Origin of the sequence: Pseudomonas sp. LLC-1 (assembly GCF_002992185.1) — a bacterium.
Classification (GTDB): domain Bacteria; phylum Pseudomonadota; class Gammaproteobacteria; order Pseudomonadales; family Pseudomonadaceae; genus Aquipseudomonas; species Aquipseudomonas monteilii.
The window spans coordinates 113,791-171,165 of the sequence record NZ_LUVY01000020.1 but is presented as its reverse complement, the minus strand read 5'-3'; the positions used below and the strand labels follow the sequence as shown (position 1 = coordinate 171,165).

At 62.6% G+C, this 57,375-nt stretch carries 49 protein-coding genes, 1 pseudogene and 1 riboswitch (2 of these 51 cut by a window edge); of the genes and pseudogenes, 16 read left to right on the top strand and 34 right to left on the bottom strand.

Going from position 1 to position 57,375, the window contains the following annotated elements; genetic code table 11:
* The 3 genes from A0O30_RS22985 to A0O30_RS22975 all read right to left on the bottom strand — a co-directional run.
* On the bottom strand, positions 1-1,105 hold the 5' portion of the coding sequence (locus A0O30_RS22985) for an NTP/NDP exchange transporter (RefSeq protein ID WP_105948160.1). It extends 176 nt beyond the left edge of the window; the window shows 1,105 of its 1,281 coding nt (coding positions 1-1,105); the start codon lies at positions 1,103-1,105; its stop codon lies beyond the left edge, outside the window.
* Positions 1,106-1,109: 4 nt separating this feature from the next.
* Positions 1,110-2,018, bottom strand: coding sequence for an aldo/keto reductase (locus A0O30_RS22980; RefSeq protein ID WP_105948159.1), 909 nt, complete (start codon positions 2,016-2,018; stop codon positions 1,110-1,112).
* 88 nt (positions 2,019-2,106) lie between these two features.
* A complete protein-coding gene (locus A0O30_RS22975) occupies positions 2,107-2,970 on the bottom strand; it encodes a Dyp-type peroxidase (RefSeq protein WP_105948158.1) in 864 nt (287 codons plus the stop codon).
* A 184-nt stretch (positions 2,971-3,154) separates the two neighbouring features.
* Between A0O30_RS22975 and A0O30_RS22970 the strand changes: the two genes are divergently transcribed.
* Complete coding sequence (locus tag A0O30_RS22970; RefSeq protein WP_060499397.1) at positions 3,155-4,048, top strand: bile acid:sodium symporter family protein; 894 nt, start codon at positions 3,155-3,157, stop codon at positions 4,046-4,048.
* Positions 4,049-4,063: 15 nt separating this feature from the next.
* On the opposite strand, the gene A0O30_RS22965 is transcribed toward A0O30_RS22970, so the two are convergent.
* On the bottom strand, positions 4,064-4,531 hold the full coding sequence (locus A0O30_RS22965) for a sterol desaturase family protein (protein WP_105948157.1): 468 nt from the start codon (positions 4,529-4,531) through the stop codon (positions 4,064-4,066).
* A 398-nt stretch (positions 4,532-4,929) separates the two neighbouring features.
* On the opposite strand from A0O30_RS22965, the gene A0O30_RS22955 reads away from it, so the two are divergent.
* Both A0O30_RS22955 and A0O30_RS22950 read left to right on the top strand, forming a co-directional pair.
* Positions 4,930-5,646, top strand: coding sequence for an MgtC/SapB family protein (locus A0O30_RS22955; protein WP_105948155.1), 717 nt, complete (start codon positions 4,930-4,932; stop codon positions 5,644-5,646).
* A gap of 14 nt (positions 5,647-5,660) precedes the next feature.
* Positions 5,661-6,170, top strand: coding sequence for a GNAT family N-acetyltransferase (locus A0O30_RS22950; RefSeq protein ID WP_105948154.1), 510 nt, complete (start codon positions 5,661-5,663; stop codon positions 6,168-6,170).
* Between the two features lie 8 nt (positions 6,171-6,178).
* Here A0O30_RS22950 and A0O30_RS22945 read toward each other — a convergent pair whose 3' ends face one another.
* The 4 genes from A0O30_RS22945 to A0O30_RS22930 all read right to left on the bottom strand — a co-directional run bounded on the left by A0O30_RS22945 (position 6,179) and on the right by A0O30_RS22930 (position 10,043).
* A complete protein-coding gene (locus A0O30_RS22945; RefSeq protein WP_105948153.1) occupies positions 6,179-7,165 on the bottom strand; it encodes a DNA-binding protein in 987 nt (328 codons plus the stop codon).
* A 241-nt stretch (positions 7,166-7,406) separates the two neighbouring features.
* Complete coding sequence (codA, locus tag A0O30_RS22940) at positions 7,407-8,648, bottom strand: cytosine deaminase (protein ID WP_105948152.1); 1,242 nt, start codon at positions 8,646-8,648, stop codon at positions 7,407-7,409.
* Positions 8,649-8,736: 88 nt separating this feature from the next.
* The gene (tenA, locus tag A0O30_RS22935) at positions 8,737-9,393 is read right to left on the bottom strand and encodes a thiaminase II (protein WP_105948151.1); all 657 of its coding nucleotides are present in this window, start codon (positions 9,391-9,393) and stop codon (positions 8,737-8,739) included.
* 2 nt (positions 9,394-9,395) lie between these two features.
* Complete coding sequence (locus tag A0O30_RS22930) at positions 9,396-10,043, bottom strand: TenA family protein (protein WP_105948150.1); 648 nt, start codon at positions 10,041-10,043, stop codon at positions 9,396-9,398.
* A 78-nt stretch (positions 10,044-10,121) separates the two neighbouring features.
* Positions 10,122-10,236, bottom strand: a riboswitch (TPP riboswitch).
* A gap of 250 nt (positions 10,237-10,486) precedes the next feature.
* On the opposite strand from A0O30_RS22930, the gene A0O30_RS22920 reads away from it, so the two are divergent.
* The 4 genes and pseudogenes from A0O30_RS22920 (at position 10,487) to A0O30_RS22905 (ending at position 17,698) form a co-directional block, all read left to right on the top strand.
* Positions 10,487-13,882: an Ig-like domain-containing protein gene (locus tag A0O30_RS22920; RefSeq protein WP_105948149.1), complete on the top strand. Its 3,396-nt coding sequence runs from the start codon at positions 10,487-10,489 to the stop codon at positions 13,880-13,882.
* A gap of 54 nt (positions 13,883-13,936) precedes the next feature.
* Positions 13,937-14,920, top strand: a complete 984-nt coding sequence (locus tag A0O30_RS22915) for an SCO family protein (RefSeq protein ID WP_105948209.1) — start codon at positions 13,937-13,939, stop codon at positions 14,918-14,920.
* Between the two features lie 225 nt (positions 14,921-15,145).
* Positions 15,146-16,690 (top strand): annotated as a pseudogene (locus A0O30_RS22910) (putative bifunctional diguanylate cyclase/phosphodiesterase); the annotation flags it as partial.
* A 9-nt stretch (positions 16,691-16,699) separates the two neighbouring features.
* A complete protein-coding gene (locus A0O30_RS22905; protein ID WP_105948147.1) occupies positions 16,700-17,698 on the top strand; it encodes a site-specific integrase in 999 nt (332 codons plus the stop codon).
* Here the strand turns inward: A0O30_RS22905 and A0O30_RS22900 are convergent.
* Positions 17,688-18,596, bottom strand: a complete 909-nt coding sequence (locus A0O30_RS22900; protein ID WP_232888505.1) for an SMP-30/gluconolactonase/LRE family protein — start codon at positions 18,594-18,596, stop codon at positions 17,688-17,690. The two genes, A0O30_RS22905 and A0O30_RS22900, sit on opposite strands and share 11 nt — an antisense overlap.
* A gap of 205 nt (positions 18,597-18,801) precedes the next feature.
* On the opposite strand from A0O30_RS22900, the gene A0O30_RS22895 reads away from it, so the two are divergent.
* Positions 18,802-19,707, top strand: coding sequence for a LysR substrate-binding domain-containing protein (locus A0O30_RS22895; RefSeq protein ID WP_105948145.1), 906 nt, complete (start codon positions 18,802-18,804; stop codon positions 19,705-19,707).
* Here the strand turns inward: A0O30_RS22895 and A0O30_RS22890 are convergent, their stop codons facing one another.
* Together A0O30_RS22890 and A0O30_RS22885 are read right to left on the bottom strand one after the other, a co-directional pair.
* A complete protein-coding gene (locus A0O30_RS22890) occupies positions 19,708-20,847 on the bottom strand; it encodes a glycerate kinase (RefSeq protein WP_016715247.1) in 1,140 nt (379 codons plus the stop codon).
* Between the two features lie 128 nt (positions 20,848-20,975).
* Positions 20,976-22,073: a sugar diacid recognition domain-containing protein gene (locus A0O30_RS22885; protein WP_105948144.1), complete on the bottom strand. Its 1,098-nt coding sequence runs from the start codon at positions 22,071-22,073 to the stop codon at positions 20,976-20,978.
* 163 nt (positions 22,074-22,236) lie between these two features.
* Here A0O30_RS22885 and A0O30_RS22880 point away from each other — a divergent pair, with 163 nt between their 5' ends.
* From A0O30_RS22880 to A0O30_RS22865, 4 genes are all read left to right on the top strand, one after another.
* Entirely contained in the window at positions 22,237-23,565 is a 1,329-nt protein-coding gene (locus tag A0O30_RS22880; RefSeq protein ID WP_105948143.1) for an MFS transporter, read from the top strand.
* A gap of 189 nt (positions 23,566-23,754) precedes the next feature.
* Entirely contained in the window at positions 23,755-25,275 is a 1,521-nt protein-coding gene (locus tag A0O30_RS22875) for an FAD-dependent oxidoreductase (protein WP_105948142.1), read from the top strand.
* A gap of 71 nt (positions 25,276-25,346) precedes the next feature.
* Positions 25,347-26,357 carry an aldo/keto reductase gene (locus A0O30_RS22870; protein ID WP_105948141.1) on the top strand — a complete coding sequence of 337 codons (1,011 nt, stop codon included), beginning with the start codon at positions 25,347-25,349 and terminating at the stop codon, positions 26,355-26,357.
* Between the two features lie 95 nt (positions 26,358-26,452).
* Positions 26,453-27,550, top strand: coding sequence for an alkene reductase (locus A0O30_RS22865; protein ID WP_105948140.1), 1,098 nt, complete (start codon positions 26,453-26,455; stop codon positions 27,548-27,550).
* A gap of 88 nt (positions 27,551-27,638) precedes the next feature.
* On the opposite strand, the gene A0O30_RS22860 is transcribed toward A0O30_RS22865, so the two are convergent.
* From A0O30_RS22860 to A0O30_RS22780, 16 genes are all read right to left on the bottom strand, one after another.
* Positions 27,639-28,619, bottom strand: a complete 981-nt coding sequence (locus A0O30_RS22860) for an LLM class flavin-dependent oxidoreductase (protein ID WP_105948139.1) — start codon at positions 28,617-28,619, stop codon at positions 27,639-27,641.
* 100 nt (positions 28,620-28,719) lie between these two features.
* Positions 28,720-29,631: a LysR family transcriptional regulator gene (locus A0O30_RS22855; RefSeq protein WP_105948138.1), complete on the bottom strand. Its 912-nt coding sequence runs from the start codon at positions 29,629-29,631 to the stop codon at positions 28,720-28,722.
* A 71-nt stretch (positions 29,632-29,702) separates the two neighbouring features.
* Positions 29,703-30,773, bottom strand: a complete 1,071-nt coding sequence (locus tag A0O30_RS22850) for a metal-dependent hydrolase (protein ID WP_105948137.1) — start codon at positions 30,771-30,773, stop codon at positions 29,703-29,705.
* 74 nt (positions 30,774-30,847) lie between these two features.
* Complete coding sequence (locus tag A0O30_RS22845; protein WP_105948136.1) at positions 30,848-32,098, bottom strand: OprD family porin; 1,251 nt, start codon at positions 32,096-32,098, stop codon at positions 30,848-30,850.
* A gap of 54 nt (positions 32,099-32,152) precedes the next feature.
* A complete protein-coding gene (locus tag A0O30_RS22840; protein ID WP_105948135.1) occupies positions 32,153-33,352 on the bottom strand; it encodes a benzoate/H(+) symporter BenE family transporter in 1,200 nt (399 codons plus the stop codon).
* A 54-nt stretch (positions 33,353-33,406) separates the two neighbouring features.
* Positions 33,407-34,735, bottom strand: a complete 1,329-nt coding sequence (locus A0O30_RS22835; protein WP_105948134.1) for an aromatic acid/H+ symport family MFS transporter — start codon at positions 34,733-34,735, stop codon at positions 33,407-33,409.
* A gap of 57 nt (positions 34,736-34,792) precedes the next feature.
* On the bottom strand, positions 34,793-35,554 hold the full coding sequence (locus A0O30_RS22830) for a 1,6-dihydroxycyclohexa-2,4-diene-1-carboxylate dehydrogenase (protein WP_019096256.1): 762 nt from the start codon (positions 35,552-35,554) through the stop codon (positions 34,793-34,795).
* Positions 35,555-35,718: 164 nt separating this feature from the next.
* Positions 35,719-36,729, bottom strand: a complete 1,011-nt coding sequence (benC, locus tag A0O30_RS22825; RefSeq protein ID WP_105948133.1) for a benzoate 1,2-dioxygenase electron transfer component BenC — start codon at positions 36,727-36,729, stop codon at positions 35,719-35,721.
* 72 nt (positions 36,730-36,801) lie between these two features.
* Entirely contained in the window at positions 36,802-37,287 is a 486-nt protein-coding gene (gene benB / locus A0O30_RS22820) for a benzoate 1,2-dioxygenase small subunit (RefSeq protein ID WP_105948132.1), read from the bottom strand.
* Positions 37,284-38,642, bottom strand: coding sequence for a benzoate 1,2-dioxygenase large subunit (gene benA, locus A0O30_RS22815; protein WP_016715262.1), 1,359 nt, complete (start codon positions 38,640-38,642; stop codon positions 37,284-37,286). Before benA ends, benB begins: the two co-directional genes overlap by 4 nt.
* A gap of 83 nt (positions 38,643-38,725) precedes the next feature.
* Complete coding sequence (locus tag A0O30_RS28275; protein ID WP_105948131.1) at positions 38,726-39,424, bottom strand: RHS repeat-associated core domain-containing protein; 699 nt, start codon at positions 39,422-39,424, stop codon at positions 38,726-38,728.
* 94 nt (positions 39,425-39,518) lie between these two features.
* Positions 39,519-40,475, bottom strand: a complete 957-nt coding sequence (gene benR, locus A0O30_RS22805; protein WP_105948130.1) for a benABC operon transcriptional activator BenR — start codon at positions 40,473-40,475, stop codon at positions 39,519-39,521.
* Positions 40,476-40,699: 224 nt separating this feature from the next.
* Complete coding sequence (locus A0O30_RS22800) at positions 40,700-41,755, bottom strand: GlxA family transcriptional regulator (protein ID WP_105948129.1); 1,056 nt, start codon at positions 41,753-41,755, stop codon at positions 40,700-40,702.
* 140 nt (positions 41,756-41,895) lie between these two features.
* Positions 41,896-42,924, bottom strand: coding sequence for a glycine betaine/L-proline ABC transporter substrate-binding protein ProX (gene proX, locus A0O30_RS22790; RefSeq protein WP_105948127.1), 1,029 nt, complete (start codon positions 42,922-42,924; stop codon positions 41,896-41,898).
* A 70-nt stretch (positions 42,925-42,994) separates the two neighbouring features.
* Positions 42,995-43,948 carry a glycine betaine/L-proline ABC transporter permease ProW gene (gene proW / locus A0O30_RS22785; protein ID WP_105948126.1) on the bottom strand — a complete coding sequence of 318 codons (954 nt, stop codon included), beginning with the start codon at positions 43,946-43,948 and terminating at the stop codon, positions 42,995-42,997.
* 43 nt (positions 43,949-43,991) lie between these two features.
* Positions 43,992-45,152, bottom strand: a complete 1,161-nt coding sequence (locus A0O30_RS22780) for a glycine betaine/L-proline ABC transporter ATP-binding protein (RefSeq protein ID WP_105948125.1) — start codon at positions 45,150-45,152, stop codon at positions 43,992-43,994.
* Positions 45,153-45,512: 360 nt separating this feature from the next.
* Between A0O30_RS22780 and A0O30_RS22775 the strand changes: the two genes are divergently transcribed.
* Positions 45,513-46,487 carry a LysR family transcriptional regulator gene (locus A0O30_RS22775; RefSeq protein WP_105948124.1) on the top strand — a complete coding sequence of 325 codons (975 nt, stop codon included), beginning with the start codon at positions 45,513-45,515 and terminating at the stop codon, positions 46,485-46,487.
* A gap of 2 nt (positions 46,488-46,489) precedes the next feature.
* Here the strand turns inward: A0O30_RS22775 and A0O30_RS22770 are convergent, their stop codons facing one another.
* On the bottom strand, positions 46,490-47,221 hold the full coding sequence (locus tag A0O30_RS22770) for a hypothetical protein (protein WP_060499426.1): 732 nt from the start codon (positions 47,219-47,221) through the stop codon (positions 46,490-46,492).
* A 102-nt stretch (positions 47,222-47,323) separates the two neighbouring features.
* Positions 47,324-48,115, bottom strand: a complete 792-nt coding sequence (gene hisN, locus A0O30_RS22765) for a histidinol-phosphatase (protein ID WP_105948123.1) — start codon at positions 48,113-48,115, stop codon at positions 47,324-47,326.
* Positions 48,116-48,256: 141 nt separating this feature from the next.
* On the opposite strand from hisN, the gene A0O30_RS22760 reads away from it, so the two are divergent.
* Positions 48,257-49,147 (top strand): universal stress protein, encoded by an 891-nt coding sequence (locus A0O30_RS22760; RefSeq protein WP_019096261.1) that lies wholly within the window; start codon positions 48,257-48,259, stop codon positions 49,145-49,147.
* A gap of 223 nt (positions 49,148-49,370) precedes the next feature.
* A complete protein-coding gene (locus A0O30_RS22755; RefSeq protein WP_105948122.1) occupies positions 49,371-51,509 on the top strand; it encodes a TonB-dependent siderophore receptor in 2,139 nt (712 codons plus the stop codon).
* A gap of 33 nt (positions 51,510-51,542) precedes the next feature.
* On the opposite strand, the gene A0O30_RS22750 is transcribed toward A0O30_RS22755, so the two are convergent.
* The 4 genes from A0O30_RS22750 to A0O30_RS22735 form a co-directional block, all read right to left on the bottom strand.
* Positions 51,543-52,064 (bottom strand): acyloxyacyl hydrolase, encoded by a 522-nt coding sequence (locus tag A0O30_RS22750; RefSeq protein ID WP_019096263.1) that lies wholly within the window; start codon positions 52,062-52,064, stop codon positions 51,543-51,545.
* Between the two features lie 195 nt (positions 52,065-52,259).
* A complete protein-coding gene (locus tag A0O30_RS22745; protein ID WP_105948121.1) occupies positions 52,260-53,006 on the bottom strand; it encodes a phytanoyl-CoA dioxygenase family protein in 747 nt (248 codons plus the stop codon).
* 53 nt (positions 53,007-53,059) lie between these two features.
* Positions 53,060-53,503, bottom strand: coding sequence for a hypothetical protein (locus A0O30_RS22740; RefSeq protein WP_105948120.1), 444 nt, complete (start codon positions 53,501-53,503; stop codon positions 53,060-53,062).
* Between the two features lie 133 nt (positions 53,504-53,636).
* Entirely contained in the window at positions 53,637-54,506 is an 870-nt protein-coding gene (locus A0O30_RS22735; RefSeq protein WP_060499365.1) for a LysR family transcriptional regulator, read from the bottom strand.
* 106 nt (positions 54,507-54,612) lie between these two features.
* Between A0O30_RS22735 and A0O30_RS22730 the strand changes: the two genes are divergently transcribed.
* Entirely contained in the window at positions 54,613-55,998 is a 1,386-nt protein-coding gene (locus A0O30_RS22730) for an aldehyde dehydrogenase family protein (RefSeq protein WP_105948119.1), read from the top strand.
* A 136-nt stretch (positions 55,999-56,134) separates the two neighbouring features.
* Here the strand turns inward: A0O30_RS22730 and A0O30_RS22725 are convergent, their stop codons facing one another.
* Positions 56,135-57,375, bottom strand: the 3' portion of a protein-coding gene (locus A0O30_RS22725; protein ID WP_105948118.1) for an AAA family ATPase. Its footprint extends 670 nt past the window's final position; the window shows 1,241 of its 1,911 coding nt (coding positions 671-1,911); its start codon lies beyond the right edge, outside the window — the gene reads right to left on this strand; its stop codon occupies positions 56,135-56,137.

Here is a 57,375-nt window from a genome sequence, read left to right as displayed (position 1 = left end):
CCGTATCGATGAAGTTCTTGGCCTTGTACTTGTCCTCGGCCGACAGCACAGTGAACAGCATCTCCCGCCCAGGCCGCACCAGTGCGTATTCGCCAGCTCGGCGCACCACCATGACCACCACGAACGCCGCGAACACCGGGGCCAGCGCCAGCCATACAAAGCCCACAGCCATCACCAGCGGCACCGCTACCAGCAACACCCCGACGCCCAACCGACGCGCCAGGCGGCCCGTGAGAAATACCTGGGTAAGGATGGCCAATGCTTGCACGACGGTGTCGATCAGGCCGAACACCTGGGTTTGCCGGGTGCGATCGGCAAAGGTTTCGCTGACGATGCGTGCCTGCTCGAAATACAAGAAGGTGCTGACGCTGGCCAGCAACACGACGAACAGCGCGATCCCCAGCAGATACGGCGAGCACAGTACGGCGGTTGCACCGGCAAACGGGTTGCCGCCCAAAGGTCGCGATCCCGAGCGTTGGGGGTGTCCCGGCAGAGGTTGGCGTGCTCGCCAGCGTTGCAGGAACAGGGCCGCGCCACTGCTGCCCAGCAACAATACTGCCGCCAGCACCAGCAGCCCGGCATGGCCCAGCGGCGCCACCAGCAAGGTGCCCAGCAGGGGGCCACTCAGCCCGCCCAGGCTGGCCCCAGCGGCCAACAGGCCGAACAAACGCTTGCCCTGGGCGGTGGAAAACAGATCAGCAAGCACGCTCCAGGCCAGGGAGATGGTCAGCAGGTTGAATACCGACAGCCAGATGTAGAAGCCCCGGGCCGCCCACAAGTCGTCAGGGGTAATTGCGAACAGGGCGGCGAACAGCAGCAGGTTGCTGGCAAAGAAGCCATAGGTCCACGGCAGGATGAGCCTGCGTTGCACCCTGGACGCCAGCCAGCCGAACAGTGGCAGGCACGCCAGGGTGGCGATGAAGGTACCGGTGAACAGCCACTGCAGGTTGTCCACCCCACCGGCAATACCCATGGTTTCGCGCACCGGGCGCAGCATGAAGTAGCCGGTGAACAGCAGGTAGAACAGCAGCAAGCCGGCGATGACCGCCGGCCCTTCGCCGGGCTTGATGTTCAGCCCTTGATCGAGCCGCCGCCACGCTTGCATGGTGTCAGGCAAACTGCTTGATCAGCGCCTGTTGCTGCGCCTGGCTAAGCAGGGGTTCATGCCCGGCCTTGAGTTGGTCGAGCTGGCGTTCGGGCCGGCCGGTGGCAGGGATGACCGTGGTCACCGCAGGATGGCTGATGGCAAACTTCAGAAACAGCTGCGCCCAGCTGCCGATGCCTGCTTCTGCGGCCCAGCCGGGCAACGCCTGGTCCTTGACCCGGGCAAACAGGCGGCCATCGTCGAAAGCGCGGTTGATCAGCACCGCAATACCTTTGTCCTGGCAAAGCGGCAGCAGTTCGCGGGCTGCGTCGGGGGCGTTGACCGAGTAGTTGATCTGGATGAAGTCCAGCGGCTCGCTGCGCACGATGCGGGCGACTTCGTCCTGGCCACTGTTCAGGTAATGGGTGATGCCGACGTAACGGGTCTTGCCCTGCTGCTTCAACTCACGGGCATAGGGCAGCTGGGTCTGCCACTCACGCAGATTGTGAATTTGCAGCAAGTCGACTTTGTCGGTACGCAGGCTCTTCAGGCTGCCGGCCCACTGTGCTTCGGCCTCGGCCCGGCTGTTGGCCGCGATTTTGGTGGCTATGAAGCACTGCCGGTGCCAGCCACCCTCCTCGAGCAACTGGCCGAGTATGCTGTCGGCGCCACCATAATTGGGCGACGTATCGATCACCCGGCCACCGCCTTCGAAAAAGGACTTGAGCACGATTTTGAGCTGCTCGTACTGAGCCGAGCCAGCGTCCACTTCGAAGCTGCCCGAGGTACCGGCACCGATCACCGGCAACGCTTCACCGGTGGACGGCACTTTACGGGTCAGCAGGCCGGCCGGGCTGGCGGCATGCAGCCAAGGGGCCGCCGCCAGCAAGCTCAAGGCGGCACTGGCGCGTAGGACATCACGACGTGCGTACATGGAAAGCTCCCGTCATGAATCGGAAACTTTCAAGGCTAGTCGCTCTGCTCCGCGCCAGCGGGTGTTTCTGTATCTGGATGTTTAGTGATCAGGCCTGCAGCAGCTGGCTCAGGTCGACACCCGCGTCACCCATCGGCGGGCACCAATAATAGCCACCGGTCAGTGGCCGGCTGAAGCGGTACAGGCCGTCGATGATGCCGTCCTCCAGGCCGCTCATGCGCCGCAGTTGTACCTCGAATGCATCGAAGCTGTGGCCCAGGGCGACAAAGGCCAGGCCGGCACCGCGCTGGTCGGCCCAGGCGACCGAGCGACGCACCATGAACGCCTCGGGCTCGAAGCTTTCCTGGGCGGTGCGCTTGACGTGTGCGGACTCGGGCGCGTCGTCGAGCTCTTCGTTGTCGCTCAGGCGACGGCCGATAATGTTGTCCTGGTCGGCCTGGGGCAGCGACTTGAAGTAGTCCAGGTCGTGCTTCCACAGCTGGAACGCGGCAAAGCTGGAACCATCGCTGGCAATGGCCGCTTGCACCGCATCTTCGTCCACCGGGTTTTCGGTGCCGTCTTCGTAGCCCGTCAGGTCATGGCCGCCACGGTGCAGGAAGCCATCAACGCTTTCCGCCAGGCGCAGGGCCGGTGCCAGCGCCTGCTCCAGGGCGTTGGCGCGCAGCAGCAGGTCGCCGCGCTCGTTCCCGCGCAACCACAGCCACAGGGCGTGCTGAGTGCTCGGGTTTTCAACGGCGGCATCCAGCAGCGGGAAGGCGCGCAGGCCCGGCACTTCGCGGCCCAGGGCCTTGGCCAGCGGGGCGCCGACACCAAGCAGCAGCTGTTCGCCATCGACCTGCGGCAGCAAGGCATCGAGCGCAGCAGGCAACGCTTCGGGCGACTGCAGGGTGAAGAACAGGTGACGGGCATGGGCCGGCACAGGGTTGGCAAGCAGACCTTGCTGGAACGGCATGACAGGCTAATCCTTGGTAAAAACAGGAATGCTACTGCGCCTGCAGGCCTACTGCAACGCGGCATGCAGCCTGGCCAGCCGCTGCGCTTGGTAACAAATGGTTACCAATAGCTGGCCCTTTGCGATTAGCTATCAATCCGCGCCTGCCTACACTCCTCGAGATCCTTCGCCCAAGAGACCGCCCATGACAGCCTCGCCCTTGCTCACCGCCGTTCTGCCGCTAGCCTTGGGCATCATCATGCTCGGCCTTGGGTTGTCGTTGACCCTGGCGGACTTCGCACGCGTCGTGAAGTACCCCAAACCGGTGATGGTGGGCCTGGCCTGCCAGATCCTGCTGCTGCCGCTGGTGTGCTTCCTGATCGCCAACGGTTTTGGCCTGGAGTCGGCCCTTGCAGTAGGGCTGATGCTGTTGGCAGCCTCGCCAGGCGGCACCACGGCCAACCTGTTCAGCCACCTTGCCCATGGCGATGTGGCGCTGAACATCACCCTCACGGCGGTCAATTCGCTGATCGCAATCCTGACCATGCCATTGCTCGTGAACCTGTCGTTGAGCTGGTTCATGGCTTCGGATCAAGCCATTCCGCTGCAGTTTGCCAAAGTGATGCAGGTGTTTGCCATTGTGCTGCTGCCGGTGGCACTGGGCATGCTGATTCGCCATTTCGCCCCGGTTTTCGCCGCGCGCATGGAAAAACCGATGAAGCTGGTGGCCGCGCTGTTCCTCGCCTTCACCATCGTCCTGGCCCTGGCCAAGGACTGGCAGACCGTGGTCGAGTATGCGCCGGTGGTGGGCCTGGCGGCGCTGCTGTTCAACCTGTTGAGCCTGGCAGTGGGCTACTGGGTGCCACGCCTGTTGAATATTCCCAAACGCCAGGCAATTGCCATTGGCATGGAAATCGGCATCCATAACGGGACCTTGGCCATTGCCTTGGCGTTGAGCCCTTCGCTGCTGAACAACGCGACCATGGCGGTACCGGCGGCGCTGTATAGCCTGATCATGTTCTTTACGGCAGCGGGGTTTGGCTGGTGGGTGAGCCGTGGGCATGTGGCGGCTCAACCCGAAGGCGAAACGGTGAATTGAGGCCCGTTCAGGTAGTTACTGCTGGCTGCGCTTGCTGCGCAGCTGCTGCTTCAACACCTTCAATGGGGGCGCATAGAAGAAGCCGAACGAGACACTTCCCGTGCGCCCCTTCACCGCATGGTGCAACCGATGCGCCCGGTGCAAGCGTTTGAGGTAGCGGTTGACCGGCCGAGGCTTGCGCGGCCAGTGCCGGTGAAAAAAACCGTCATGGGCCACCACGTACAGCACCCCGTACCCTGCAACCCCACCGCCCACCCACTGCAAGGGTGCATAACCGCTTTTGCCCAGCGCTACCAGTGCCGTGGCGATCAGGCCCAGGGCCACGAGGTACAGGTCATTGGTTTCGAGCATGCCCAACTGAGGCTCATGGTGCGAACGGTGCAGCCACCAGCCCCAGCCATGCATGATGTACTTGTGAGCCAGCGTGCCAACGCCCTCCATGGCCACCAGGGTGCCGAACAGTACGGCGAGATTGAACAGCATGGAACGGTCCGGGTGATGGCAAAGAGAGGCGCAAGGGTAACGGCTGCCCAGGTTTTTTTCCATGTGGGCGTGACCGGCTGCAGGCCATTCAAGGATGAAGCCCTTGTCATGTTTTTCGCCCTTGACCTGCTCTGCCCCGGGGCGTATGGTCCGCGACGCAATTTTGCCTTCCTCAACAGGAGACCTGCCTTGGACAGTAGCCCCAGTCGCTTGCGACAGGCCCGCGTGGCGTACTAGCCCGGCAGTGTCCTGCACTGTCTGGCCGCCCTGGCAAGACGGTGGTTTCCTGTAACCCCCGCTTTTCCTCCCTTCCTCGTGGTCCTGCGCATTGTTCTGGTTTTTCAACCGCGCCAACTGATGGCGTTCATGCGGGCGTATGCCTGCGGAAGAGGTTTGCTATGGATTGGAAAGTATTTCTGCTGCGCGTCAGCATTGCCTTGCTGTTGGGGGCGTTGATCGGTGCCGAACGGCAATTGCGCCAACGCCTGACCGGGCTGCGCACCAATGCGCTGGTCAGCACCGGTGCCTGCCTGTTCGTGCTGATGACCCAGGCGGTGCCAGGCATGGCACCTGCCGATGCATCGCGCATCGCCGCCTATGTGGTATCGGGCATCGGCTTTCTCGGGGGTGGTGTGATCATGCGTGACGGCTTCAACGTACGAGGCCTGAACACTGCAGCCACCTTGTGGTGCACGGCGGCAGTGGGTGTGCTGTGCAGCCTTGGGCTGCTGTTGGAGGCGGCATTGGGTAGCCTGGTGGTGCTATGTGCCAATATCCTGCTGCGTGATATCGCCCAGCGCCTGGACCGTCAGGACGTGGTGCCGGCCAGCGAGGTGGAGCAGCACTTCGAAGTGCGAATCATCTGCCGCGCCGAGGACGAAATCCAGGTGCGCAGCCTGATGCTGCATAGTCTGGGCGATCCGCAGCTGCGGCTGCAGTCACTGCAAAGCCAGGACCTGGACAGCCCGGCGCGCCTGGAAGTACGCGCCGAGCTGTTGGGCACCGCGCAGGCACCCGCGCAACTGGAGCGGCTGGTCAGCCGGGTGAGCCTGGAGAAAGGTGTAAGCTCGGTGCGCTGGCAATTACAGCCGCAGGCACTGGCGGCGGATTACTGAAACAGGAGTGATTCATGCGTATCCGCCCTACCCTTGAGCGCGATATTCAACACCTGCCGGACGTGGAGCGTTCGGCGGCCCAGGCGTTTGCCGGCTGGCCGACGCTGGCCTGGCTGGCGCAAGGTGATGTGATGGATTGCGTTGCGCACAGGGCTTTCGTAGACGCGGGCGGTAGCTGGGTGGCCGAGGACGATAATGGGTGCCTTGCCGGTTTTGCTTGTGCCCGCCGTGAAGGGCAGGCTCTGCACCTTTATGAAATATCGGTGCGCCAGGAGCTTCAAGGGCAAGGCGTGGGGCGGCGTTTGCTGCAGCAAGTGGCTGATGCCGCGCGTGACGCAGGCCTGCGCGAGCTCACGTTGACCACCTTTGCCAAGGTGCCCTGGAATGCGCCCTTCTATGCACGGTTCGGGTTCGAGGTGCTCGATGAGCGGCTGCTGAGCCCGCAGTTACGGGAAATCCTGGCCAATGAACGTGCACACGGCCTCACTGAGCGTTGTGCAATGCGCCGTTACGTCGGTCGTTAGACAGCCCGTCACTCTGCATGTGCAGGCAGCTGTGCCCTGCATTGCGCCAACGCCGCATCGCGTTCTTTTAGCTGCTCTTCATACCGCAGCAACTGCCGCGCCTGTTCCGCGCACACGTCGCGCCTGGTTTCCAGATGCTGCGCTTGCACATCCAGCTGACGGCGCATTTCTTCACTGGCACCTTGTGCCTGGGCCAGGATCGTCCGCAAGCCCTGGATCTGCGCATCGCGTTGCTCCAGCAACTCGTCCTGCGCCCGGCACTCGCTGGCGGCCTGGCGGTGCTCACCCAGCAAACGCTCATTATCGCGGTGCAAGCGGGTCAGCTCGTCCTGCTTGACGATCATGCCCTGCTGCAGTTGGCGTACTTCCACCTGCATCTGCTGCAGTTGTGCTTCATGACGGCGCTGTTCCTGCTCGCGCTGTTCGCGGCTGGCATTGCGGTAATGCTCCAGGGCGTCGCGGGCATGGCGGTGTTTGTCCTCCAGTGACTTCACCTGTTCGTCCTTATCGGCAAGGCGCACCTGCAATTCACCCAGTGACTGGTTGAGGCTGGCGCTGCGCAGCTGTTCGGCTTGCAGCGTGCTTTGTGTGGTCAAGCGCTTTTCCGTTTCGTCGGCCAAAGCCGCTGCATCGATCTGATGCTGCTGATGCGCTGTCGCCAGGGCCTGGCGGACGATTTCCAGCTGAGCCTCAAGCTGCTCTCGCTGTTGGGTGAAGGTGCTTTCGGCCTGTTCGATCTTCAGGTCGGCCTCATCTTGTAGCTGCGTGGCCAATTGCCCGACCAGGCGGCTTAGCACATCGCTCAGCGCTGCGCCGCCTTCGGAGGCCACGGGTTGCTGGCCGTTCAATTCCTTCAGGTAGCGGTGAATCGTGGTTTTCGAGCCGGTATTGCCCAGCTCGATACGTATGGCATCGATGCTGGGGTTCTCGCCGCGGGCAATCAACGCCTGACGTGCCTGCTGAACCACCACCTTGTTGATACCGCCCCGGGCCATGCGTGCTCCTACGATTTTGTACTGTGTTATGTAACATGTAATTACGTACTGATTATGGCGATAACAACGCTCACCTGCAAACGTTTCCTAAGGAAGAATAATCACGGCTTATCGCATGTGATCGACAAAAATCCGCTCGAAGCGTGGTTTGGCCGTACGGCAAACAGCAAAACGCCCCGTCCGGCTCAAGGCCGGCGGGGCGTTACGGGCTTCAAAGTGGCGGGTGTAAGTAGCGGGTGTATCAGTGCATGCGCTCAACCTGCGCGGGCGTGCGACGCATCAACACCTTGCCGTTTCGCACCGACACCAGCGCGTGCCCTTGGCTACGCACCATCTCGTAATCGTCAGGCGCCGACAGCAGTAACAGGTTGGCCGGCCGCCCCACCTCGATGCCGTAGCGCTCCCCCAGGTTCAGCGTGCGGGCGCTGTTGTCGGTGATCAGGTCCAGGCAGCGCTGCAGGTCTTCGTAGCCGAGCATGTGGCAGATATGCAGCCCGGCTTCGAGAATGCGCAGGATGTTGCCATTACCCAGCGGGTACCAAGGGTCGACGATGGAGTCCTGGCCAAAGCACACGTTCATGCCGGCGCGGTCGATCTCGGCCACGCGGGTGACGCCGCGGCGTTTCGGGTAGTTGTCGAAGCGCCCTTGCAGGTGAATGCTCTCGGTCGGGCACGACACGAAGTTGATGCCCGACAGTTTCAGCAGGCGGAACAGCTTGTAGCAGTAGGCATTGTCATACGAACCCATGGCCACGGTATGGCTGGCGGTTACCCGGGCGCCCATACCGCGCACCCTGGCTTCTTCGGCCAGCACTTCAAGGAAGCGCGACTGCGGGTCGTCGGTCTCGTCGCAATGTACGTCCACCAGGCAGCCGGTACGTTCGGCCAGGTCCATCAGGAACTTCACCGACGACACGCCCTGGTCGCGGGTGTTCTCGAAATGCGGAATGCCGCCCACCACATCGGCACCGATGGCCACGGCTTCGGTCATCAGCGCCCGCCCATTGGCATACGACTCGATACCCTCCTGAGGGAAGGCGACGATCTGCAAGTCGATCAGCTCGCGCACGTCGTCACGCACCTCGACCATGGCCTTGAGCGCGGTAAGGCTCGGGTCGGTGACATCGACATGGGTCCGTACATGCTGGATTCCGTGGTCCACCAGCATGCCGATGGTTTTTTTCGCGCGGACCTTGATGTCGTCGTGGGTGGTGATTTCCTTACGCTCGGCCCAGCGCTCGATGCCTTCGAACAATGTGCCGCTCATGTTCCACTTCGGCTCACCGGCGGTCAGGGCGGCATCCAGATGAATGTGCGGTTCCACAAAGGGTGCCACCACCAGGTTTTGCCCGGCATCAAGGTCATCGGTAGCTACGGGTGCCACTACCTCGACCTGGGGCACGATGGCGGCAATGCGCTCGCCGCTCAGTTCGATGCGAAACAAACCGGGCTTGCCGCGCAAGCGTGCATTGATAATGTTCATGCTGTTACTCCTTGGGCTCGCTTATCGCCGCTACCTGCATAGTGGTCGAGCCCAAGGGTATCCGCCAGTGCCTGGCGCAGGTATCGATTTACTGGCTGTCCAGCCCCATCTGCCAGAAATCAGCCTCCAGGCTGGACGCCTGCCCGAAAATCCCCACCAGGTCTGCGAAGCGCTGTTCGGTCATGCTCCGCGCTGCCAGTTCATCCAGGTGCTTGCGCGCCGCCGCCGCCACCCCTTGGTAGCCCTCGCCGGCGTACTCGCCAATCCACTCGCGGTACGGGTGGTTGCTCAAGTCGCCAATCCGCTCGGCCAGGGTACGGCCGATCTCGGCATAGCCGATCACGCAAGGTGCCAACGCCACATGCAGCTCCAGCAGGTCACCGGCGGCGCCACAGTCCAGCACGTAGCGGGTATAGGCCACGGTAGCCTGGTGCTCTGGCGCCGCCTCGATATCGGCCTGGGTCAGCCCCCAGCGTGCGCACAGGCGCAGATGCAGTTCGGTTTCATCCAGGATCGCTGCCAGCCCGGCCTGCGCGGCGCGTATGTCCGCCGGGCGGCGGCTTTTATAGGCGGCCAGCGCCCAGGCACGGGCGAACTGGATAAGGAACAGGTAATCCTGCACCAGGTAAGTCCGGAACGCGTCCTCACTCAACGTGCCCTCGCCCATCTGCCGCACAAAGTCATGGTCGACGTAGCGGTTCCACTGTTGGGTCGCGGCAGCCTTGAGGCGCTCGAAGATGTCCATGCTCACTTGCCCTCCGGGTAAACGGCATCGAAGAAGGCCAGCTCCAGCTCGACGGTGCGTTGGTAGAAGTCACTGGCCAGTGCGGCTTCTTGCGGGCCGACGCAGTCCAGCTCGGCTTGCAGGAAGGCAACGAAAGCCTGGAAGTCCGGGTTGTCGTGAAGGGTGATCCACTCGGCATGGACGAAGTTGTCCGGCATCGGTTTCGGCGCCTTCAGTGCCCAGTCCAGGTACAGGCCTTCGGCAACGTTGAGCACCGCCAGCGCCGCCGCATAGGAGCGGGTGGCTGCCGCTTCGCGCATGATCGCCTTGAAACCTGCGGTTGGCGCAGTGTCGGCCGGTTCAGTGCGCTGCGCCGGGCTTACATCCAGGGCCTCGAAGGCGCGCAGGAAGTAGGTGTTCTCGTCACTGGAGATCATCCCGGCGAAACGGCCGAAGCGCAGGCGGGCCTCGAACGTGTCGGCGGTGGCGATGGCCGCGCCCAGCAAGGTCAGGAAGCTGTCGAGGAAACGGTGGTCCTGCACCAGGTAGTCGACCATGATCGGGGCCGGCAGGCTGCCGTCGCACAATTGGGTCACGAAACGGTGGCCAACGGCCGCCGACCAGGTCGGCTCGCTTTGGCGGCGCAGGGACTGGCTGAAACGTTCGGTCATGTTGCTGTCCTTGATGGGGGTGACAGCGAGACCTTGGCGGTGAGCATGGACGGGCCTCGCAGTGAGGCCGGCAAAAAGGCAGGTTACGAATCCCATCCCTTCGCCGGCATGATCCGGATCAGGTTCGAAGGGTCACCGCGCTGCAACGTTCAGCGGTTTCTCAGCCCGTTGCCGGGCTCCCCTTGGTGGCGTTCAGGTATACCCCAGGGCGCGGGTGCTGTCACTACCCACTGCACCCAATGTGTGGGTAATGGGGGCCCGCTACTGGGGGAACATCCCCATTTTTGACGCCCCGTTATTTAGCGCACATCAGGTACTACAAGGAATTGTTTAACAAAGCATTACTGAATTTTCAGTTGGCACAGCGGTTGCTCAAGGCCATATACCGGGCAAAACGCCATTGAAGGCAGTACGCCATACAGCCGCGAGCGAGGCATAAGGCAATGAAAACACCTGCCGTGATCCACCCTGCTAGGCATGCATTCCAGCTGTCCACCGTCACCGCGCTGATGCTCAGCCTCGGGCTGATCACGGTTACAGCGGCCCCCCTCGACGATAACAGCCCGCCGCCGCCAACCGACCCTTCCGCCTACACCGACCAGCCGGCCGACCCGACCCCGGCCCTGCTAAACCTGGAGACCTTGCCAGAAGCCAACCGGGGCTCGCTGGAGCTGACCAATGGTGTGTATGGCGACCGCAACACGGTGCGCACCGACAACGTGCTACCGCCAGCCCTGCAAACCTCGGACAGGTACCCCACCAACGGCAAACCCAGCCCGTTGTTCGGTGCGCAGCCGTTTACCCAGCAATTGCTGCTGTTCGAAGAATTCGGCACAGAAAAACTCGACCCCACCCTGCCGCCGCCCAGCCTGACCTTCCCGGTCCCCACCTTGGGCGCTGCACCCGCGCAGGACCCTAACGTAGTGGCGCGCAGTGGTCCCAGTGGCACAGCCCTGGAGGCCTTCCTCAAGCAGCCGGGCCTGTACCCGTTCCCGACCCAGTTTTCCAATGTGCTGGACCGCAACCCGTGGAAGGCGCAGATCGAAATGTTCCTCAACCGCCAGCCCGTTGGCTCCCCAGCCGAAGGCCGTCCACCAGGAAAAGGCTGGTCACACCAGCGCTGGAACGAGTTTTACCCGCAGACTGCGTTCAAGACCGCGCAAGCCGGTGCGCGCATCAACCAGGGCCTGCGCGACCGCAAGCAACTGCACAACTATGCGGTCGGTGAATTTGCCCCGGGCGGGCTGTACTACCAGACCTCCGACATCCCGACCACGCTGGGCACCACCAAGGGCATCGACACCCGCTTCCACCCGAACATGCCGCTGCAGAACCACAAGTCGCTGTGGACGTTCGATGGCACCTTCCCTGTCAAGTTGCTGATGGTGCGCTATGGCCAGCCGGTGCTGATGCGTCATTACAACGCCCTGCCGATCGACCCTTCGGCCAACGGCGGTTTTGGCTTGCACACCATCTCGACCCACGAGCACAACGGCCACTCCCCGGCCGAAAGCGACGGCTTTGCCAACGCCTACTTCTTCCCCGGCCAGTACTATGACTACCGTTGGCCGGTGCAGCTGGCCGGCTACGACACCATCAACACCCGCGCACAAGACCCGCGTGCCGCGTTCCCTTGCTCACCGGGTGAAACCCTGTTCGTCAATGACGGCTCGCCAGGGCTGAAAACCTGTCAGAACGGCAGCATCAAGATCCGTGGCGACTGGCGCGAAACCATGAGTACCCACTGGTTCCACGACCACATGATGGATTTCACGGCGCAGAACGTCTACAAGGGCAACGCCGTGATGATGAACTACTACAGCGCCCTGGACCGCGGCAACGAGGCCCTGCAGGATGGCGTGAACCTGCGCTTCCCCAGCGGTTCGGGCATGCCTTGGGGCAACCGCGACTACGACGTCAACCTGGTGATGGCCGACAAGGCCTGGGATGCCAACGGCCAGCTGTGGTTCAACCCGTTCAACACCGATGGCTTCCTTGGCGACCAGATGCTGGTCAACTGGCAGTACCAGCCCAAGCTCAAGGTGCGCGCGCGCAGTTACCGCTTCCGTCTGCTCAATGGCTCGGTATCCCGCTACTTCAAATTCGCCGTCGTGCGTGAAATTGCCGGGACCAGCGGCGAATTCAAGGGGCCAGCCGGCTCCAACGTGTCGTATGCGCGGGTGCCGTTCCACATGATCGCCAACGACGGCAACATCATGGAGCATGCCGTGCCATTCGACGGCACCATGGACCTCAACGGTGACGGCAACCTGCAGGACAACAACGGTATCCTGCCGCTGCAAGGTATCGCCGAGCGCTACGACATCATCATCAACTTCGCTAAAAACGGCATCAAGGTGGGCGACAAGCTGTACTTCGTCAACATCGAGGAACACCGCACCGGCAAGGGCCCGGAAGGTGCCATTTCGCTGGCCGACGTGCTGTCGGAGAAATACAAGGCCGTCATCAAGCAGACCAGCAAAGGCCCGCAGTGGGATAACGGCGACCCGCTGGTCGGCAAGTTCCTGCAGTTGATCGTGCAGCCCTACAGCGGCCAGGACGTGAGCATGGACCCGGTTGCCTACGAACCGGCCAAACCAGGCAAGGCCGCAGGCCTCAAGATGCTGCCGCTGCCCATTGACCGCAACTCGGCCGCCGACCAGGCCAGGATCAAGGATGCCCGCCACCGCGAGTTCATCTTTGGTCGCTCCGACGGCACCGACACCACCCCCTGGACCATCAAGACCGATGGCGGCTTCGGCTACAGCATGGACCCACGGCGCATCAGTGCTGCGCCACAACTGGCCCAACAGTCCACCGATGGCGGCTTCAGCGGCGACGGCACCCTGGAAGTGTGGAAGATCGTCAACGGCGGCAATGGCTGGAGCCATCCGGTGCATGTGCACTTCGAGGAAGGTGTGATTCTTAGCCGCGACGGCAAGGCGCCGCCCGAATGGGAGAAATGGGCACGCAAGGACGTCTACCGCATCGGGCCGGATGCCGATTCGTCGGAAGAAGTGGAAATGGCTATTCGCTTCCGCGAGTTCGCCGGTACCTACATGGAGCACTGCCACAACACCCAGCACGAAGACTCTTCGATGCTGCTGCGCTGGGACATTGAACACCCAGGGCAGTTCCAGGTAATGCCGACCCCGCTGCCAGGTTGGGATGGCGTGCAATACATGGCGTCGGTGGGCCTGCCGACCTTCCGCACCAAAGGCAAGGACGACAACGATGATGCTGCCAACAAGCCACCGGTCGCGGCCAACGACAGTGCGGCAACCACTGCGGGCAAACCGATCACCCTGAACGTGCTGGCCAACGACACCGACCCGGAAGGTAACCTGCCATTGACTGTCGTCGGCCTCAGCCAGCCAGATTCTGGCCAGGGTAGCGTCAGCACCAATGGCACCACGGTGACCTACACCCCGCCGGCCACGGTCGCCACGCCGTTCACCGCCAGCTTCAACTACACGGCGCGGGATGCCAAAGGGGCCGAGTCGGTGAACCCGGCCACGGTCAGCATCGCGGTGAGCCAGGCGGCAGCGGTCGACCAGATCCAGGTCACCAGTGCCACGGTGCAGGTGCGCAGCGGCAACCGCTTCACCTGGGATGTGCAAGGGACTACCACAGTGGCCACGGGCAACAGCATCAGCGTGACTGCGGCGACCACGGGTGGCCCGGTAAGCCTGGGTAACGCCACGCTGACCGTCACGACCACCGGCGCGCGCTGGCGCGTGTCGGTGACCACTACCGGCTTCGGCCCGGCCACACCGGCGACGGTTACCGTGAAGTCGGCGCTGGGGCAGACCGTGACGGCGCCTGTCAAGTATCAGTGAGTGCAAGGCAGGGGCCGCCATGCGGCCCCACTGCCAACCGATGAGGACCGCATCATGTCCGGCTCATGGCGTTTCCTGCTGGTGCTCGCGCTGTTCGCCGCCAGCATCCCGTTCTGGCCGTTGCAGCCGCAACAACCGGTGGCCAAAGAAGCTGAAAGCCCTTGGGGGGCCGACTACTTCCCCAACATCCCCCTGCTCACCCAGGACGGCGAGCAAGTGCATTTCTTCGACGACCTGATCAAAGACAAGGTTGTCGCCATCAACTTCATCTTCACCGGCTGTTCCGATTCCTGCCCGGTAGAGACCGCACGCTTGCGCCAGGTGCAGAAGATTCTTGGCGACCGGGTCGGCAAGGACATTTTCCTGTACTCCATCAGCATCGACCCTTACAACGACACGCCCGCCACCCTCAAACGTTACGCTGAAAAGTTCGGTATCGGCCCCGGCTGGACGCTGCTCACCGGTGAACCTGACGACATCGAACGGTTGCGCCGTAGCCTGGGGCTGTGGATTGACGGCCTGGAAAACGGCCGTTCCAAGGACCACAACCTGAGCCTGATCATCGGCAACCAGGCCACCGGCCGTTGGATGAAGGCTTCACCCTTCGAAAGCCCGTATATCCTCGCCGATCGCCTGGGCAACAGCCTGCACAACTGGAAACAGGCCAGCGCCCTGAACAATGACTACGCCCAAGCCCCGGAAGTACGCCCGCCAAGCAGTGGCGAGCAGATCTTCCGCACCCGTTGCTCATCCTGCCACACGCTGGGCAATACCGAGCCGGGGCAACCCGGTATAGGTCCCGACCTGCTGGGCGTGACCCGCCAGCGTGATGCCAACTGGCTGACCCGCTGGTTGAAAGAACCCGACCGCATGCTGGCAGAGAAAGACCCCCTGGCCATGCTGCTGTACGAGCAGTACAACCGCCTGGCGATGCCCAACATGCGCCTGGGTGATGCCGAAGTCAGCGCCTTGATGAGCTACATCGAAGAGGAAACCGCACGCCTGCAGGCGCCCTTGGCGGATACGGGAAACCCTTAAAGGCAATTAGCTATCAGTCATCAGCCTGTCATCTTATTGTCGTATTTTTCGAGCATCACCCAGGGTCGGGAACTATCAGCAGTGATTCGCCGTTCGCTTTCATCCACCAGCCTCCTGCGGCTGCTGATCCTGATGCTGTGTGCAGCCACCCTGGCCTTTCTTTGGGGGCTGCACATCCTCTCCGTAACCGCCGCCCACCCGGCGTGCGGCCTTGGCCTGTCTACACCCTCGGCATTGCCCTATTCCCGGCAGTTCTGGCTGAACCTGAGCATGACCCTGCTGATCCTCGGCAGTTTGCTGTGCACCTTGCGCCTGCTGCGCAAGCACCAGGAGGCCTTCAACGCACTGGAGCAGGCTCAACAGGTCAACCAGCAACTGATCGGGCGCCTTGAGGACGAACACCGGCGCAGCAGCCACGCCGCCGCCACCGACCACCTCAGCGGGTTGCACAACCGTCGCCAGTTCGTCGAGGTGGCGGGCCAGGCGCTTACCCGGCAACGGGGCAAGCGCCGGCTGATGGCGATACTGTTCATCGACATGGACCGCTTCAAGTCGATCAACGACTCGCTCGGGCACAAGATCGGCGACCTGCTGCTGCAGGCTGTGGCCGGACGCATCCAGCGCCTTCTGGACCCCGGCGACGAGGCTTCGCGCTTTGGCGGCGACGAATTCGTGGTGCTGCTGGCAGGCGAACGCAGCGAGGAACAGATCAATACCTGGGTTCGCGAACTGGTCCAGCGGTTGTCGGCCACCTATGCCCTGGATAGCCAGGAGGTCAACACCAGCCCCAGCGTGGGCGTAAGCATCTGCCCCCGCGACGGCCAGGACATCGACAGCCTGATCCGCAGTGCCGACGCGGCGATGTATTCGGCCAAACAGGCCGGGCGCGCGCAATATCGCTTCTTCGACCCCTCACTGAACCTGGCCGACATTCAGGCCTTCACCCTCGAACAGGCGTTCGGCAGTGCCCTGGCCGAGCGCCAGTTCGTGCTGCACTACCAGCCACAGATTCGCCTCGACACCCAGCAAGTGCTGGGCTACGAAGCACTGGTACGCTGGGATCACCCTGAATTCGGCCTGCTGTACCCGGACCGCTTCATCGACCTGGCCGAACGCAGTGGCTTCATTGTCGAGCTGGGTTGGGAGGTGTTGCGCCTGGCCTGCGAGGCATTATCGGGGTGGGACGCCCAGGGCCGAGAGACGCGGCTGGCGGTCAATGTCTCCGCCCTGCAACTGCGCCAGGACGACTTCGCTACGCGGTTGCTGAACGAACTGCAACAGTATGCAATTGCGCCGCAGCGGCTGGAGCTGGAAATCACTGAAACCACCATCCTCGACCCGGAAAGTACCGCTGTGGCGCACCTGCACACCCTGCGCAGCGCGGGCCTGGGCATCAGCCTGGACGATTTCGGCCGCGGCTACGCCGGCTTCGCCCACCTGCATTCGTTGCCGCTAAGCAAGCTGAAAATCGACCGCTCGCTGATCGCCCCCTTGTCCAACAGCCATGACGACAGCCCGATCGTGTCCTCCACCATCATCCTGGCCAAACGGCTGGGCCTGGAAGTGGTGGCCGAAGGTGTGGAAACCCGTGAGCAGGTGGTGTGCCTGAAACTGGCGGGTTGCGATATTGCCCAGGGCTATCACTTCAGCCGGCCGCTGTCGCCGGCGCAGTTGCGCGACTACCCGCACTTCAACGGCATCGAGGCCTCGCACGATACCATGGGGCTGGTGCCGGCCCTGCAGGATGGCGTTGCCCCGACGCCGCATTAGGTGCTTGTCATGGGATTTCGGTTTATCGTGTGCCCATCACCCACCGACAGCCGCACCATGACCGATATCGAGCGCTACCTTCGCGCCGCCACCCGTGACAACACCCGGCGCAGCTACCAGGCCGCCATCGAGCACTTCGAAAGCCACTGGGGCGGCTTTCTCCCGGCCACCGCCGAGAGCATCGCCCGCTACCTGGTCGAACATGCCGAACACCACGCCGTCAGTACCCTGCGTCAGCGCCTGGCCGCGCTCAGTCAATGGCATGTCGCCCAAGGTTTCCCCGACCCGACCAAGGCACCGCTGGTACGTCAGGTTCTACGCGGCATCCGCACCCTGCACCCGACGCCGCCCAGGCAGGCGGCCCCACTGTTGCTGCAACACCTGCAAACCGCCGTGGCGTGTTTTGAAGAGGAGGCTCGCCAGGCCCGCGAACACCACGACCTGGCCGCCCTGCGCCGGGCACGCCGCGACACTGCGTTGCTGTTGCTGGGCTTCTGGCGAGGTTTTCGCGGTGATGAACTGGCACGCTTGCGCATCGAACATATCCAGGCCGAAGCCGGTGTCGGCATCACGCTGTTCCTGCCGCGCAGCAAGGGTGACCGCGAAGCCTTGGGCGTGCAGCACCGCACCCCTGCCCTCAAGGCCCTGTGTCCGGTAACGGCCTACCTGCAATGGCTGGAAGTTGCCGGCATTGCCCATGGGCCGGTGTTTCGCAAGCTTGACCGCTGGGGCAACCTCGGTGAAAGCGCGCTCAACAGTAACAGCCTGGTCGGCCTGTTGCGGCGCATGCTGGAACGTGCCGGGGTACCGGCGGCGCTGTATACCGGCCACTCGCTACGGCGTGGCTTTGCCACCTGGGCCACAGCCAATGGCTGGGAACTGAAATCACTGATGAGCTACGTGGGATGGAAAGACGCCAAGTCGGCGCTGCGCTACATCGACTCGGCGCAGCGTTTTGGCGAACTGGCCGTGTTGCCGGCCAGCCAGGCCCAAGCGCTTATTCCTTGAAGCTGTGCCGGGCGACACCGCCAATTGTCGGGTGAATGGCATACAGGTCGCCGGCATCCGGGTAATGGAGCAGGTCTTCAGGGCTCATGTCGAAACGTGCGGTGCTGATGAACAAGGTATTCATGCCGGGCCCGCCAAAGCAGCAGCTGGTGGGGCACGGTACCGGCATCAGTACCTGATCGGTCAGGTGGCCGTGGCGGTCGTAGCGCAGCAGGCAGCTGCCATGGTACTGGCACACCCACAGCCCGCCTTCGCGGTCCAGCGCCAGGCCATCTGGCCGCCCCAGTTCGGCAGGGGTTTCGGCAAACAGCGTAACAGTGCCCAGCCGGCCCTCCATGAGGTACTCGGCACGGTAGATGGCGCGCGCCGCCGAATCGACGAAGTACACCGTCTGGCCGTCTTGCGACCAGGCAACCCCGGTGGGCAAGGCCATGTCATCGTGGATGACCTCGTCGCTCAACTGCCCGTCAAAACGGAACAGCGCCCCGGTATTGCCGCTAAGGGCATCGTCCATCAATCCGGTAACGAAGCGCCCTTGCGGGTCACAGGCGCCGTCGTTGAAGCGGTAGGTGGAGCGCGGATGGACCGATGCCGAATGCTGGCATACCTTGCGCGCCGGCACATCGAAGATGGCCACGCTGGCATCTTCGGTGAAAATCAGGTTGCCCCGGTCGGTCAGCGCAAGGGCGCCAATGCGCGCGGCTGATGCGTAAAGGTTCTCGACTTCGCCGTCTGGCGTCAGGCAGTTGATGCGCCCGCCAGAAATATCGATGAAGTACAACGCGCCGTTACGCTCATCCCAGACCAGGCTTTCGCCCAGGTCGGCGCGGGTATTGGCGACCTTGACTGGCACGCAGCTGCATTCCTTGATGCGGGGCGATCTTCCGGCCTGCCCCATGCCATAGGCCAAGCCCAGGCCCTGTGCGGCATCGGTGACGGCCGCAACTTCGTTGTGGAAAGGCTCTGTAACGGGCATTTCTGGCTACCTTCGATTCTCCTTTTTACGATAACAACAAAAAATTCAATGACTTAATATTAAAAGCATGCAACTTTGATATCTCATGGATATCACCCCCGAGTCGCCGCGCTGAAGGAATGCTTGATTGATCGAGACACGTTTGCTCAGGCAGTTCATCGCCGTGGCCGAAGAGCTTCATTTTCACAAGGCTGCCGAGCGCCTGCACATGGCACAGCCGCCGCTGAGCCAGGCGATCAGCCGCCTGGAAGAAAAGCTCGGTTTCAGCTTGTTCTTGCGCAATACGCGCGGGGTGCGTCTGACCCCGGCTGGCACAGCCTTTCGCGATACGGCTTACCGCGTGCTTGCCGAGCTGGAACAGGGTATCGAGTACGCCCGTAATGTCTCTGCGGGTGTCAGCGGGAAACTGACCATCACGGCCATTTCCATCGCCTATTACGACTCGCTGCTCAACAGCTTGCGGCGCTATCGCGAGACTTACCCGAACGTGCAACTGACCCTGCGCGAGATGCCATCGGCGACGCAGGCCAAGGCGCTGCTGGCCGGCGAGGCGGATATCGGCTTCATGCGCAGGCTACCGCTGCCGGTGGGTACGCTGGAGTCACGGCTGCTGCTTGACGAGCAGATTGTCATGGCGCTGCCCGCCGGCCATGTGAAAGCGCAGCAAGGCGACGTCGACCTGCGCGAGTTTGCCAATGAGGACTTTGTGTTTACCCCGCAAGCGTTGGGCGGCGGCTACCATGCCCAGCTGGTTGCCCTGTGCGAGTCGGCCGGCTTCTACCCTCGGGTGGTACAGGAAGCCGCACAGATTCATACCCTGCTGGGGCTGGTCGCCTGTGGTTTCGGTGTGGCCCTGGTGCCGGCCTCATTCGCCCGATCGACCCCGCGCGAGCGTGTTCAATTCTGTGCGATCCGCCCGATAGACGAGCAATCCACCCCAGGCATCGGCCTGTACATGAAATGGAACGCCCAGAATGCCTCGCCTGCGCTGGCCAATTTCATCGCCCTGTTCGAAGACGCAAAAACGCTTTGATCAGGCGCGCGCTGCGCAGCGCCATAACCGGCCCACGTCACAAGCCCGAGCCTGCAGCAGTTCTGCCGCATTGGCACACGCTTGCTCCAGGCTCATCGGCCCGCTGGCCAGCGCAAATGCAGCATCGACCCCATGGGCATACAACTGCTGGTAGCCCTCACCCAGTGTCCCGGCCAGCACCACCACCGGCACACCGTGGCGCTTGGCGACCCGGGCAACCCCCATCGGCGTCTTGCCGCGCAGTGTCTGGGCATCGAAACGCCCCTCACCCGTCACCACCAGGTCCGCGCCCTGCACCAAGGCGTCAAGCCCGGCCAGTTCGGCCACCACCTCTACCCCCGGGCGGAACTGTGCCCCCATGAACGCACGGGCGGCGAAGCCCATACCACCGGCAGCGCCGCATCCAGGGTAGTCGCGCACATCGTCGCCCAGCAGCTGTGCACAGTGGTCGGCAAAATGCCCCAGCGCCTGGTCCAACGCCTGCACCTGCTGCGGGTTAGCGCCTTTCTGCGGGCCGAAAATCGCCGATGCGCCGTTGGCGCCGCACAGCGGGTTGTCGACGTCCGCCGCGACTTCGAATTGCACCTCGGCCAGGCGCGGGTCGAGGTGACTGGCGTCGATCCGCGCCAGCTTCGCCAGTGCCAGGCCGCCCTCTTCCAGCGCTTGCCCGTCGGCATCCAGCAGGCGCAGGCCCAGCGCGCGCAGCATGCCGCTGCCCGCATCGTTGGTGGCGCTGCCACCGATGGCCAGCACCACCCGCTGTGCGCCGGCGGCCAAGGCGGCGGCGATCAGCTCGCCGGTGCCCCAGGTGCTGCTGCGGCACGCATCACGCTGGCCGGTTGGCACCAGCTGCAAGCCACTGGCCTGGGCCATTTCGATGATGGCCGTGCGGCTTTGTGGCAGCCACCCCCAGCCGGCTTCGACGCTGTGCCCCAATGGCCCACGCACCGCTTGGCGGCGCAGTTCGCCGTGGCTGGCGGCCAGGATCGCCTCCATGGTGCCCTCGCCGCCGTCGGCCATCGGGCACTCGACCAAGGCTGCGTCCGGCCACGCCTGGCTCAGGCCAGCTGCGATGGCGCGGGCGACACCGGCAGCATCAAGGCTGTCCTTGAACGAGTCGGGGGCAATGACGATCTTCATGGGGATTCTCCTGTCCTGATGAGCGGCATGCTGACAGGTGCCCGCCAGGCTGGCCTCGGTCAAATGCACAAAACGCCGGGCGGGTTGTTTGGGCAGATGCCTTCGTGGCGGCGCCTGCAGGCGCCGCGTCAGTCAGCAGGCAACAGCTGCAACCCCAGGTACAAGCTAAGCATCCCCTCCATGCGCAGCGGGTCGACCTCACCCAGTTCGGCGATCCGTTCCAGGCGATAGCGCAGGCTGTTGCGGTGGATGCCCAGGGCATCGGCACAGGCCTGGCTCTGGCCGTCATGGGCACACCACGCGCGTAGGGTGGTGAGCAACTGCCCACTGTTGTCCTTGGCGCGTATGCGCTGTAACGGTTCCAGCAGTTCATCCAGCGCGTCATCGTTGCGATGCCGCCACAGCAGTGCCGGTAGCCGGTAGCGATGCAGGCTCAGCAAGCGCTCGCCGGGGAGTACCTCGCGCCCGTAGGCCAGCAAGTCTCGCACCCGGCGATAACCTCGGCGCAGTTGCTCCAGGCTCTGCGCGGTACTGCCCAAGGCCAGGCGCTCCACGCCCCAGCCATGGCGTTGCAGGCGCTCGAGCAGGCGTGGCTCATCCAGCGTCACACCTGCGGGCCGACACCACAGCAACGACTGCCGCGCCGGGCTGACACACCAGCTGTCCGGGTAACGGCTCAGCAACCACGCGGCAAGCGCCTCGGCGGGCGGCCCCGAGGCCAGCTCGAACAGGCAAGGCACCCGTGGCAACTGCGGCTTCAGGCCCAGTTGCCGGGCTTCGTCGAGCAAGCGTGGCGAGTCGCCGCTGCCGCCTAGCAACAGCGCCAGCAGGTCATCACAACGCTGGCGTCGCCATTGCTGGTCGGCTTGCAAATGGCGCTGGGCCAGCAGCATCTCGGCGGTCATGCGTACCAGCTCGCCATAGGTGCGCACCTGTTGCGGGTCACCCGTCAGGCCCAGTACGCCCATCAGCCGGCCATCGAGCATCAGCGGCAGGTTTACCCCGGGCTGCACGCCCTTCAGGCATTTGGCCGCATCAGTATCCAGCTCGACGATACGGCCATTGGCCAGGACCAGTTGCGCGCCTTCATGGCGGGTGTTGATACGCTCCGGTTCACCGCTGCCCAGGATCAACCCCTGGCTGTCCATGACATTGACGTTGCACGGCAGAATGGCCATCGCCCGGTCAACGATATCCTGTGCCAGGTCATGGTCGAGTTCGAACATTGCGGGGTCCTTTAGGTGTCAGGCTTTTGGGCTCGGGCACAGCAGCCTGGGCCAGGCACTGTGCAAAAGCACAAAGACAGGCTGGCCGCAGTCCCCGAGACTCGTCAGGGCGAGCGCCGGCACAGGCGACGCGGCGACAACCATAACAACAGAGAACCCGATCATGGCACACAGCCCCGCCCCTGACCAAGGCACGGACACCACCCGCAACGCGCTGTACCGGCGCATCACCCTGCGGCTGATTCCGTTCATTTTCATCTGCTACCTGTTCAACTACCTGGACCGCGTCAACGTCGGCTTTGCCAAGCTGCAGATGCTCGACGCCCTGAAGTTCAGCGAAACGGTGTACGGCCTCGGCGCCGGCATCTTCTTCATCGGTTACGTACTGTGCGGTTTACCAAGCAACCTGGCGCTCAACCGGTTTGGCCCTCGGCGCTGGATTGCACTGATGATGATCGCCTGGGGCAGCCTCTCCACCTGCCTGCTGTTCGTCACCACCCCCACCGAGTTCTACACCTTGCGCCTGCTCACCGGCGCCGCCGAAGCCGGCTTCTTCCCGGGTGTGGTGCTGTACCTCTCGCGCTGGTTCCCGGCGGCCCGTCGCGGGCGCATCATGGCCCTGTTCATGTCGGCGATCCCGGTGTCGGGCTTGCTCGGTGGGCCGTTCTCCGGCTGGATCCTGCAGCACTTCGCCGCTGGCCAACACGGCCTGGCCGGCTGGCAGTGGATGTTCCTGATCCAGGGCCTGCCGACCGTTGCCCTGGGCATACTGGCGGTGTTTTTGCTCAGTGACGGCTACCAGAAAGCGCCTTGGCTGAGTACGGCGGAACGCCAGCTGATTGCAACCGACCTGGAAGCCGATGCTGCCGGCAAACCGAACACTACCGGCGACAGCGTACTGGCCGTTTTGACCAACCCGCTGATCTGGACCTTCGGTTTCGTCTACTTCTGCATCCAGAGCGGTGTGTACGCGATCAACTTCTGGCTGCCATCGATCATCAAGAACATGGGCTTCGACAACCCGCTGCTGATCGGCTGGCTCAGCGCCATTCCGTACCTGCTGGCGGGTGTGTTCATGATCCTGTGCGGGCGCTCGGCCGACCTGCGCAACGAGCGCCGCTGGCACCTTGTAGTGCCGATGCTGATGGGTGCTATCGGCCTGCTGATTGCGGTGAACTTCGCGGGTAACCCGACCATTGCCATTCTTGGCCTGTCGATTGCCACCATGGGCGCGCTCACCGGCCTGCCGATGTTCTGGCCAATGCCCACCGCGCTGCTCAGTGCCGGTGCCGCTGTGGCCGGTTTGGCCATCATCAACTCGGTGGGCCAGATGGCGGGGTTCCTCAGCCCGTACCTGGTGGGGTTCATCAAGGACCAGACCGGTTCAACCGATGCCGCACTGTATTCGCTGGCGGCGCTGATCGTGGTGGGTAGCCTGGTAGCCTTGCGGGTAACGCGGGCAGGTGCGCTGAGTACTGCAAAGGCCAGTTGAGCCCATTCGCGGGCTCGCCCGCTCCCACAGGGCCGCCACAGTGTTCGAGCTCGTGGTGATCCTGTGGGAGCGGGCAAGCCCGCGAAGAGGCCATCCCAGGCCACACACCCTCCACCGATCGTCAGCTCAACGCATCCCCTCCCCACCTCAGGCGTCAAATGGTTCCAAAGGCCCCTTTGGAGAACCCCCATGACCCAGCACGCCGTGGCCCGCCTTAGCCAGCTCGACGAACACCGTCCTCTGCGTGTTCAGGCCGGTAGCGAAGAACTTGTCCTCATCCGCCAGGGCGACCAGGTTCGTGCCTACCAAGGCAACTGCCCCCACGAAGGTGCGCCACTCAATGAAGGCGTGGTTTGCAGCGGCTTGCTGGTCTGCCCTTGGCACAAAGCCGCCTTCGCCGTGGACGATGGCGTGGTCTGCGAGCCCCCGGCGCTGGCCGACCTGCGTCGCTACAAAACCTGGGTCAAGGGCGATGAAGTCTGGGTCGATGACCAGCCCCTTCCAGCCATCGAACCGCCACGGCACAGCGATGCCCGCTGCTTCGTCGTGGTCGGTGCTGGCGCCGCCGGCAGCGCTGCAGTCGCTACGTTGCTGGCCCACGGTTTCGCCGGCCGGCTGGTGTGGGTCGATCAGGAACGCCAGCCCGCCTACGACCGCACGGCCCTGAGCAAATTCGTGATTGCCGGGCAGATGCCGCCCGATGAAGTCCCCGCCCTGCTTGATGCCGAAGCCTTGCGCAAGGGCCAGTTGGAGCGCAAGCACGGCAAGGTGCGCACACTCAACAGCCAGAAACGCCAGCTTACGCTCGCCGACGGCCAACAGATCGATTACGACGCCTGCCTGCTGGCCACTGGCGGGAAAGCACTGCGCCCGGACATCCCCGGCGCCGACCTGCCCGGGGTGTTCACCCTGCGCTCACGGGAGGATGCCGCCCAGTTGCTCGATGCAGCCGAACCCGGCCAACCGGTGGTCATCATCGGAGACGGCTTCATCGGCCTCGAAGCCGCCTCGGCATTGCGCAAGTACGGCCTACAGGTTCACGTGGTCACCCGCCACGAAGTCCCCCTGGCCCGGCAGCTGGGTGAACGCATCGGCCGCAGCATCCGTGAGCTGCAAGAGCGCAAGGGGGTCACCTTCCACGGCCCTACTGAAGTTCAGCGCATCGAGGGCCGGGACAAAGTCGAAGCCGTGCAACTGGCCAACGGAGAACGGCTTCAAACACCCTTGGTGCTGCTCGGCACGGGGGTAAAACCGGCCACTGCCTTCCTCCAGGGCGTGCCGCTGACCGAGGACAAGTCTGTGAGGGTCGACGCAGAACTGCGCGCTGCCGATGGCCTGTGGGCGGCAGGAGATATCGCCACCTTCCCGCTCACCGGTCGACCTGTGCGCATCGAGCACTGGCGTCTGGCCCAGCAACACGGGGTGATCGCTGCAGCCAACATGCTTGGCGAGCAGCGCCGCTATGCCGATGTGCCGTTCTTCTGGACTTACCAGCACGGCCGCACTTATGAAGTGCTTGGCCACGCCCGGGACTGGAACCGGATCGAGTTCGTCGGTGAGCCGGAAAAAGGCGATTTCATTGCGCTGCAGTGTGTGGATGAACGGGTTGAGGCTGTGGTCGCCAAGGGTTATTCCGATGCCATGGCAACGCTGTCGCAACACATGAAACGCCCGTTGAGCCTGCAAGAGGCTTTGGCGCTAATTGGCTGAGGTCCGCCTTTCAATGCGCCCCGGTTGTGTGTAAAACAGCTGGATCAGCCGACTGAAAAGGACCCAAGCGCATGATCTACCGCCCCCTCGGCCACAGTGGCCTGCAGGTTTCCGCCCTTACCCTGGGCAGCATGATGTTCGGCGAGCAGACCAGTACCGAGGACGCCCTGCGCATCATCGACAAGGCCTGGGACCAGGGCATCAACTTCATCGACACTGCCGACGTGTACAACGCCGGGCGTTCGGAAGAAATCGTCGGTGAAGCGGTGGCACGCCATCGTCAGGACTGGGTCGTCGCCAGCAAGGTCGGCTTCGGCCCGGCCGATGGCCTGCCCAACCGCAGCGGGCTGTCGCGCAAACACATCTTCAATGCCCTGGAGGCCACCCTCACCCGCATGGGCATGGACTATCTGGACATCTACTACCTGCACCGCGAAGACCACAAGGTGCCGCTGGAAGAGACCGTGCAGGCCATCGGCGACCTGCTGCGCCAGGGCAAGATCCGCTACTGGGGCGTGTCCAACTTCCGTGGCTGGCGCATTGCCGAGGTCTGCCACATTGCCGAGCGCCTCGGGGTGCCCAGGCCGGTGGTGAGCCAGCCGCTGTACAACATCGTCAACCGTCAGGCCGAGCCGGAGCAGCTCACTGCCGCCGCCGCCCATGGCCTGGGCGTCGTGCCGTTCAGCCCGTTGGCGCGGGGCGTACTCAGTGGCAAGTACGCGCCAGGTGCGGTGCCGGATGCCGGCAGCCGCGCAGGGCGCCAGGACAAGCGCATCATGGAAGTGGAGTGGCGCCAGGAGTCGCTGGCCATCGCCCGGCAGATCCAGGCTTACGTTGAGGCCAAGGGCGTGGGAATGGTTGAGTTCGCCATTGCCTGGGTGCTGAATAACCAGCGGGTGAGCTCGGCGATTGTCGGGCCGCGTACCGAAGAGCAGTGGGACACCTATGGCGGTGCATTGGCGGTGAAGATCACGGCGGAAGATGAGGCGTTCATCGACTCGCTGGTGACGCCGGGGCATGCATCCACGCCGGGGTTCAATGATGTGGCGCATTACGTGAGCGGGCGCTTGGCGCGCAGCTGACGCATTGGGGAGCCCTGCGCCGGGCTCCCGGTCCCCCCTTTCCCCAATCACCCCGGTATCGTGCGCACCATTGGTTTTCCACCTCTGGAGCTGCAATGAAACTCTTGCAACCGCTGCAAATTGGCCCCCTCACCCTGCCCAACCGTGTCTTCATGGCGCCCCTCACACGCCTGCGAAGCCTGGAGCCGGGCGATGTACCCACCACGCTGATGGGCGAGTACTACCGCCAGCGCGCCAGTGCTGGCCTGATCATCACGGAAGCCACGCAGATCTCCTTCCAGGCCAAGGGCTATTCCGGATCGCCCGGCATTCACAGCGCCGAACAGATCGCTGCCTGGAAGCACATCAACGAAGGCATTCATGCCGATGGCGGCCACAGCGCCGTGCAGGTCTGGCACACCGGGCGGGTGTCACACACGTCTCTGCAACCTGGCGGCGAAGCGCCAGTGGCCCCTTCGGCACTTCCGGCAGGTGCGCGCACTACCCTGCGTGACGAGCAAGGCGACCTGATACGCGTGGAAACCTCCGCGCCGCGGGCGCTCAGCGAAGCGGAAATTGTCGGTATCGTTGCCGACTTCGGCCAGGCCGCGATCAACGCCCGTGAAGCCGGGTTCGACTTCATCGAGCTGCATGCGGCCCACGGTTACCTGCTGCACCAGTTCCTTACCCCGAGTGCCAACCAGCGCGAAGACCGTTACGGCGGCAGCGTCGAAAACCGCGCACGTATTGTGCTGGAAGCGGTGGACGCGGCCGTTGCCAACTGGAGCGCCGAGCGCGTCGGCATCCGCGTGTTCCCGTTGGGTGGTTTCAATGGCGTGGACAATGGCGAAGACCAGGAAGCCGCCGGCCTGTATCTGATCCGCGAGCTGGCCAAGCGCAACCTCGCCTACCTGCACCTCTCCGAGCCTGACTGGGCCGGTGGCAAGCCGTTGCGTGACGAATTCCGCCAGGCAATCCGCGCAGCTTATCCGGGCGTAATCATCGCGGCCGGTGCTTACACCGCCGAGAAAGGCGAAGACCTGATCGGGCGTGGCCTGATCGATGCCGTGGCGTTCGGGCGCAGTTACATCGCCAACCCGGACCTGGTCGAGCGGCTGCGGCTGCAGGCGCCGTTGAACGAGCACCGGGCGCAGTTCGACTATGCCAATGGGCCTGAAGGGTATACGGATTATCCGTTCCTGAAGCAGGCTTGATGCAGAAACGGGAGCCCATATGGGCTCCCGTTTTTTTGTTGCCAATGCCGGCCTCTTCTCGGGCAAGCGCATGAAGAGGCCGGTAGCTTTAACCGAGCTCTGCCAGTGCCTGCGCTGCATAGGCATGCGACCGCTGCCGCGCCAGCGGATCATGGATGCGGCAATCGATCATCAGCTCATCCGCTCCGGTCTGCTCGATCAGCGAGCGCAGCCCTTCCCTCACTCGCTCGGGCCCACCCGCCACGGTGCAGGCCATCACCTGCTCCAGCACTGCGCGCTCATGCTCAGGCAGGCGTTGCACATAACCCTCCTGCGGCTTGGGCAACAAACCAAAGCGCCCCACGTGCAGGTCCAGCATCCACTTGCGATGGGAACTGGCCAGGTAATCTGCCTCGGCATCACTGGCGGCGGCGAACAGGTTCATGCCTACCATCACATAAGGCTTGGCCAACTGCGCCGAAGGCTGGAAGTTGGCGCGATAGTGGGCAATCGCCTGCAACAGGTAACGCGGCGCAAAGTGCGAAGCGAAGGCGTACGGCAGGCCCAGCTTCGCCGCCAGGTCGGCGCCGAACAGGCTGGAGCCAAGGATCCACACCGGCACCTCGTGGCTGTCTGGTACGCCACGCACCCGGCGCTTGCCGTTGTCGGCCAGGTAGTCACGCAGTTCGGCGATGTCCTGGCTGAAGTCACGCTCTGGCGCGGCACCGCGCAAGGCACGTACGGTCGGCCCGGAAGTGCCTGGCGCACGGCCCAGGCCCAGGTCGATACGGCCCGGGTGCAAGGTATCGAGGGTGCCGAACTGCTCGGCTATCACCAACGGCGCATGGTTGGGCAGCATGATGCCACCCGCGCCAACACGGATGTGCCGGGTGGCGTTGGCGATTTCGTTGATCACCAGCGAAGTGGCCGCCGAGCCGATGCCCGGCATGTCATGGTGTTCGGCAATCCAGTAGCGGCTGTAGTGCTGTTGCTCGACATGGCGCGCCAGCTGGCGGGATTCTTCGATCGCGTCGGCGAAGGTCTTGCCTTCTCCGATCATGACCAGATCCAGTACGGACAGTGCAGTCATGGGGTCTCCAGGGGGATTATCAGTGGCTGCCAGTTTCCCCGCTGCGCCGCTAGCGATAAACCCAGGTTCAGGCCCGGTATAGGGGCCTGGCATTCCCCAATCAGTACTCCCAAGGCACGCCCGGTTCCCAGCTAGCCACCAACAAATCGATAAAGCCGCGTACGCGCGGGGACAAATGGCGTTTGCTTGGGTAGACGATGCGGATCGGGTCTGCCGGTGGGCGGTAGGCCTGCAGCACTTCCACCAAGGTGCCGGCGCGCAGGTCGTCACCGGTGATGTAGGTGGGCAGGTGAATCAGCCCGAAGCCTGCGCGGGCGCCGTCGAGCATGGCTTCGGAACTGTCGATGTTCAAACGGCCGGGGTCTTCGCACAGGTGCAGCCCCGCTTCGGTGTGAAAACGCCAGGGCATGGCCTTCTCTCCTGCGAGGAAGGCGATCTTGTCGTGGCCATAGAGGTCGCCGGGCACTTGCGGTACGCCACGCTTCTCAAGGTAGGCAGGCGATGCACAGGTCACGAACTGCTGCCAGGCCACCGTGCGGGTCAACAACTGTGAGTCTTCCTTGGGTGCGCCAATACGCACCGCAACGTCTACGCCCTCCTCGACCAGGTCGACGAAGCGGTCGGTGAAACGGATGTCTGCGCGCAGTTCCGGCCACTGCTTGAGATAGCGATCCAGGATCGGAAGCACATGACGTTGGCCGAACGAGAGCGGCGCGGTCAGGCGCAGGGTGCCTGTGGGCCTTCCGCGGCGCTGGGCCATGGTGCTTTCCACCTCGTCCAGGTCATCCAGAATCTGCCGCCAGCGCTCAAAGGCCACCAGGCCTTCGTCGGTCAAGCTCAGCTTGCGCGTGGTGCGGTTAAGCAGGCGCACAGCCATGCGCGCTTCCAGGCGGGCGATGCTTTTGCCCACCGCCGAACGCGTCAGGCCAAGGCTGGCGGCGGCAGCGGTGAAGCTGCCAGCCTTGGCGGCACTGACGAAGGCGGCAATGTCGCCGAAGCGGTTGGGTTCCATGAGCGGGTTCCTGGAGTCATCGAACCGGCATAAATGGGGCCGAAGCCAGCTAATGCAAGGCCACAGGCTGGCTAGGGCGTGTTCGGGGCTGGCCTCATGTACGCGTCTGTCCAGGCGGCCAACGGCAGTGGTGGCTGCTGGTCGACAATACGCCGCCAGATCAACAGCAAGTCATTACCGTTGAACATCGAGCCAGGCCCGCTGCCTTGCCACCGCGAAGGTACGTCGGCAACCCAGTGCCCCTGGCGGTCACGGTGGGCCATGTTGAAACGGAAGGTGTAGTTGCCAGGGATGCCCATGCGCAAGTCGGTCACCACCAGCGCGTCGCCCACCTGGTCGTAGCGCAGCCAGTCATCGGTAAACCAGCGCAAACGCTGGTGCAAAGGGCTTCCTGCCAGTGCTTTCGCCAGCGGCAAATTACGCGGCAAACGCTGCATTTCAGGCGCTTGCCGGTCGAACCCGCTGCTGATGCCCTCGTAGTAATCACCCTCTGGGGTCTTGGCCAGTACGCGCCAGACCAGACTATTGAAAGCGATCGGCACGGCGCGCACTTCACTGGCGACAATGCCTTGCTGATCCAGCGCCGCCTGGAAGCGCTGCTCCGCCGCCATACGCCCGGCAAGGCCGAAACCCAGGTAAGCGGTACTGAACACCAGCGCCAGGGTCAGCAGACGTGTCGCCTTTGCGGTCACCCCCTTGAAGATGGCGTAGATAACCGCCGCCAGCAGCGGCAAGGTGTAGACCGGGTCGATGATAAACACCGCCGCCCAGCTTTGCGGGGTGGTCTGCAAAGGCCAGAACAACTGCGTACCGTAGACCGTGAAGGCATCCAACAACGGGTGAGTAACCAGTACCAGCCAGAACGCCACGAACAACCTGGACAAGGTGTAACCCTTGCCAGGCCAGCATTTGTGGATCAGCCAGGCCAGTAGCAAGGCCAGCCCGGTAAGCACGAACAGCGAGTGGGAGAACCCGCGGTGGTAGGTCATCTGCGACACCGGGTCGGCGTAGCGGATGATCACGTCCAGGTCGGGCAGCGTGCCCAGCGCAGCGCCATACAGCAACGCGCGCCGCCCCTGGATGCGGCCAAGCACGGTACCCTGCAGGGCCGCGCCGAGTACGGCTTGGGTGATGGAGTCCAAGGGTCGCGCTCCTGAAAGGGATATTTGCGCAAGCTACCTTCATACGACCTCGGTGCGCAATTCCCTTGGCTGGCTCAGAACAGCTGCCAGGTGTACACCAACGTCAGGCGGTTTTCGTCGATGTCACTGCGGTAATTGGAGCGTGCCATGGCGTTCCTCACCCGAATCCCCAGCCCCTTCAGCACGCCGCTCTGCACTGCATAGCCAATGTCCAGGTCACGTTCGCGATCCCGCCCTTCGTAACCCAGCCCGGTATCGACATTGTTACCGGTTATGTACCGCACAGTCGCCGTCAGGCCCGGTACGCCCAGGGCGGCGAAGTTGTAGTCGTAGCGCACCTGGTACGAGCGCTCATCGGTGTAGGCAAACTCATACGTCGGCACCTCGTTACCCAACGGCGAAATGTTGGCGAATACCCGAGGGAACGGGCTATCGCCATAAATGCCCTGGTAGCCGGCATGGAAGCTGTGCCCGCCATGCCGGGCGGTGAACATCGAGAAGAACGCCTGGTTGTCGATATTGCCCAGCAGCGCATCACCATCCTCACGCGCGGTGAAATAGCCCAGGTTTGCGCTAAGCACCCAGTCCCCTACTGGCTTGCTGTGCTTCAGGCCGATAAACCCTTGTTCATAGATGTCTTCCAACTGCCCGTACCACAGACTGACGCTGCTCTGGTTGGCGTTGAACGCATAGTCCCCGCCCACGTAGTTGAAGGCATCGCTTTCGGCCTGGCGCATCGGCACATGGCCGAGCATGGCGTTCATCTTGCCGTCGCCGCCTTCATTACGCAGGTGAGTGCTTTTCAGGTGGCCGGCCTGCAAGGTCAGCCCGTCGATTTCCGACGAACTCAAACTGGCGCCCTGGTAAGTCGGCGGCAGCAGGCGGATATCACTGAACGTCAGTACCGGCAGGTTGGGTTGCAGTTCACCGATGCGCAGTTCGGTCTTCGACAGGCGGGCCTTGAAGGTGGGCGCCAGGCGGCTGTACTCGTCGGCGGCACGGCCATCGCCATGCACCGGCAGCAGGCCGGTATTGGCCCGGTCGGGGCTGCTGTCGAGCTTGATACCCAGCAGGCCCAGCGCGTCCACGCCAAAACCGACGGTACCGGGGGTGTAGCCCGACTTGAAGTCGAGGATGAAGCCCTGGGCCCACTCCTCGGCCTTGGACTGCTTGTTGGCCCCGACGATGTCAGAGAAATCGCGGCTGAAATAGTAGTTGCGGGCACTCAGGGTGGCCTTCGAATCCTCGAAGAAGCCGCCTTCGGCAGCCAGCAGTGGTTGGCTGAGCAAAGTCAGGCCCAGGGCGACGCAAGGGGTGTGATTCATTCCGAAGCTCTCTTGATCTTGTTTTTATGGGTAAAGCGTTGGGAACACGGCAGTTCATGGGGTACGGCGCAGCACCTCCCGGGCACGAGGCCGATGCAACCTGAGCAGCGCATGGGCCAGCAGGCCGAACAGCAGCCCCCAGAACGCCGCTGACAGCCCCAGGAACGCCACCCCCGAAGCGGTGACCAGGAAGGTGAACAGCCCGGCATCGCGCTCGGCTGGCTCTGCGAGGCTGCGGGCCAGGGCCTCGCTGATGGCGCCATACAGGGCCAAACCGGCCAGGGCAGCGATCAGTGCGGCGGGAAAGGCGGCGAACAGCGACATCAACGTGGCGCCGGCAATGCCCAGCAGCAGGTACAGCGCACTGCCAGCCACCGCCGCCACATAACGCCGCCGCGGGTTTTCATGGGCTTCATGGCCGGTGCACAGGCTGGCGGTAACCGCCGCCAGGTTCAGCCCGTGGCAGCCGAACGGCGCCAGCAGCGCTCCAGCCAGGGCACTGGCGCTGATCAACGGGCTGGCGGGTGTGGCGTAGCCGGCGTTGCGCAGTACCGCCATGCCTGGCATGAACTGCCCGGTGAGCGCCACCAGCACCATTGGCAAGGCCAGGCTGAATACCGCCGAAAGGCTGAACTGCGGCGTGACCCACTGTGGCGAAGCCAGTTCCAGCACCAGTGCATCGCTGCGAAACGCCCCGCTGGCAACGGTCACCAGGGTGCCCACGCACAGCACCGCCGCCACCGCATAGCGTGGCTGTAGCCGGCGCATCAGCACGTAGGTAACGAACATCGCCAGCACCAGCAGCGGCTGCACTGGCAGGGCGCGGAACACTTCGATGCCGAAGCTGAACAGAATGCCCGCCTGCATGCCGGCAGCGATGGAGCCCGGCAGGCGGGCGATAATGCGGTCGAAGGCCCCGCTGATGCCGATCATCAGCAGAACCAGATTGGCCACCAGGTAAGCCCCCACGGCCTGCTCCAGGCCGAGTTGCGGCAAAGCGGTGACCAGCAGCGCGGAACCTGGAATCGACCAGGCGATCACCACAGGTACCCGGTAGCGCAGGCTGAGCAGCGCGCCGAGCACGGCGCTGCCCATGGACACGGCCCAGACCCAGGATGACAACTGTTGGTGGGACAGGCCGGCGGCTTCGGCGGCGTGGAAGATGATCACCAACGGGCCTGCGTAGGAGATCATCGTGGCGATGCAGCCAGCGACGATGGCGGACAGCGAGCTGTCCTTGATCAGGGTTTTCATGGCACCTCTGGCAAGGCATTGGCCGGGCGCGGTGCCCGGCGCTTGTTCTTCGGATTACGCCTGCGCCGCAAGGGCCTGGGCGTGCCGACGGCCACTGGCCAGGTGCACGGCCATGGCCAGCGCAGCAATTGCGCCAGGGATGGCGAACGCGATGAAGTTGAGTTGCAGCGGCAGGTTGATGCCCATCAGTGCGCCGCCCAGCAGCGGGCCGACGATGGCGCCGTTACGCCCAATGCCCGAGGCCCAGCCCAGGCCGGTGGAGCGCACCGACAGCCCATACATTTGCGCAGCGCCGGCATACAGCAGGATCTGCGTGCCGATGGTGGTGGCGCCAGCAATGAAGATCAGCAGGTAAAGCACCGGCATCGGGCTGTTCACCCCCAGCAGGCTGATCGACAGCGCAGCGGCAATGAAGAACGCCACCTTCACCTTGACCAGGTTGTAGCGGTCGCCCAGCCAGCCGCCCAGAATTGCCCCGGCCATGCCGCCAAAGTTCAGCGCCAGCAGGAACGACAGGCTCGAACCCAGGCTGTAGCCCGCGTTGGCCATCAGTTTCGGCAGCCAGGAACTGAGTGCATAGACCATCAGCAGGCAGCAGAAAAACGCCAGCCACAACGCCAGTGTGCGTATGGCCAGGCCATTGCGGAACAGCTCCAGCACCGATGCCCCACTGCCCTTGCGGTCAGCGGCCTGCAACACGTCATCCGCCTGTACATCGCATTCCGGGTCCAGCCGTTTCAACAGTTTGCGAGCTTCTTCGGTGCGGCCCTGGCGCACCAGGAAGCCGATCGATTCAGGCAGGTAGTAGAGAATCACCGGCAACAGCAGCAGTGGCACGGCAGCGGCGAAGAACATCGACTCCCAACCAAAGCGCGGCAGCATGAAAATGCCTACGCCTGCCGACAGCATGCCGCCCAGCGAGTAGCCACTGAACATGATTGCCACCAGCGTGCTGCGCAGGCGCTTGGGCGCATATTCGTTCATCAGTGCCACGGCGTTGGGCATCAGGCCGCCACAGCCCAGGCCGGCAATGAAACGGTAGATGCCGAACTCGCTCGGGCTGCAGGCAAAGCCGTTGAGAATGGTTGCCCCCGAGAACAAGGCGAAACAGATGGCAATGCCCTTCTTGCGCCCGATACGGTCGGCCAGGCTGCCGAATGCCAGGGCGCCGAACATCATGCCGAACAGCGCGTAGCTGCCCAGCGCACCGGCCTGCAACGGGGTAAGCCCCCACTCTTTCATGATGACCGGCAGTACCACGCCGTAGATGAACAGGTCATAGCCGTCGAAGATCAGCAGCAGGCCGCACCAGGCCATGACCATCCAGTGGAACGGGGTAAAGCGCGCGTTATCGATGATCGGGTGTACGTCAAGGGTTCGCATGGCATCTGTCGCTCTTGTTTTTGTTGTGAGGGAAAGCTGTTGCCTTGAGGTTGCTGCTCAGCCGAGGTCGCCGCCCCCTACCGGCAAGGTCACGCCGGTGATGTATGAGGCTTCGTCAGAGGCAAGGAACAGAATCGCGCCCACTTGCTCGTCGATGCTGCCGTAGCGGTGCATCAGGCTGCTGTCGAGGGTCTGGTCGACGATCTGCTGGTACCAGTGTTTTTCCTGTTCGCTTTGCTCGGCGCTGTTGCGTGGCACGCGACGGGGTGGCGCTTCGGTGCCGCCGGGTGCGGTGGCGTTGACGCGGATGCCACGGCCAGCGGTTTCAAAGGCCAGGCACGCGGTGAGCGCGTTGACGCCGCCTTTGGCCGCGCCATAAGGCACGCGGTTGACGCCACGGGTGGCGATGGACGAGACGTTGACGATGGCGCCGCTACCGCGTTCAAGCATGTAGGGCAGCGCGGCATGGCAGCACCACAAGGTAGGGAACAGTGAGCGCCGCACTTCGGCCTCGATCTGTTCGACTTCGTAGTGCTCGAAGGGCTTGGCCCAGATGGTGCCGCCGACGTTGTTGACCAGGATGTCGAGGCGGCCGAAGGTTTCCACTGCACTCGCCATGACACGGGCGCAGTCGGCGTGTTGTTCGAGGTCGGCGGTGAGTGTAAGCATGCCCTCGCCTGCCAGCTCGTGGACCAGTTCGGAACGGTCTACCGCGACCACTTGCGCGCCTTCGGCCTTCAGCCGCCAGCACACGCCCCGTCCGATGCCTTGTGCGGCACCGGTGACCAGGGCGACCTTGCCTTGGAATCTGTTGTTCATGTGTTTCTCCTGCATGACCCGGTTAATGGCAATTGGGAGGGCTGCGCCCTCCATCGCGACGCAAGGCCGCTCCCACGGGTACCGTGTTTGGCACAGGCTTGCGGCTTACTTGTGGGAGCGGCCTTGTGTCGCGAAAGGGCCGCAAAGCGGCCCCCGACGATCCATCAGGCCGCTGCCGCGAACTTCTCGTAGTAGAAGTTGGCCGGGGTAATGCCCTGATCACGTACGTACTGGCTGACCGCTTCCACCATCGGAGGCGGGCCGCACAGGTACAGGTCCACATCGCCATCGTTCAGGTGGCGCGGCTCGATGTGCTGGGTCACATAGCCCTTCTGCGGGTACTGGCTGTCCGGGTTGGCTACGCAGGCGCTGTAGGTGAAGTTGGGAATTCGTGCAGCCAACGCTTGCAGACGATCCAGTTCAACCAGGTCGAAGTCATTGGTCACGCCATAGATCAGATGCAGCGGGTGTTCACTGCCCTGCTCGGCGATCCTTTCCAACATCGCGGTGAACGGGGCCAGACCAGTGCCGCCAGCCAGCAGCAACAGCGGGCGCTGGATAGGCCGCAGGTAGAAGCTGCCCAACGGCCCCGCCAGGCTCATGCTGTCGCCGGCCTTGGCCAGGTTGGTGAGGAAACTGCTCATCAAACCACCCGGCACGTTGCGGATCAGGAAGCTGACTTCGCCGTCCTTCTGCAACGAACTGAACGAATAGGCGCGGCTCTGCTCGCTGCCCGGCACCTTGAGGTTGACGTACTGCCCCGGCAGGAAGGCCAGGCGGCTGAGGGCCTCGCCCTTGATCGACAGGGCAATGGTGCTGGCCGACAGCTGGCGTACATCGCTGATGGCCGCCTCGAAGCTGGCCTGTTCGGTCTTGCACAGCTGCGACGAAGCCGGAATGCGGATGACGCAGTCGCTTTCGGCGCGCATTTGGCAGGTCAGTACGTAGCCTTCGGCAATTTCGTCTTCGTTGAGGGCATCTTCGATGAAGTTGTCGCCCAGGTCGTAGCGGCCGGATTCGGCCTTGCATTTGCAGGTGCCGCAGGCGCCATCGCGACAGTCCAGCGGGATGTTGATGCCTTGGCGGTAAGCAGCGTCTGCCACGGTTTCATAGCCGGTGGCTTCAATGAAACGGGTAACCCCGTCTTCGAAATTCAGTGCGATCTGGTAGCTCATGTTGCACCTCGCGGGCGAGCCGGCCCACGGCGCGTCGCAGGACGCACCGGGCAATGCTCGCAAAACCCTGTATCAGATGTGGTAGATGTCGATGACCTGGCGCACGTAGTCGTTCTTCAGCACCACCTTCTTGGCCTTGATCAGCGGCTGCTCGCCGCGCAGGTCGAGGGTGTAGAAGCTGGTGCCGAAGTAACTGTCGGTGGCCTTGTAGCGGAAGCTCAGGGTGTGCCAGTTGAAACGCACCTGGCAGCTGCCCTCGCCTTGCTCGACGATCTCGATGTTGCTGATGTTGTGCGAGGTGCGGGTATCCGGCACGGTCGCACTGGAGCGCTCGGTCTTGATACGGAACACGCGGTCTTCCAGGCCGCCACGGTTGCCGTACCAGATCAGCGAGATTTCGCTTTGTGGGTCTTCGGTGAGGGTGTCATCGTCATCCCAGCTCGGCATCCAGAAGCTGGCGTCGCTGGCGTACAGCTCCAGCCACTGGTCCCACTGGGCGTCGTCCAGGTAGCGCGCTTCGCGGTAGAGGAAGTCGCGCACGGTTTCATACAGGCTCATTGCACGGCCTCCACAGGGATCAGCTGCTGTTCGTCCTTCAGGGCCTGGATCATGGTGTCCTGCCAGTATTTGTGTTGCAGCACGAACAGGCCTTCGTCCTCGGTGCGCACGCCAGACAGCAGCGGATGGAGCTCGATCTCTTTAGCCGCTTCATCGGCGCCTTCGACCCAGTGCTTCGCGCCACGGGACATGTCGTTCCAGCCAGTGCCGCCGCCGTAGCCGGTCTGGCAGGAGCGGAACTCTTCCAGGTCGTCCGGGGTGGCCATGCCGCTGACGTTGAAGAAGTCTTCGTACTGGCGAATGCGCTTGGCGCGGGCATCGGCGCTCTCGCCTTTGGGCGCGATGCAGTAGATGGTGATTTCGGTCTTGTTCACCGAAATCGGCCGGGCAACGCGGATCTGCGAGCTGAACTGGTCCATCAGGTACACGTTCGGGTACAGGCACAGGTTGCGCGAGTTCTCGATCATCCAGTCGGCACGGGCCTGGCCGAAGTCGGCAGCCAGCTGGTCACGGCGCTCGTAGGCCGGGCGGTCTTCCGGGTTGGCCCAGCGGGTCCAGAGCAGCAGGTGGCCATGGTCGAAGGAATAGAAGCCCCCGCCCTGCTTGGCCCAGGAGCCGGCGCTCATGGTCTTGATCTCGTCACCGGCCTCACGCTGCTTGCGCTGGTTCTGGGTGGCGGCGTAGTTCCAGTGCACAGAGCTGACGTGGTAGCCGTCGGCGCCGTTTTCGGCGGTGAGCTTCCAGTTGCCTTCGTAGATGTACGAGCTGGCACCGCGCAGCACTTCCAGGCCTTCTGGCGACTGGTCGACGATCATGTCGATGATCTTGGCCGACTCGCCCAGGTGTTCTACCAGCGGTTTTACATCGGCATTCAGGCTGCCGAACAGGAAGCCACGGTAGGACTCGAAACGGGCGACCTTGGTCAGGTCGTGGGAGCCGTCGCAGTTGAAGCTGTCGGGGTAGCCGGCGTTGCTCGGGTCTTTCACCTTCAGCAGTTTGCCGCTGTTGTTGAACGTCCAGCCGTGGAACGGGCAGGTGTAGCTGGAACGGTTGCCGCGCTTGTGCCGGCACAGCATGGCGCCGCGGTGGCTGCAGGCGTTGAGGAAGGCATTGAGCTCACCGTCCTTGTTGCGCGCGATGAAAATCGGCTGGCGCCCCATGGTCAGGGTGAGGAAGTCGTTCTTTTCGGGGATCTGGCTTTCGTGGGCCAGGTAGATCCAGTTGCCCTCGAAGATGTGTTTCATCTCCAGGTCGAACAGGCGTGGGTCGGTGAACATCTCGCGCTTGCAGCGGTAGATGCCCTTTTCACGGTCGTCCTCGAGCATGGCATTGAGGTAGTCGAATCCCAGGGACATGGCCAGGGTCTCCCTTGTTATTGTTTAGACCTGGTCAGGTTAGGGAGACGACTGGCTGGGGACTATCCGGATTGTGCAGAGTGCTATCCAGTTGTTATGCGCACATGCTTTCCGTCTTCTCCAAGCTTCCAGTGCACTTTCGTCGCCTTCTGTGCTTCTGCGGGCAAGTTGGCGGCAATTTTATTCATCAGTGCAGTAGTGGTGTTGAACACGTTTACATCAGTGGAATCTAAAGCACTGTAGTTTCTTCGCAGATTCAAACTATACACTTCCACCAGATTGAGTTCCTGCTGGGACCAGTTGTCAGCCTGAGATATTCGTTCGATTTCGTGCCCCATTCCGTTCGCCGTAAAGCGACCTGAATACTCAAAGTCGTTCACGCGCTTTTGCTGAGCGAGCTTTCCGATTTCTTTCACCCTGGAATTCATGAGTTCATTGAACTGACGTTGCTTAGCAGAGGGCGGAAAAATGAAAGGTTTGGGTGCCTGTTCGCGTCGTTTTGGCCGTTTAAATATTGATTTAAGCATGTGCCCACTGGGGTCAATATTGTTCATGGGATCCCCAGCACAGTAGGCGTAACAATTTAATCCTCCAGCACCCATTGGGCTCAAGCTGTCAGGGCTGTGGAATCTCATCAGAACGGGATTGAACGCACGGTATCCATTCCCCAGCAGGTATTGCCCTGTGGCAGATTCTTTTCTCTGCCCGCTGAAGCGCAGCACTGGTGCGAATTGATCACATCCATCGTGCCCATAAACGGTGTACTGCAATGAAGCCGGCATGATTGCCACCCTTTACCTGAGATAAAGCCAAGGGTGGCTTGCGCATGAAATGCAAACAACTGGCAGAAATATCAGGTGCCCAAGCTGGCGCGCGTCATCCCCGCCGCTTGAACGTCTGCGAAGGCAGCTCACCAAACTGCTGCCGGTACACCTCAGAGAACCGGCCTAGATGCAGGAAGCCATAATCCAGAGCAAGCTCTGTCACGCTGCGCACACCACAAGTCGGGTCATTCAGGCATGCATACACCCGCTCCAGCTTGCGCTGGCGCACGTAATGCTTGGGCGTGGTGCCCAGGTGCTGATCAAACAGCGCATACAACGAACGCAAACTCATACAGGCCTGCTCCGCCAGCACCTCCGCCGGCAGCTCCAGTTTCAGGTTGCGCTCGATGTAGTCGAGAATGCGCTCAAGGCTGGCCTGCGGAGCGCTCAGGCTTTCGCGGCGGATATTGGTGCTCATCAGGGTCAACAACTTGCTCGCAACAATCTGGCTGTAGTGCCCCTGCACGCGCGGCAGAGAATCACTCACTTCCGCCTCGTGGCAAACCATGGCCAGCAGGTTCACGAACCCGTCCAGTTCATCCAGCCGGTAATGGTTGCGCAAGAACCGCACGCCGCCTTCTGGCCGGTGCCAGCGCTGTTCGTCGCAGATCGAATCCAGCAACCGGGTGGGCACCTTGAGGATGAATTTCTCGCAGTCTTCCGAATAGGTCAGGTCAACCGGGTCGTCCGGGTTGATCAACAGCAGCTCGCCCGGCACCAGGTGCTGCTCGCGCTTGTGCCCGCGCCACAGGCAGTTGCCGTTGAGCAGCACTTGCAGGTGGTAGATGGTTTCCAGCGCTGGTGAGGTAACGCGCACACTGCCGCCGTAGCTGATGCGGCACAGGTCGAGTTCGGCGAACTTGCGGTGGCTGAGGCTGGCCTGTGGGTGGGTGGTGCGCGACAGTCCGATGCAATGCTGGCCTACATGCTGGTTCACATAATCGGACACAGCATAAGGGTCGGCGTGATGAAACACGCTACTGCGCTCGCTCAGCAGGCGGCTTTCCATAGGCAAGGCACTCGGTATCGTTATTGTTCTGGTCGCCGCTTCCTACGGCCTTGTGGGCTGTGGTTGCGGTCGTCACGGTCATTCTATCGGGCCGGTTGTGGGGTGATGAGGGCAGGTGACAACCGGCGGATAGGCACACTACAGCAAAAAGGCGGGGGTTGGGCAATGCGGCTTTGGCAATGGATGGGCGGATAGCGGACAGTGAGGGTAATAAATGTGTTCGGTTATCGAACAGTAATTTCCTGCCGACCTGCCCACCCCTGACTCCGTGCCCGGTATTGGCGCGGGGCAATGGCAAACAGTTCACGAAACCGCCGGTAGAAATGCGGGAAACTGACAAACCCGCTGGCCACCGCCACTTCGGTCAACGACTTGCTGGTGTGCTGCAACAACTGCCGCGCATGGGTCAGGCGCAGCTCCAGATAATACCGTGGCGGCGTGGCCTGTACATGGCGGCGGAACAACCGTTCCAGGTGCCGACGGGACAACCCTGCGTGCTCGGCGATCTCGTCGATGCCAATCGGGTCTTCTATATTGGCGTGCATCAGCTCCAGCGCAAGGCGCACGCCCTTGGGCAGGCTGGGGTCGATTTCCGGCGCGCTGGCCGGGGCGTCACTCATTACCCGCGAACGGTCACAGGCCAGCATCTGCTCAACCGCCCGGCGCAGCGGCGCGCCACCGCAGTGTTCGAGCAGCGCCAGCATCATGTCCAGCGCACTGCTGGCCCCGGCACAGCTCATGCGGCGACGGTCCAGCACATGGGCTTGACGGCTGATACGTACTTTGGGGAACAGTTCGTTCATCATCGCCCGGCCATCGGGGTGGAAGGCGCAGTCGTGATCGTTGAGCAGGCCGGCCTCGGCCAGGAAGTAAGCGCCGTTCCACAACCCGCCCAGCTGGCAGCCGTGCTGGTCAGCCTGGCGCAACTTGGCGCGCAGCAGTGGCGCGGTTTCCAGCCTTACGCGAAAGCCACCACATACCAGCAGCCAGTCGAGGCCTTGTACCTCAAGGTCGGCCAGCTGGGTGTTGACCGGCAGGGCGATGCCCAGGTCGCTCATTACCTGCTCGCCCTCGCCCACTACCTGGATCTGGAACAGCGGCGTGGCGCTCATCAGGTTGGCGGTGACCAGGCTGTCCATGGCGGCGGTGAACGCCATCATGGAGAAGTGCTCGCGCAGTACGAAGGCCACGCGCTGGCACGGCATTGACAGCGAGGTGCGCAAGGCAGGGTCCAGGTGGGCAAGGTTGGTGTTCTTGAGGATGCTTTCGAAGTGGCTCATGGTCTTAACTCAACAGCGGAAATCGCGTTGGTTTCTTCGCGGGCTCGCCCGCTCCCACAGGCCTTGCACAGTTTTCAAAACCTGTGGCGGACCTGTGGGAGCGGGCAAGCCCGCGAAGAGGCCAACGCTGATGGATCAGGTTACTTGCCGGACTGGGCCGCAGCGTCACGCGACGCTTGCAGCCACTGGTCAAACTGCTGGCGGTGGGCGGCAACCCATTCCTTGGCATGGCGGGTGATGTCGGCAGGCTTCTTCTCGCCCTGCTGCATCTTCAGGTTCTGGTTGCTCTCGTCGTCGGTGCTGATCTGTACCAGCGACAGGAACTTCAGCGCTGCCGGGTTCTTTTCGGCAAAGTCCTTGTTCAGCACGGCCACCACCTTGTCGATGGCAAAGCCGAGGTTCTTGCCGTGGTACATCGTGTCGACATCATTCTTGCCATCCGGCAGGTCGGTCTTCGGTACTTCCAGCCAGACCACGTCCTTGCCCTCCACCAGCACGCTGGCGATCCACTGTGGCACCCAGGTGAAGTAGAAGATCGGCTTGCCTTCCTTGTAACGGGTGATGGTGTCGGCCATCAGCGCGAAGTACGAGCCCTGGTTGACGGTGATGCTCTTGTCCAGGTCGTAGGCCTTCATGTGGTGGGCAATCACCAGCTCGCAACCCCACCCCGGGTTGCAACCGGTCATGTCGGCCTTGCCGTCACCGTCGGTGTCGAACAGCTTGGCGATCTCGGGCTTTTTAAGGTCGGTGATGTACTTGATGTTGTACTGGTCGGCAGTTTTCTTGTCGATCAGGTAGCCTTGGGCCACTCCCGGCAGAATGTCGCCGGTCTTGACCATCACGTCGTCACCACCGGCCTGCTGGTAGAACTGGTTGTGCAGCTTGTCCCACAGGTGCACGGTGAAATCGGCATCGCCATTGGCGAGGGCCACCATCATCACGCCGTACTCGGTCTCCTTCGGCTCCTGAACCTTGTAGCCCAGCTCGCGCAGGCCCTCCATGGCCACTTCGCCACGGAAGCGCTCTTCAGCGATGGAGGGGAAGATGGGCGTCACCTTCACGCCATCACCCGGCTTTTCCGCCGAGGCGTGGGCGCCCAGCGCTGCGGCGACCAAGGTCAGCGCCGTGGCGCATTTGAGGATGCTGCGGGAGAACTTGGATTCGTACATCGTCGCTTACCTTCTTCTGATTTTTATCTTCAAGTGCGGCAGATCGAACGTCTCAAAAGTCTTGCTGTGCTCAGGCGGTCTTGCGCCGCCCTTGCGGTTGCCCAGCGCCACACAGGCGCATCACCACGCCTACGGGGCCTGTGTGGTACCAGCGCAGGCTTGGGTCGGCGCTGGTGCGGGCGCCCATGGCCTGGGTCAGGCGGTCGAGGAAAATCGCCAGCAATACCAGGCCTACGCCGCCGACCGTGGCCAGGCCCATGTCCAGGCGGCCGATGCCGCGCAGTACCATCTGGCCCAGGCCGCCGACCGAAATCATCGAGGCGATCACCACCATCGACAGTGACAGCATCAGGGTCTGGTTGAGGCCGGCCATGATGGTCGAGGTGGCCAGCGGCAGCTGCACGCGGGTCAGCATCTGCCGTGGGGTGCAGCCAAAAGCGCGGGCGGCCTCGATCTTGTCTTCCGGCACCTGGCGGATACCGAGGTTGGTCAAGCGCACCAGTGGTGGCAACGCGAACACGATGGTCACCAGCACCCCTGGCACGTTGCCGATGCCGAACAGCATCACCACCGGCACCAGGTAAACGAAGGCCGGCAGGGTCTGCATGGCATCGAGCAGCGGGCGGATGACCCGCTCCATGCGGTCACTGCGGGCACACAGGATGCCCAACGGGATGCCGATGAGCGCGCAGAAGAACACCGAGGTCAGTACCAGCGCCAGGGTGGTCATCGACTCGGCCCACACACCGATCAGGCCCAGCAGGGTCAGGGTGACGAAACACAGCAAGGCCATGCGCTTGCCCGCCAATTGCCAACCCAGCAACGACGAGAGGATGATGCCGATGGTGGGAGGGATGCTCTGCAGGGTGAATTCGATGCCATTGAGCACCTGGTCGATGGGCCAGCGAATGGCGCGGAACACCTCTCGGAAGTTGTGCACCAGGAAATTCAGGGTAGCGGTGACCCAGTCACCCAAGGGGATGGTGGCCGCCTGGAACGGGTCGAGAAGGCTGAATTCGGACATGAGGGCTTACCTCTTTTAGTAAACGCTACGGGCGCTTTTTGTTTTAGTGGCGGCTCAGGGTCTGCAGCAGCTCGTTCTTCGACAGCGTGCCCTTGAAGGCACCTTGGCGGTCGAGCACCGGGACCGGGTACGGCAGGTTGGCTGCAATACCCAGCACCTCGTGCAGCGGCGTGTCGGTGTACACCGGGCACTGCTCGTGCAGGCTGTAGCGGTCACTGGCGGATGCGCCGTTGGCGTCGGTGTCGACCACGCCCAGCAACTGCCCGCGGTCATCGACCAGGTAGCCGAACGGCACGCCGGCCTGGAAGCTCGGGGCCTTGCCGTTGACCTTGCACACCACGGCAGGGTCAAACCTGGCCACATCGCCGGCCTTGAGCACCCTTGAGCTGTCGAAGCTTTTGAAGAAGGTGCGCACGTAATCGTTGGCTGGCTGGTTGATCAGCTCTTGCGGAGTGCCGATCTGCACCACCCGGCCGCCTTCCATGATCGCGATGCGATGGCCAATCCGGATGGCTTCCTCGATGTCGTGGGAAATGAAGATGATGGTGCGCTGCTGCTCGGCCTGCAGGCGAATCAGCTCGCCTTGCATTTCGCTGCGGATCAGCGGGTCGAGGGCTGAGAACGCCTCGTCCATCAGCAAGATTGCCGGGTCGTTGGCCAGTGCCCGGGCCAGCCCCACGCGCTGCTGCATGCCGCCAGACAACTGGTGCGGGTAGCTGTGCTCATGGCCGGCCAGCCCAACCTGGCTCAAGGCTTCACGGGCGCGGCTGTGGCGCTCGGCTTCTGCCACGCCGGCGATTTCCAGGCCGAACGCGGTGTTTTCCAGCACGCTCATGTGCGGCATCAGCGCAAAGGACTGGAACACCATGCCCATTTCCTTGCGGCGCACGTCCAGCAGGGCTTTGTCGGAGAGCCCGGTGATTTCCTTGCCGTTGAGGTGAATGCTGCCGGAGGTCGGCTCGATCAGGCGGTTGAACAGCCGCACCATGGTCGATTTGCCCGAACCGGAAAGGCCCATGATGACGAAGATCTCGCCACGCTTGACGGAAAAGCTTGCATCGAACACGCCGACGACGTGGCCGGTCTTGCTGAAGATTTCGTTCTTGTCGGCGCCCTTGCGGAGCATCTCCATGGCCATGTCCGGGTTGGGACCGAACACCTTGAAGATATTGTTTACCGAAAGAATCTCATCGGCATGGCTCATACGACCCTCTTTATTATGCTTATTAACCAATCTTTCAACATCGCACTTTCAATAAGGCGGGTAGAGATCAGTGCGAGTACGCTTGGCAGTCCGTTCAAATTCGAACGTGAGTCAAAACCGGCACGCAGAAAATCCTGCTTCAAAAAATTGTTCGACCTCGATGTCTCGAATGTCGCGCCGTGGGTTTAACGTTAGGCCCTGCACCAGAGCGGGTCCAACGACATTTGTATGGCGCTAACCATTACCTGAAGTTATCAATCGGGCCCTGAGCCCGGCGCCAGAGCCCTGCGCATTTACCTGCGCGCCTTGAACAGGCTAGAGTGATCTACCTGGCTAAGACGAAGGACCTCGCCCCACCCCATGGTCAGACACTCCGAACCCGATCAGACGCTGATCAAGATGCCCTCGCTGCGCGCGGTCAAAGTCTTCGTCGCCGCCGCCAAATACCAGAACTTCACCCGCGCCGCCGAGGCGCTTTGCGTGACGCAGGCTGCGGTCAGCCGGCAGATTCGTGAGCTGGAAACCTACCTGGGGGCAGAGCTGTTCGCCCGTGTTGGCCGCGCGGTGGAGCTGACCGTGGCGGGCTCGATCTTCTTCGACGCGGTGCAGTTGTCGTTCGTCAACATCTCCCAGGCGGCCGAGCGCATCCGCAGCAACACCAACACCAAACACGTCGTCACCCTGTGTTGCTCGCCGGCGTTTGCCGCGCTGTGGCTGGGGCCGCGCATGCCAAAGTTCTTCGACGAAAACCCGGACATCGACATCAACCTGGTCACCACACAGAACTTCCTGTCGATGGAGCCTGGGGTACGCCCGGATATCTACATCACCAAAATCGGCAAGGTGCAGGCGGGCTACAGCTCGCACCCGCTCAACCATGACGTGATCTACCCGGTGTGCACACCCCACTACCTGGCGCAGCACCCCGAAATACGCACCTTGCAAGGGCTGCGCGATGGCACCTTGCTGAACCTCAGCCCCTATGGCCGCTCGCAGGTTGCCGAGCATGTGGACTGGAACGTGTGGCTGGCCTTTCATGACATCGACCTGAAAAGCCGCGCCAACACCGCGCCGCACTTTTTCAATGCCAATGACTACAACCTGTTGGTACAGCTGGCACTGGGCAGCCAAGGAGTGGCGTTGGGCTGGCATCACTTGATTGCACCGCTGGTGGTGCAAGGGCTGCTGGTGCGGCCTGTGGAGCAAGAACTGGTGTTGAAAGATACCTTTCACTTCCTGGCGTTCAATGAAGACAAGGAACATGACTCCAGTTGCCGGCGGTTGCGGGACTGGTTGCTGGACGAGTTTCAGCCGTTGCTGGAGTCATTGCGCTGAACTCATTGCACCGGCAGAAAATTCATTAACAACAAGCTTTGCGCGTAGTTCAGGCCAATCCGCCGGTAACGCTCGTCCAGGAGTTCCGCCAGCAAGTCCAGTCGGGCCACGATTTTACCGAACTCCACGGCAAAACTGAGGTTGCTGCCCTCTTCCGAAATTTCATTGGAGAACAGCAGCAATACCCCATTCGCGTCCTGGCGCTGGCTGAGCATCCAGGTTGCCTTCTCGATATTGCGCGCCGCGTTGTTAACGAATAGCGGGTCGATGGTATCGGTCATGTAAAACTCGGTACGCCCACCATGCGCGGTAATCAGCATGCTGCCGATGGCGTAAATGAAGGCGCCAACGCGATCACCGCGAAACTCCGGGCTCAGGGCGTAGCTCAATGCCGCCAGGTCACGGCGGTTGCCCAGTTGCGGCAATGGCTGGCGTTGCTCGATGGCCATGCGGATCTGCCGCTCGGCGGTGGCGGCGTCGATGTAGCCAGACATTTTCCACTGGTTGGGATTGCGCTGGTACAGCTTGTTCATCAGCAGGTACAGGCTTTGCAGGTTGTCACGCATGGACAGCGTGGCCATGCGGTCGACGCTGGTCTGGAACAGCTCGCTGGGTTTGCCGTTGCCGAACTGATTAACGATGTCACGGCCTTGCTCCTGGGTGCAGGCGCACAGGCATGTGAGGGCGCCTGCCAGCAGCAGGCGGGAGAAGAAACTTGGGTAGCTTGCAACCATCGGCACCGGGTCGATATTCGGCGGCTGCCTTGGGGGTCAAGGCAGCCTGGCCAAGCATAGAGCTCCGAAAACGGAAAAAGTGCAGTGGTTGGGGATTTTCAACTACATGGCGTGGCGCAACATCTCCACCACCTGCGCATGCAACGCCGGGTCACCACATGCCACCACGCAACCACCATTCTGCGCCGAGCTGCCGTCCCACGCAGTGATCACACCACCCGCCCCTTCAATGATCGGCATCAGTGCCTGCACGTCATACGGCTGCAGGCTGGCCTCCACGATCACATCGACAAACCCCGAAGCCAGCATGCAGTAGGCATAGCAATCACCGCCATAACGCATCAACCGCGCCTGACCGGCAACGGCCTCGAACGCAGCCTTGCGCTCGGCGGAATCGAACATGTCGGGGGTGGTGCACATCAGCGTGGCCGAGGCCAGGTCGGCGCAGGCACGGGTTTGCAGCGACGTGCCGCTGCGCCAGGCGCCTTCAGGGGTGCCGACAAAGCGTTCGCCGGTGAACGGCTGGTTCATCACCCCCACAACCGGCCGTTCGCCGTCATTCAGGGCGATCAACGTCCCCCACAGCGGCAGGCCGGTGATGAAGGCACGGGTGCCATCAATCGGGTCGAGCACCCAGGTCAGCGGGCTGCTGCCGACGGCGACACCCGCTTCCTCACCCAGAATACCGTGGTCGGGGTAGCGGGCCTGGATCAGCTCGCGCATGGCGTCCTCGGCCGCCTTGTCGGCCACGGTGACAGGGTCGTACAGGCGCCCGCCCTTGTCCTCGACAGCCAGGCTGGCACGGAAATATGGCTTGATCGCCACCGCGGCGGCATCGGCCAGCTGCTCGGCGAAGGTGCGGAATTCACCGATCTGTTCAGCACTCAGGGACATGGGACGGCCTCAGGACAATGATTAGGGGCAGCATCATACCCGACACAACGAGCATCGCCAGCCTGCCGCTCATGCAGCCTGAGGCGAACTAGACTGAACAAGACCAGATCACCGGGGGGCTGCCACACGTGGAGGTGTGAGATGAGCCAGTTCAAGCGTTTGTTCGTCATGCTTGGCCCGCAAATGCGCCATACACCCGCGCTGCAACGCGCAGCGGCGCTGGCGGAGTCCAGCGGTGCACTGCTGGATATCAACGTGTTCGTCGATGATGTCGACACCTTTGGCTTGATGAGCGATGGTCGCGAACGTGAGCGGCTGCTCAGTGACAACCGCCAATGGCTGGCGGATGAGGCCGAACAGTTGGGCGATGCCGGCCTGGACGTGTCGACCGAACTGTTGTTGACCCGCGACCCGCTGGGCAGTGTGCTGGAGCGGGTCGAGCGGCTGGGTTGCGACCTGCTGGTCAAGGACGTGCAGCACGAACCGATTCTCAAACGCCTGCTGGTCACGCCCCTGGACTGGCAACTGCTCAAGGACAGTCCGGTCGCTGTACACCTGGTGAGCGACATCCGCCTGCCCTTGCCCCGGCAGATTGCTGCAGCGGTGGACCTGAACAGCCACGGTGCAGGCGAACACCTGGATGAACAGGTCATACAGACTGCCCATGCCCTGGCGCTGCAATGCAACGGCGAGCTCCATCTGCTGCATGTGTGCGATGCAGCCAAGACCCATATCGCCGATTTCGGTGCAGGTACGGTAACCATGCCTGGCTTCGACAGCAGCGTGCGTACCGCGCAGCGGGCTGCGTTCAACCGCCTGGGTGACCATCATCAGATTCCGCTGGAGCGCAGGCACTTCCTGGAAGGGGCAGCGATCAGGGCGATTGCCCAGTTTGTCGGCCACAGCCGGGCCGATGTGATTGTCATGGGCAGCCACCGGCATGACGCGATGCAGACGTTCCTGGGTGGGACCACGGCCCATGTATTGGAGCATCCGTTGTGTAATGTGCTGGCGATCAAGGCCGTTCACTGAGTTCTGGTATACCTGAACCGGCCGCTTTGTGGGCAAACCCGCTCCCTCAGGAATATCAGCGGTGGGAGCGGTTTACCCGCGTAGAGACCGGCGTGTATTTCATCGGTTGGTATTTGGTACACCAGTGCCACACAAAAAGAATGCATTTGATAATGATTCGTAGTAATTTCGCGACGCTTCTCCACCCTCTCCCTCAGCGCCTTACTCCAGGATCGTACCGTCGATGCGTCGCACGTTCGTTTCGCTTTGTGTGCTTCATGCTGTCTCCCCGCTGGCCTTTGCCGAGCCCGAACCGCTCAGCGACCCTGCCCAGATTGAACTCCAGGCTTTGAACATCACCAGCAACGCCGACAGCGAACGCGCCGATGGCCCGGTCGTTGGCTACAAGGCCACCCGCTCGGCCAGCGCCACCCGCACCGACACGGCGCTGCACGAAACGCCGCAGTCGGTCAGCGTGGTGCCCAAGGCTGTGTTGACCGATACGGCCAGCACCCGCCTGCAAGACGCCCTGGACTATGCCGGTGGTGTGGGCCGCGCCAACAACTTTGGCGGGCAAGGCCTGACCACGGTCACTGTCCGCGGTTTCACCACTGGCGAGTACTACCGCAACGGCTTCCCGATGAACCGCGGTTACCCGAATGCGCCTGATGCCAACAGCGTCGAGCGTCTGGAAGTGATCCGCGGCCCGGCCAGCAGCCTGTACGGCCGTGGCGACCCCGGCGGCACCTTCAATGTGGTTACCAAGCAGCCGCAGACTGAACAGCAGGTAACCCTGGGCAGCCAGTTCGACGATCAGGGCATGCACCGCGCCACCCTCGACGCCACCGGTGCCTTGAACCAGGACGGTAGCCTGGCCTATCGCCTGAATGTGTTGGGCGAAGGTGGCGACAGCTTCCGCGACAACGTCGAAAGCGAACGCTACAACGTCGCGCCGGTGCTGAGCTGGCAGGTGAACGATGCGACCAAAATCGTCTTTGAAGGCGACTTCATGCGTAACAACCACCCGCTTGACCGCGGGCTGACGCGTTACACCAACCAGGCTGGCAGCGCCTCGCGCGATACCAACATCTGGGGCAAAGGCAGCGACAACATGCTGCACAACGATAACAACATGGCGCAGTTGCGTTTCGAGCATGCGCTCAATGATGACTGGACCCTGGGCGGCGGCATGCAGTGGCTGGACGGTACCCTCAAGGGCAACGCCATCGAAGCCAACCGCTTGCAGGCCGATGGCCGGACCTTGGGGCGTAACTTCAACTACCGCAAGCTGGAATGGCGCGACCGCGACTACCAGCTCAACCTGACCGGGCATTTTGACACCGGTGGTTTCAGCCATACGCTGCTTACAGGTGTCGAGTACGAAGACTACGACTACAACTCGATCATCCAGCGTTCGGCTACCACTCCAGCGTCCTATCCAATCGACCTTTTCGATCCGGTATATGACCAGTCGCGCCCAGCACTATTGAGTACACCCACCACCCATGACAAGGAAAACCTCAAAACCTGGGCATTCTTCGTTCAGGACCAGGTTGCCCTGACCGAGCGCCTTAAAGCCTTGGCAGGTGTGCGCTTTGAACGCTTTGAACATGACTACGTCAACAAGCTCAACAGTGCGGGTGACTTCGATAAAGGCGAGAACGGTGTAACCCCGCGGTTCGGCCTGCTGTATGACCTGACCGATACCGTCGCGGTCTATGCCAACACGGCCCGGTCGTTCAAGCCCAATACCGGAACCCCGGCCAGCGGTGGGGGATTCGCCCCGGAGAAAGGCAAGTCCTACGAGCTGGGTGTGAAATGGGAGGCACTTGATCGCCAATTGAGCGTTGACGCGGCGATCTACCACATCGTCAAGGAAAACGTACTGGCCAACGATCCCAGTGACCCAACCGGCACCTACAAGATCGCAGCCGGCGAAGTGCGCAGCCGTGGCCTGGACATCAACGTTGCCGGCAACATCACGCCTGAGTGGCGGGTAATTGGTGGCTATTCGTACGTGGATGCCCAAGTTACCAAGGACACCAGCCTGCCGACCGGCACGCGCCTGGCAAACATCCCGCGCAACAGCTTCAGCCTGCTCAACACGTATGAATTCCAGGATGGCTTGGCCAAGGGGCTGGGCCTGGGCGTTGGCGTAAAGTATTTGGATGATCGTCAAGGCCAGACCGCCGCGACGACCTACACCATGGAGCAATACACCGTGGTCGACTTGCTGAGCTTCTACCAGGTCAACGAACACGTCCGTCTGAACCTGGATGTGAAGAACGTGTTCAACAAAGGCTATGACGAGGGGGCGTTCAACAGCTATGTGTATCCGGGGGCGCCTCGGACAGTGCAGGCTGGGGTTTCGTATACCTTCTGACGGGAGTGGGGGCCGCTTGGCGGCCCCAAACCGCTAGAAACCCTTGCTGTAGAACAGCGAGTACGACTCGATCCCGTCGTTAGGCTGCTTGATGCCCGCATTGGAGTAATGCATCGCACGGATCCCTACCTTTTGCTCCCCCGGCAACTTCAAGCCAAAACCGATGCGGTCTTCGAAGTTGACCGAAGAACCCAGACGCTGATCGCCCACGTCGGTCTTGGAAAACGCCGCCAGGCCAATGCCGGCCTCGATGTACGGCGTGTAGGTGAAACCGCTGAACTCATAGGTGAACACCGGGCTGAACGACAGCGAATGTGCGCCACTGGCGTCCCCGCCCTCCCAGTAGGTGTACGCAGCGTCCCAATACCCGCTCAGATAACCAGTGCTGCTTTCCAGCCATTTCTTGTCCCAGTCGAACGACATGCCAATACGGTAGGTCATGTCACCTTGGCCTGTGGCGCCAACGGCACCGGACACCTGCGCGGCCTGGGCCAGATTGGCCCCTGCAAAGGCCAGCACTGCAGCGGCCAGCGATGCTGCCAGACGGGTTTTCATCAACGACTCTCCTGATGGTCTACACGGCAAGCGGGGGCTTGAGCCCCTCGATTTTATGCGGTGCCCGGCACTTCCAGGCCGGTCACACGAAGTAATAGTTTTTTGATTATTGTCCAGATAATCAGAAAGTTGAAAGTGAATTGCCACTATTGGCTAATTCGCTTCTTTAAGATGTGCCTTGCCGTGCGCAGGGCTTCAGTCGTACTCCGCCTCTTCGTGTTCGCCCAGCAGGCGCCGTTGCCGGGGAGTGGCGCGCTCCAGCACCTGCGGGTTGAAACGCCAGCTCAAGTACGGCGAAAACTTCTGTGCGACCATGCGCCGGCCGTAGTGCACCTGCAGCATGTCGCGCGCTCGGGCCTGGCTGCAGTTGGCCCCGCCGCTGTGCCACACGTCACTGCGAAACACCAGCGCATCGCCCGCCTTGCACAGCACCGGCACGGCTTCGCAGCCCTGCCAATGGTTCTCACCCGCCTGTGGCGAGCGCGCGGCGTGGTGGCTGCCAGGCACGATCCAGGTCGGCCCCAGGCTGTGATCAATCTCGCTGAGGTACAACTGTGCAGTCAGAATCTGCGCGGGTTGGGTGAAGTCCCCACGCTCTCTGAGCCAGCCGGGCAGTTGCATGGGCAAGTGGTCGAGGTGCAAAGGCATACCCGGGTAACCCGGATGACTGCGCCAGGCGGTTTGCCCGATGACATGGCAATCGGTACCCAACGCCGCTTCAGCCAGTGCGATGAGTGGTGGAAGGTCGAGAAAAGGCAACCACAACGGGTTGCGGTTGAACACGCATTTGTAGTGTTCCAGCAGCCCTTGGTAATCCCAGTGGATCGGCTGCAGATCATCGATGGCGCAGCGTAACAGGGCGATACGCAAGGGTTCGAGCACATCCGGGATCAATACATAACCCTGCTCGTCCAACATCTCCAGTTGAAGGCTCAGGCTCATGGCGATGTGCTCCGACCCGGCAGGAGTACATGCGTACTCCCGCCCGTTATCCATTAACGCCAGTTAAGGCTTACCGTCGTAGGGGCCTTTCCGTTAACAGTCACCATTTGCTGCACCGTCTGCCCTTGAGCGTTACCGGTGACTTTGTATTTGCCAGGCGGCAACTGCACATACAGCAGTGGCCCGGCGTCCATGACGCTGAGCACGGGCTGCCCCTGGGCGCTCTGGATATCGACGTTGGCACCGCTCTGGAACTTGCCTTCCGGCCCTGTAGAAAGCTCTACGTGCAAGTCGTAACCCGGGGTCTTGCGCAGGGCGTTGGCCTCATCCTGGCCGATGCCTCCCTGGAGAAAGCGCACGCCGTTCTGTTCCTGTGGTTGTAACTGAACGGCCTGCATATCGATGGGGGCATTGAGGTTGGCGGCGGCTGCCAAGGTCCATGGCATGGCCAAGGCGACCAGCAGTGCCGCACCGAGGGCATAGTGATGGTTACGCATGGTACGACCCTCCTTCAGAGGATGGCTTACCTAGTATCTGATCCTTCAGGCGTACCGGTGTTCGTGCCGATGTCTGGTTACCGTCGTGATATTCGGCACTAACGCATGAAACTAACGTAAATTTATATGAATATCAGGATGTTGTGCGTGCTTCTTCAAGCAGCTTCACAAACATGCTCAAGCTGCGCGATACCGTGCCCCGCCGCCACACCAGCCAGGTTTTCAGGTAGCGGAAATCCTCCGACATCGGCCACGCACTGACGGTGCTGCATCCGGGCATGTTGTCGAGCATGCTGCGTGGCATCATGGCCAGGCCTGCGCCAGCGCTGACGCAGGCCAGCATGCCATGGTAAGACTCCATCTCGTGGATCTTGCCTGGCACCGCCTGGTCCTGCACGAACCAGTTTTCAAAGTGATGGCGGTAGGAGCAGTTGGCGCGGAAGGCGTAGATGCTCTCCCCGTTCACGTCCTGTGCACGGGTGACCGGGGCATGGTTGAGCGGCGCGATCACCATCATCTCTTCCTCGAACACGGGCATGCCCTCCAGTGTCGGGTGCAGCACCGGGCCATCGACGAACGCCGCCACCAGGCGACCCGACAACACGCCTTCCAGCATCGTGCCCGAAGGGCCGGTAGACAGGTCCAGGTCGACCTTGGGATAGCGCTGGTTGTAGGCCGCCAGCAGCGCGGGGATGCGCACGGCCGCGGTGCTTTCCAGTGAGCCCAGGGCGAAGGTGCCCTGCGGGTCTTCACCGGCCACGGTCAACCGAGCCTCGTGAACCAGGTCGAGAATGCGCCGGGTGTATTCGAGAAAATTCCAACCCGCAGGCGACAGGCGCAGGCGGCTCTTTTCGCGAATGAACAGTTCAACGCCGAGGTCTTCCTCCAGCTGCTTGATGCGCGTGGTCAGGTTCGACGGCACCCGATGGATGTGCTGCGCGGCGGCACTGATGCTGCCCTGCTCTGCCACGGCCTTGAAGATCTCCAGTTGCACCAGGTCCACAGCCTTTCTCCAAACGTGAATGTTTCGCTCATTATTATTCAGTTTTCATTAAAGCCATAGCCCACTAGTCTGGCGTCACTGATTAACAACAACGAGAGTGTCCGCCATGAGCGCGATCAGCAGCCTGACCCACGCCATCTCCCTCGACCCGTACAGCGGCGAGCAGATCGGCGCCTACCCGTTCGACACCGACGCCGCACTGGAAGCGGCGCTGCAACGTGCCAAGGTTGGCTACCGCCAGTGGCGCCAAGTGTCGCTGGGTCAGCGCAGCGAGTACCTGCTCGCCCTGGCCAGCACCCTCGAAGCCAAGGCCGAAGCCTTCGCCCAGATGATCAGCCGCGAAATCGGCAAGCCAGTCGCCCAGGCCCGTGGCGAAGTCAGCAAGTGCGTTGGCCTGTGCCGTTGGTACGCCGAGCACGGCCCGGCCATGCTCGCGCCGGAGCCGACCCAGGTTGAAAAAGCCCGTATCGAATACCGCCCGCTTGGCCCGATCCTGGCCGTGATGCCCTGGAACTTCCCAGTCTGGCAGGTATTGCGCGGCGCCGTGCCGGCGATCCTGGCGGGTAACACGTACGTACTCAAGCATGCGCCGAACGTGATGGGCAGCGCCTACCTGCTGGGCGAGCTGTTCAAGGATGCCGGGCTGCCAGAGGGCGTGTTCGAAGTGCTGAACGTGACCCCGGATGGCGTCACCCGCGCCATCAACGACACGCGCATTGCCGCCGTGACCCTGACCGGCAGCGTACGTGCCGGCATGGCGATCGGTGCCCAGGCCGGTGCCGCGCTGAAGAAGTGCGTGCTGGAGCTGGGTGGCTCCGACCCGTTCATCGTGTTGGCCGACGCCGACCTGGATGCCGCCGTCAAGGCTGCGGTCATCGGCCGCTACCAGAACACCGGCCAGGTCTGCGCGGCAGCCAAGCGCCTGATCGTCGAAGAAAGCATCGTTGACGAATTCACCCGCAAGTTCGTTGAAGCCACCCGTGAACTGAAAGTGGGCAACCCACTGGAAGACGACACCTACATTGGCCCGATGGCCCGTTACGACCTGCGCGATGAGCTGGACGGCCAGGTGCAAGCGACCCTCGCCGAAGGCGCCACCCTGCTGCTGGGCGGCAACAAGGTCGAGGGCGTGGCCAACTTCTACGCGCCGACCGTGTTCGCCAACGTCACGCCGGAGATGACGGCGTTCAAGCAGGAGCTGTTCGGGCCGGTGGCCGCAATCATCACTGCCCGTGATGCCGACCATGCGGTGGAGCTGGCCAACGATAGCGAGTTCGGCCTGGCCGCAACCATCTACACCGCCGACTATGCGCTGGCCGAGCGCATGACCGCAGCACTGGATACCGGTGGCGTGTTCATCAACGGTTACTGCGCTTCCGACCCCCGTGTGGCGTTTGGCGGCGTGAAGAAGAGCGGTTTCGGGCGTGAGCTGTCGCACTTTGGTGTGCGTGAGTTCACCAATGCCCAGACTGTCTGGCTGGACCGCAACTGATTTTGTAAATGGGGGCTGCTTTGCAGCCCATCGCCGGCAAGCCAGCTCCCACTTCGACCGCATCAGGCTCAGGTCGTATACAGTCCCTGTGGGAGCTGGCTTGCCGGCGATGGGCCGCGCAGCGGCCCCAAAGGCCTCAATCCCGAACCTGGTCCTTGACCCAGTCCAGCATCCCTCCCGGCACGATCAACTCATGCCGCGCCCGCGAACACGCGGTGTACAACCCCGCCAGCATCCGCGCCCGCTCATTGCGGTTGCCCGCCACCTGAGGCGCCACCATCAGCTCCGGCGACACCATCACCCGGGCGAATTCCATGTTCTTCACGTCCCTTACCCGCCCCAGGAACAACTTGGGTGCCTTGTCCCAACGGTAACGGCTCTTGGCCTTGGCAAAGTGCTCCGGCGTGTAGCCCTTGCGCAGCATGTTGGCCACGGCAACGAAGGCCTTGTCATCGCCCTTGTCCTGCTCCAACGCCTGCCAGCTGGCATAGCGGAACAGCATCGGATGCCGGGGCCGCGTGCCGTAACGGTACAACTCGATGCAGTCTTCGACGAACAATTCGAAGTCCTTGCGCGCGCTTTTGAGCAGCACGAACGGCACGCCCTGGTGTGTCAGACGCTGGAACCAGCCAAACAGGCCCCATTCGTCATCGACGATCAGCGCCGTGGGTTGTTCCGGCACCGTCACGGCATCGAAGAAACTGACCCGGGTGTAGTGCTCGGCGCTGCCACTGAAAGCGGCCTGAATCGCGGCCGGATGCGCCTGAATCAGCGGGTTCAGCACGTTGTCCATCGCCGGCCCGGCACGCAGCGAATGGTCGATGCAGCGCTGGCGAATGAAACCGCCATGGTGCGGGCTGAGGCCGTTGAGGTTCTGCAGCTCGTCCCCCAGGGCAATGATCGACTGCGGGCTGCGATCAAGCACGGCAAGCATCGGTGCGGACAACTCATGGGCTTCGTCGACGATGACGTGGGTATAACGGCTGTCGATCACATAGTCGGTCAGCGACAGCAGCTTTACCCGGTGGTAGTCGCGCACCGGTAGCTGGATTTCTCGTGCCGATGGGCGAATCAGTTCCTGCCAGTACGACCTCGCCTTTTCCAGCAGCACCTCCTGGTCCAGCGGCGAGGTGCCCGGACCGGCCCATGGCAAATGGTGCAATTGCAGCTGGGTGTCGGCACTGTGGCAGAACGTGCGCACGGCGCGCACGCACAAGGCAACCACATCGCGTGCGGCAACCGGGCCGATGTCGGGAATGGCCAGCCAGCGCACCACCTGCGCGTCCTGCGGGCGCCACGACAGCTTGGTACGGTACGGGTCGCGCAAGCGCCAGCCATTGCTGGTGAGGTCGCGGTTCAGCAGCTCGTCTGCCAGCT

Bases quoted from the DNA above. Each gene is read 5' to 3' on its own strand.
- A0O30_RS22980 (WP_105948159.1), bottom strand. From the start codon at position 2,018: ATGTACGCACGTCGTGATGTCCTACGCGCCAGTGCCGCCTTGAGCTTG.
- A0O30_RS22975 (WP_105948158.1), bottom strand. From the start codon at position 2,970: ATGCCGTTCCAGCAAGGTCTGCTTGCCAACCCTGTGCCGGCCCATGCC.
- A0O30_RS22970 (WP_060499397.1), top strand. From the start codon at position 3,155: ATGACAGCCTCGCCCTTGCTCACCGCCGTTCTGCCGCTAGCCTTGGGC.
- A0O30_RS22965 (WP_105948157.1), bottom strand. From the start codon at position 4,531: ATGCTGTTCAATCTCGCCGTACTGTTCGGCACCCTGGTGGCCATGGAG.
- A0O30_RS22955 (WP_105948155.1), top strand. From the start codon at position 4,930: ATGGATTGGAAAGTATTTCTGCTGCGCGTCAGCATTGCCTTGCTGTTG.
- A0O30_RS22950 (WP_105948154.1), top strand. From the start codon at position 5,661: ATGCGTATCCGCCCTACCCTTGAGCGCGATATTCAACACCTGCCGGAC.
- A0O30_RS22945 (WP_105948153.1), bottom strand. From the start codon at position 7,165: ATGGCCCGGGGCGGTATCAACAAGGTGGTGGTTCAGCAGGCACGTCAG.
- codA (WP_105948152.1), bottom strand. From the start codon at position 8,648: ATGAACATTATCAATGCACGCTTGCGCGGCAAGCCCGGTTTGTTTCGC.
- tenA (WP_105948151.1), bottom strand. From the start codon at position 9,393: ATGGACATCTTCGAGCGCCTCAAGGCTGCCGCGACCCAACAGTGGAAC.
- A0O30_RS22930 (WP_105948150.1), bottom strand. From the start codon at position 10,043: ATGACCGAACGTTTCAGCCAGTCCCTGCGCCGCCAAAGCGAGCCGACC.
- A0O30_RS22920 (WP_105948149.1), top strand. From the start codon at position 10,487: ATGAAAACACCTGCCGTGATCCACCCTGCTAGGCATGCATTCCAGCTG.
- A0O30_RS22915 (WP_105948209.1), top strand. From the start codon at position 13,937: ATGTCCGGCTCATGGCGTTTCCTGCTGGTGCTCGCGCTGTTCGCCGCC.
- A0O30_RS22905 (WP_105948147.1), top strand. From the start codon at position 16,700: ATGGGATTTCGGTTTATCGTGTGCCCATCACCCACCGACAGCCGCACC.
- A0O30_RS22900 (WP_232888505.1), bottom strand. From the start codon at position 18,596: ATGGGGCAGGCCGGAAGATCGCCCCGCATCAAGGAATGCAGCTGCGTG.
- A0O30_RS22890 (WP_016715247.1), bottom strand. From the start codon at position 20,847: ATGAAGATCGTCATTGCCCCCGACTCGTTCAAGGACAGCCTTGATGCT.
- A0O30_RS22885 (WP_105948144.1), bottom strand. From the start codon at position 22,073: ATGTTCGAACTCGACCATGACCTGGCACAGGATATCGTTGACCGGGCG.
- A0O30_RS22880 (WP_105948143.1), top strand. From the start codon at position 22,237: ATGGCACACAGCCCCGCCCCTGACCAAGGCACGGACACCACCCGCAAC.
- A0O30_RS22875 (WP_105948142.1), top strand. From the start codon at position 23,755: ATGACCCAGCACGCCGTGGCCCGCCTTAGCCAGCTCGACGAACACCGT.
- A0O30_RS22870 (WP_105948141.1), top strand. From the start codon at position 25,347: ATGATCTACCGCCCCCTCGGCCACAGTGGCCTGCAGGTTTCCGCCCTT.
- A0O30_RS22865 (WP_105948140.1), top strand. From the start codon at position 26,453: ATGAAACTCTTGCAACCGCTGCAAATTGGCCCCCTCACCCTGCCCAAC.
- A0O30_RS22860 (WP_105948139.1), bottom strand. From the start codon at position 28,619: ATGACTGCACTGTCCGTACTGGATCTGGTCATGATCGGAGAAGGCAAG.
- A0O30_RS22855 (WP_105948138.1), bottom strand. From the start codon at position 29,631: ATGGAACCCAACCGCTTCGGCGACATTGCCGCCTTCGTCAGTGCCGCC.
- A0O30_RS22845 (WP_105948136.1), bottom strand. From the start codon at position 32,098: ATGAATCACACCCCTTGCGTCGCCCTGGGCCTGACTTTGCTCAGCCAA.
- A0O30_RS22840 (WP_105948135.1), bottom strand. From the start codon at position 33,352: ATGAAAACCCTGATCAAGGACAGCTCGCTGTCCGCCATCGTCGCTGGC.
- A0O30_RS22835 (WP_105948134.1), bottom strand. From the start codon at position 34,735: ATGCGAACCCTTGACGTACACCCGATCATCGATAACGCGCGCTTTACC.
- A0O30_RS22830 (WP_019096256.1), bottom strand. From the start codon at position 35,554: ATGAACAACAGATTCCAAGGCAAGGTCGCCCTGGTCACCGGTGCCGCA.
- benC (WP_105948133.1), bottom strand. From the start codon at position 36,729: ATGAGCTACCAGATCGCACTGAATTTCGAAGACGGGGTTACCCGTTTC.
- benB (WP_105948132.1), bottom strand. From the start codon at position 37,287: ATGAGCCTGTATGAAACCGTGCGCGACTTCCTCTACCGCGAAGCGCGC.
- benA (WP_016715262.1), bottom strand. From the start codon at position 38,642: ATGTCCCTGGGATTCGACTACCTCAATGCCATGCTCGAGGACGACCGT.
- A0O30_RS28275 (WP_105948131.1), bottom strand. From the start codon at position 39,424: ATGCCGGCTTCATTGCAGTACACCGTTTATGGGCACGATGGATGTGAT.
- benR (WP_105948130.1), bottom strand. From the start codon at position 40,475: ATGGAAAGCCGCCTGCTGAGCGAGCGCAGTAGCGTGTTTCATCACGCC.
- A0O30_RS22800 (WP_105948129.1), bottom strand. From the start codon at position 41,755: ATGAGCCACTTCGAAAGCATCCTCAAGAACACCAACCTTGCCCACCTG.
- proX (WP_105948127.1), bottom strand. From the start codon at position 42,924: ATGTACGAATCCAAGTTCTCCCGCAGCATCCTCAAATGCGCCACGGCG.
- proW (WP_105948126.1), bottom strand. From the start codon at position 43,948: ATGTCCGAATTCAGCCTTCTCGACCCGTTCCAGGCGGCCACCATCCCC.
- A0O30_RS22780 (WP_105948125.1), bottom strand. From the start codon at position 45,152: ATGAGCCATGCCGATGAGATTCTTTCGGTAAACAATATCTTCAAGGTG.
- A0O30_RS22775 (WP_105948124.1), top strand. From the start codon at position 45,513: ATGGTCAGACACTCCGAACCCGATCAGACGCTGATCAAGATGCCCTCG.
- A0O30_RS22770 (WP_060499426.1), bottom strand. From the start codon at position 47,221: ATGGTTGCAAGCTACCCAAGTTTCTTCTCCCGCCTGCTGCTGGCAGGC.
- hisN (WP_105948123.1), bottom strand. From the start codon at position 48,115: ATGTCCCTGAGTGCTGAACAGATCGGTGAATTCCGCACCTTCGCCGAG.
- A0O30_RS22760 (WP_019096261.1), top strand. From the start codon at position 48,257: ATGAGCCAGTTCAAGCGTTTGTTCGTCATGCTTGGCCCGCAAATGCGC.
- A0O30_RS22755 (WP_105948122.1), top strand. From the start codon at position 49,371: ATGCGTCGCACGTTCGTTTCGCTTTGTGTGCTTCATGCTGTCTCCCCG.
- A0O30_RS22750 (WP_019096263.1), bottom strand. From the start codon at position 52,064: ATGAAAACCCGTCTGGCAGCATCGCTGGCCGCTGCAGTGCTGGCCTTT.
- A0O30_RS22745 (WP_105948121.1), bottom strand. From the start codon at position 53,006: ATGAGCCTGAGCCTTCAACTGGAGATGTTGGACGAGCAGGGTTATGTA.
- A0O30_RS22740 (WP_105948120.1), bottom strand. From the start codon at position 53,503: ATGCGTAACCATCACTATGCCCTCGGTGCGGCACTGCTGGTCGCCTTG.
- A0O30_RS22730 (WP_105948119.1), top strand. From the start codon at position 54,613: ATGAGCGCGATCAGCAGCCTGACCCACGCCATCTCCCTCGACCCGTAC.